The organism is Catenovulum adriaticum (genome assembly GCF_026725475.1).
GTDB classification, from domain to species: Bacteria; Pseudomonadota; Gammaproteobacteria; order Enterobacterales; family Alteromonadaceae; genus Catenovulum; species Catenovulum adriaticum.
In genome coordinates this window covers 2,825,077-2,882,747 of the sequence record NZ_CP109965.1, presented here as the reverse complement: position 1 = coordinate 2,882,747, position 57,671 = coordinate 2,825,077, and the positions used below count along the sequence as shown (strand labels likewise).

General features: G+C 39.1%; 42 protein-coding genes, 3 rRNA genes and 1 pseudogene (1 of these 46 running past the window's edge). 29 read left to right on the top strand and 17 right to left on the bottom strand.

Going from position 1 to position 57,671, the window contains the following annotated elements:
* The first annotated feature begins 134 nt into the window (after positions 1–134).
* Positions 135–1,421, top strand: a complete 1,287-nt coding sequence (locus OLW01_RS12695) for a tetratricopeptide repeat protein (RefSeq protein WP_268074286.1) — start codon at positions 135–137, stop codon at positions 1,419–1,421.
* A 155-nt stretch (positions 1,422–1,576) separates the two neighbouring features.
* Here the strand turns inward: OLW01_RS12695 and OLW01_RS12690 are convergent, their stop codons facing one another.
* From OLW01_RS12690 to fadB, 3 genes are all read right to left on the bottom strand, one after another.
* Positions 1,577–2,326, bottom strand: a complete 750-nt coding sequence (locus OLW01_RS12690) for a TIGR04219 family outer membrane beta-barrel protein (protein ID WP_268074285.1) — start codon at positions 2,324–2,326, stop codon at positions 1,577–1,579.
* A 234-nt stretch (positions 2,327–2,560) separates the two neighbouring features.
* Positions 2,561–3,727 carry an acetyl-CoA C-acyltransferase FadA gene (gene fadA, locus OLW01_RS12685; RefSeq protein WP_268074284.1) on the bottom strand — a complete coding sequence of 389 codons (1,167 nt, stop codon included), beginning with the start codon at positions 3,725–3,727 and terminating at the stop codon, positions 2,561–2,563.
* Positions 3,724–5,889: a fatty acid oxidation complex subunit alpha FadB gene (fadB, locus tag OLW01_RS12680; protein WP_268074283.1), complete on the bottom strand. Its 2,166-nt coding sequence runs from the start codon at positions 5,887–5,889 to the stop codon at positions 3,724–3,726. Before fadB ends, fadA begins: the two co-directional genes overlap by 4 nt.
* Before the next feature lie 270 nt (positions 5,890–6,159).
* On the opposite strand from fadB, the gene OLW01_RS12675 reads away from it, so the two are divergent.
* The 10 genes and pseudogenes from OLW01_RS12675 (at position 6,160) to pyrC (ending at position 20,163) form a co-directional block, all read left to right on the top strand.
* Positions 6,160–8,076 (top strand): transglycosylase SLT domain-containing protein, encoded by a 1,917-nt coding sequence (locus OLW01_RS12675; RefSeq protein WP_268074282.1) that lies wholly within the window; start codon positions 6,160–6,162, stop codon positions 8,074–8,076.
* A 237-nt stretch (positions 8,077–8,313) separates the two neighbouring features.
* Positions 8,314–9,360, top strand: coding sequence for a rod shape-determining protein (locus tag OLW01_RS12670; protein ID WP_268074281.1), 1,047 nt, complete (start codon positions 8,314–8,316; stop codon positions 9,358–9,360).
* A 41-nt stretch (positions 9,361–9,401) separates the two neighbouring features.
* Positions 9,402–10,319, top strand: coding sequence for a rod shape-determining protein MreC (gene mreC, locus OLW01_RS12665; RefSeq protein ID WP_268074280.1), 918 nt, complete (start codon positions 9,402–9,404; stop codon positions 10,317–10,319).
* A gap of 2 nt (positions 10,320–10,321) precedes the next feature.
* On the top strand, positions 10,322–10,795 hold the full coding sequence (mreD, locus tag OLW01_RS12660; protein WP_268074279.1) for a rod shape-determining protein MreD: 474 nt from the start codon (positions 10,322–10,324) through the stop codon (positions 10,793–10,795).
* Position 10,796: 1 nt separating this feature from the next.
* The gene (locus OLW01_RS12655) at positions 10,797–11,357 is read left to right on the top strand and encodes a Maf family protein (RefSeq protein WP_268074278.1); all 561 of its coding nucleotides are present in this window, start codon (positions 10,797–10,799) and stop codon (positions 11,355–11,357) included.
* Positions 11,358–11,432: 75 nt separating this feature from the next.
* A pseudogene (gene rng / locus OLW01_RS12650) lies at positions 11,433–12,907 on the top strand (ribonuclease G).
* Positions 12,907–16,794: a YhdP family protein gene (locus OLW01_RS12645; RefSeq protein ID WP_268074277.1), complete on the top strand. Its 3,888-nt coding sequence runs from the start codon at positions 12,907–12,909 to the stop codon at positions 16,792–16,794. Before rng ends, OLW01_RS12645 begins: the two are co-directional and overlap by 1 nt.
* A gap of 33 nt (positions 16,795–16,827) precedes the next feature.
* The gene (locus OLW01_RS12640) at positions 16,828–17,643 is read left to right on the top strand and encodes a carbon-nitrogen hydrolase family protein (protein WP_268074276.1); all 816 of its coding nucleotides are present in this window, start codon (positions 16,828–16,830) and stop codon (positions 17,641–17,643) included.
* Between the two features lie 8 nt (positions 17,644–17,651).
* Positions 17,652–19,094 (top strand): metalloprotease TldD, encoded by a 1,443-nt coding sequence (tldD, locus tag OLW01_RS12635; RefSeq protein ID WP_268074275.1) that lies wholly within the window; start codon positions 17,652–17,654, stop codon positions 19,092–19,094.
* 37 nt (positions 19,095–19,131) lie between these two features.
* Positions 19,132–20,163: a dihydroorotase gene (gene pyrC / locus OLW01_RS12630; RefSeq protein WP_268074274.1), complete on the top strand. Its 1,032-nt coding sequence runs from the start codon at positions 19,132–19,134 to the stop codon at positions 20,161–20,163.
* Between the two features lie 91 nt (positions 20,164–20,254).
* On the opposite strand, the gene OLW01_RS12625 is transcribed toward pyrC, so the two are convergent.
* A complete protein-coding gene (locus OLW01_RS12625) occupies positions 20,255–20,548 on the bottom strand; it encodes a hypothetical protein (RefSeq protein WP_268074273.1) in 294 nt (97 codons plus the stop codon).
* Between the two features lie 515 nt (positions 20,549–21,063).
* Here OLW01_RS12625 and OLW01_RS12620 point away from each other — a divergent pair.
* Complete coding sequence (locus tag OLW01_RS12620; RefSeq protein ID WP_268074272.1) at positions 21,064–22,692, top strand: methyl-accepting chemotaxis protein; 1,629 nt, start codon at positions 21,064–21,066, stop codon at positions 22,690–22,692.
* Positions 22,693–22,706: 14 nt separating this feature from the next.
* Here OLW01_RS12620 and OLW01_RS12615 read toward each other — a convergent pair whose 3' ends face one another.
* A complete protein-coding gene (locus OLW01_RS12615; protein ID WP_428980189.1) occupies positions 22,707–24,854 on the bottom strand; it encodes a methyl-accepting chemotaxis protein in 2,148 nt (715 codons plus the stop codon).
* Between the two features lie 133 nt (positions 24,855–24,987).
* Between OLW01_RS12615 and OLW01_RS12610 the strand changes: the two genes are divergently transcribed.
* A complete protein-coding gene (locus OLW01_RS12610; RefSeq protein ID WP_268074270.1) occupies positions 24,988–25,188 on the top strand; it encodes a hypothetical protein in 201 nt (66 codons plus the stop codon).
* Positions 25,189–25,356: 168 nt separating this feature from the next.
* On the opposite strand, the gene OLW01_RS12605 is transcribed toward OLW01_RS12610, so the two are convergent.
* The 3 genes from OLW01_RS12605 to OLW01_RS12595 all read right to left on the bottom strand — a co-directional run bounded on the left by OLW01_RS12605 (position 25,357) and on the right by OLW01_RS12595 (position 28,585).
* On the bottom strand, positions 25,357–26,076 hold the full coding sequence (locus OLW01_RS12605; RefSeq protein ID WP_268074269.1) for a YebC/PmpR family DNA-binding transcriptional regulator: 720 nt from the start codon (positions 26,074–26,076) through the stop codon (positions 25,357–25,359).
* Positions 26,077–26,456: 380 nt separating this feature from the next.
* Entirely contained in the window at positions 26,457–27,302 is an 846-nt protein-coding gene (gene fghA, locus OLW01_RS12600) for an S-formylglutathione hydrolase (RefSeq protein WP_268074268.1), read from the bottom strand.
* 158 nt (positions 27,303–27,460) lie between these two features.
* Positions 27,461–28,585 carry an S-(hydroxymethyl)glutathione dehydrogenase/class III alcohol dehydrogenase gene (locus OLW01_RS12595; RefSeq protein ID WP_326498585.1) on the bottom strand — a complete coding sequence of 375 codons (1,125 nt, stop codon included), beginning with the start codon at positions 28,583–28,585 and terminating at the stop codon, positions 27,461–27,463.
* Between the two features lie 143 nt (positions 28,586–28,728).
* Here OLW01_RS12595 and OLW01_RS12590 point away from each other — a divergent pair, with 143 nt between their 5' ends.
* Entirely contained in the window at positions 28,729–29,592 is an 864-nt protein-coding gene (locus OLW01_RS12590; RefSeq protein WP_268074267.1) for a LysR family transcriptional regulator, read from the top strand.
* 167 nt (positions 29,593–29,759) lie between these two features.
* Positions 29,760–30,947 carry a hypothetical protein gene (locus OLW01_RS12585; RefSeq protein ID WP_268074266.1) on the top strand — a complete coding sequence of 396 codons (1,188 nt, stop codon included), beginning with the start codon at positions 29,760–29,762 and terminating at the stop codon, positions 30,945–30,947.
* Positions 30,948–31,129: 182 nt separating this feature from the next.
* Here OLW01_RS12585 and OLW01_RS12580 read toward each other — a convergent pair whose 3' ends face one another.
* Positions 31,130–31,345 (bottom strand): SlyX family protein, encoded by a 216-nt coding sequence (locus OLW01_RS12580; RefSeq protein ID WP_268074265.1) that lies wholly within the window; start codon positions 31,343–31,345, stop codon positions 31,130–31,132.
* On the bottom strand, positions 31,342–32,319 hold the full coding sequence (locus OLW01_RS12575; protein ID WP_268074264.1) for a WD40 repeat domain-containing protein: 978 nt from the start codon (positions 32,317–32,319) through the stop codon (positions 31,342–31,344). The genes OLW01_RS12580 and OLW01_RS12575 overlap by 4 nt, the downstream gene beginning before the upstream one ends.
* 136 nt (positions 32,320–32,455) lie before the next feature.
* Between OLW01_RS12575 and bamJ the strand changes: the two genes are divergently transcribed.
* Positions 32,456–33,220, top strand: a complete 765-nt coding sequence (gene bamJ, locus OLW01_RS12570; RefSeq protein ID WP_268074263.1) for a BamJ family beta-barrel-assembly machinery protein — start codon at positions 32,456–32,458, stop codon at positions 33,218–33,220.
* Between the two features lie 73 nt (positions 33,221–33,293).
* On the opposite strand, the gene rsd is transcribed toward bamJ, so the two are convergent.
* Positions 33,294–33,767: a sigma D regulator gene (gene rsd, locus OLW01_RS12565; RefSeq protein WP_268074262.1), complete on the bottom strand. Its 474-nt coding sequence runs from the start codon at positions 33,765–33,767 to the stop codon at positions 33,294–33,296.
* A 147-nt stretch (positions 33,768–33,914) separates the two neighbouring features.
* Between rsd and nudC the strand changes: the two genes are divergently transcribed.
* Both nudC and hemE read left to right on the top strand, forming a co-directional pair.
* Positions 33,915–34,727: an NAD(+) diphosphatase gene (nudC, locus tag OLW01_RS12560; RefSeq protein ID WP_268074261.1), complete on the top strand. Its 813-nt coding sequence runs from the start codon at positions 33,915–33,917 to the stop codon at positions 34,725–34,727.
* Positions 34,728–34,991: 264 nt separating this feature from the next.
* Positions 34,992–36,059, top strand: coding sequence for a uroporphyrinogen decarboxylase (hemE, locus tag OLW01_RS12555; RefSeq protein WP_268074260.1), 1,068 nt, complete (start codon positions 34,992–34,994; stop codon positions 36,057–36,059).
* Between the two features lie 182 nt (positions 36,060–36,241).
* Here hemE and sthA read toward each other — a convergent pair whose 3' ends face one another.
* Positions 36,242–37,690: a Si-specific NAD(P)(+) transhydrogenase gene (gene sthA, locus OLW01_RS12550; protein ID WP_268074259.1), complete on the bottom strand. Its 1,449-nt coding sequence runs from the start codon at positions 37,688–37,690 to the stop codon at positions 36,242–36,244.
* Between the two features lie 245 nt (positions 37,691–37,935).
* Positions 37,936–39,060, bottom strand: coding sequence for an acyl-CoA desaturase (locus tag OLW01_RS12545; protein WP_268074258.1), 1,125 nt, complete (start codon positions 39,058–39,060; stop codon positions 37,936–37,938).
* A 295-nt stretch (positions 39,061–39,355) separates the two neighbouring features.
* Between OLW01_RS12545 and fabR the strand changes: the two genes are divergently transcribed.
* Entirely contained in the window at positions 39,356–39,973 is a 618-nt protein-coding gene (gene fabR / locus OLW01_RS12540; RefSeq protein WP_268074257.1) for an HTH-type transcriptional repressor FabR, read from the top strand.
* Here fabR and trmA read toward each other — a convergent pair.
* Positions 39,950–41,059: a tRNA (uridine(54)-C5)-methyltransferase TrmA gene (trmA, locus tag OLW01_RS12535; protein WP_268074256.1), complete on the bottom strand. Its 1,110-nt coding sequence runs from the start codon at positions 41,057–41,059 to the stop codon at positions 39,950–39,952. The genes fabR and trmA overlap by 24 nt on opposite strands.
* A gap of 144 nt (positions 41,060–41,203) precedes the next feature.
* On the opposite strand from trmA, the gene OLW01_RS12530 reads away from it, so the two are divergent.
* Positions 41,204–42,454, top strand: coding sequence for a DUF5610 domain-containing protein (locus OLW01_RS12530; RefSeq protein WP_268074255.1), 1,251 nt, complete (start codon positions 41,204–41,206; stop codon positions 42,452–42,454).
* Positions 42,455–42,551: 97 nt separating this feature from the next.
* On the opposite strand, the gene OLW01_RS12525 is transcribed toward OLW01_RS12530, so the two are convergent.
* Positions 42,552–43,025, bottom strand: a complete 474-nt coding sequence (locus OLW01_RS12525) for an RNA recognition motif domain-containing protein (protein WP_268074254.1) — start codon at positions 43,023–43,025, stop codon at positions 42,552–42,554.
* Between the two features lie 543 nt (positions 43,026–43,568).
* On the opposite strand from OLW01_RS12525, the gene OLW01_RS12520 reads away from it, so the two are divergent.
* The 4 genes from OLW01_RS12520 to OLW01_RS12505 all read left to right on the top strand — a co-directional run bounded on the left by OLW01_RS12520 (position 43,569) and on the right by OLW01_RS12505 (position 49,627).
* Positions 43,569–45,100 (top strand): 16S ribosomal RNA (locus OLW01_RS12520).
* A 268-nt stretch (positions 45,101–45,368) separates the two neighbouring features.
* Positions 45,369–48,250 (top strand): 23S ribosomal RNA (locus OLW01_RS12515).
* Positions 48,251–48,383: 133 nt separating this feature from the next.
* Positions 48,384–48,498: ribosomal RNA gene (rrf, locus tag OLW01_RS12510) — 5S ribosomal RNA — on the top strand.
* The 16S, 23S and 5S rRNA genes sit together here, the layout of an rRNA operon.
* 235 nt (positions 48,499–48,733) lie before the next feature.
* Positions 48,734–49,627 carry a phosphoribulokinase gene (locus tag OLW01_RS12505; protein WP_268074253.1) on the top strand — a complete coding sequence of 298 codons (894 nt, stop codon included), beginning with the start codon at positions 48,734–48,736 and terminating at the stop codon, positions 49,625–49,627.
* A gap of 76 nt (positions 49,628–49,703) precedes the next feature.
* On the opposite strand, the gene plsB is transcribed toward OLW01_RS12505, so the two are convergent.
* Entirely contained in the window at positions 49,704–52,133 is a 2,430-nt protein-coding gene (plsB, locus tag OLW01_RS12500; protein ID WP_268074252.1) for a glycerol-3-phosphate 1-O-acyltransferase PlsB, read from the bottom strand.
* 192 nt (positions 52,134–52,325) lie between these two features.
* On the opposite strand from plsB, the gene lexA reads away from it, so the two are divergent.
* The 5 genes from lexA (at position 52,326) to OLW01_RS12475 (ending at position 57,468) form a co-directional block, all read left to right on the top strand.
* The gene (lexA, locus tag OLW01_RS12495) at positions 52,326–52,943 is read left to right on the top strand and encodes a transcriptional repressor LexA (RefSeq protein ID WP_268074251.1); all 618 of its coding nucleotides are present in this window, start codon (positions 52,326–52,328) and stop codon (positions 52,941–52,943) included.
* 310 nt (positions 52,944–53,253) lie between these two features.
* Positions 53,254–54,402, top strand: coding sequence for a cytochrome c oxidase subunit II (gene coxB, locus OLW01_RS12490; RefSeq protein ID WP_428980163.1), 1,149 nt, complete (start codon positions 53,254–53,256; stop codon positions 54,400–54,402).
* A gap of 10 nt (positions 54,403–54,412) precedes the next feature.
* Positions 54,413–56,023, top strand: coding sequence for a cytochrome c oxidase subunit I (gene ctaD, locus OLW01_RS12485; protein WP_268074250.1), 1,611 nt, complete (start codon positions 54,413–54,415; stop codon positions 56,021–56,023).
* A 9-nt stretch (positions 56,024–56,032) separates the two neighbouring features.
* Positions 56,033–56,575 (top strand): cytochrome c oxidase assembly protein, encoded by a 543-nt coding sequence (locus OLW01_RS12480; protein ID WP_268074249.1) that lies wholly within the window; start codon positions 56,033–56,035, stop codon positions 56,573–56,575.
* Positions 56,576–56,586: 11 nt separating this feature from the next.
* Positions 56,587–57,468, top strand: coding sequence for a cytochrome c oxidase subunit 3 (locus OLW01_RS12475; RefSeq protein ID WP_268074248.1), 882 nt, complete (start codon positions 56,587–56,589; stop codon positions 57,466–57,468).
* A gap of 5 nt (positions 57,469–57,473) precedes the next feature.
* Here the strand turns inward: OLW01_RS12475 and OLW01_RS12470 are convergent, their stop codons facing one another.
* Positions 57,474–57,671, bottom strand: partial view of a DUF2909 domain-containing protein gene (locus OLW01_RS12470; protein WP_268074247.1) — the 3' portion only. 6 nt of this gene lie beyond the right edge of the window; the window shows 198 of its 204 coding nt (coding positions 7–204); its start codon lies off the right edge, out of view — the gene reads right to left on this strand; its stop codon occupies positions 57,474–57,476.

The following is a 57,671-nucleotide window of genomic DNA, read 5'->3' as shown; positions in this document are numbered from 1 at the left end:
AACGCTTTTTATGCCCCAAATTACCCTCGAAGTATTTTACCCTCTGACGTTAGATTCGCATTTTAGGCCGACTTTAGTATAATCTTGCAGATTTTAATCTGCTCAGACCCTAGTTCTGTAAGCTTGGAGTATATATGAAAACCAAAATGGCATTGCTTTGGCTGGCACTGATATCGACCACCGCATGTACAACTAACGGCAAACTTGAATACGAGCAAGGTTTAGAACTAAATAACAAACAGCAATATAGCCAAGCAATAGCGTACTTTGAGCAAGCTTTAATTAAATCGCCAGATAACTCGCTTTATCAGCAAAAGTTGAATGAAGCTAAAAGTCAGCTCGCTGATGAATTAAGTCAGCAAGTCAATTTGTTATTATCGAAAACACCTAAACATATAAAGAACTTTAATCAAGCAGAGCAAATTGTTGCTGAGGTTAAATCGTTAGATATTAATCAAGCTGAGTTATTAACTGAACGATTATCGGATGAAAAACATCAATTTATTGAGGCTGTTAATCGAGATTACCAAGCTATCCATGAGAGCATGCACCAGCAAAAATGGCTTCAAGCGCAAGGTTTACTCAATCAGTTGATTAAGCGTTACCCAGATTATAAAAACACGACTCAATTATTAGCGCAATTAACCAAAAATGGCAGCCAAGATTATTTAAACCAAGCGAAGCAAGCATTCGACCAAGAAAATTTTGAAAAGGTGGTTGTGTTAGCTGAGTCAGCGTTGGCTTTAAACCCTGAATTAACCCAAGCGGAAGATTTAAAAACAAAAGCTAAAACCCACAATGGTGCGGATTATTTTATTCAGCAAGCGGAGTTGGCAGAAAAAAATAAGAAGTGGCATCAAGCTGAAACCTATTATTTAAAAGCGTTGGAGTTTTCACCAAATAACGCCAGTATTCAAAATAAACTTAAACGAATTGAAACGAATAAAGAGCTGACGCTAATTAGCCAGAGTAATCGCTATTTAGCTGATGGTTATTTGTATAAAGCATTTTTGGGGTATTTAAAAACACAGCAGTATTCGTTTGAAAAAAATGCAATTCAGCGTAATGCGTTAAAAGTATTTTTATCGGTTAAAATAACAGCAAGAGCCGATCATTTTTTAGTTAATAAACAATCTGGCTCGGCTATTTTTTGGTTAAAAACTTTGCAGCAAATTGCACCAGATGCAAATGGCCTAAGAAACAAACTAAGCACAGCTGAAAAATCAATTCAGGCTCGGTTAAATTCACAGATATCGGCTCGCCAATATTTTGATAATGCTCAAGCTGAAAATAAACTTTTTCCCCAAGTTGAGGCTTATACTAATGCACAGTATCAAGCTCAGGCCAACCAACAACCATCGCTGGCTTTAAAAGCAAAATCTGCAATTAAACAAATTTATACACAGTATCAATTCCAGTAGTAATATTGTTACTATTTCATTTAGTATTAAGCGCTGATACAAAAAAGCAGCCTAGAAGTGATACCATAAAGTGGGTCTCATTGCTAAGCTGCTTTTTAGGTTAACTCTGATTTAATATCGCTAACCTGCTTGGATATTTTTTAGATTAAAGATTTTTAAAAGTGTACTTCTAAACCGGCATAAGCGCCTGAAAACTCTAAATCAGAATGGATACCGTCTAAATCATCCAACTCAAGTTTAAAGCTGCGATAGCCTAATTGAGCGCTGATATCGACCGCAATATTATCAACAAACGCATATGCAATACCGGCTTGATAATCGGTTAAACTATGATCGCCAATTGATAAGACACTCACATCACCGTATAAAGATAGGCCCGTTAATGGTAAACCAACTTGAGCCGCTAAATACCCCATAGGCACATACCCGGTTAGTTCTTGCATTTCAGATGTACCATCATCATCCATGACCATAATTTCACCGTCTAAGCTTTTTACTGTCACCCCAAAATCTAGGCTGGCTAAGCCGTTATCTAATACTTCGTAATATAATGTTAAATCTGTATTAGATAAATCAGCTTCAGTGCTTACCTTGCCATCAAAAGCGGTGCCATTAAAGTTAAAGCTCATGTTTTGACTACCCGCAACTTCTAACTGGGTTTGGCGAATTTTAATATTAGGAATTAACGGAACCGGATGCTCTAAGGCAACATAAAATGAACCTTGTGCGTCATCATCATAATTGAATGCAGCTTGTTGATCATCGCTGCTACCAAATTGACCTTCAGGCTCAACTTGCCAATATTGCGCGCCTGCGTATAAACCTAAAATGGTGTCTGCCTGTGCTGAGCTAGCAGCCAAGCAAGCTGCCGCTATCGCGAGTTTGATTGATGTGAACTTTTTCATATGCGTCCCTATTGTTTATCTTAGATTAGGGCGTGTTTATCTTTGTTTATAATTTTGGCCTCAGCCCCTATTGCTCAAAATAACACAAAGATCCACACACCTTAGTGAAGGCTGTAAAATTTAAACCTATATTAGTCGACTGAGCGTAATTGACAAGCCAGTTTGTTCAATAAAACTCGATTTGTTATCAATAAAAAGCGCCCGTGATAAAGGGATAAAGGCGCTTACATTTAATTAATTTAAACGCTCGAAGATAGTACTAATGCCTTGGCCTAAACCAATACACATAGTCGCTAACCCTAAATTGGCATTTTTATTTTGCATTAAATTGAGCAAAGTTGTGCTGATGCGAGCTCCTGAACAACCTAATGGATGCCCTAAAGCGATAGCACCGCCATTTAAATTAATTTGATCGTCTAACTTGTCTTCAATTCCAAGCGCTTGGATACAGGCCAAACTTTGTGCTGCAAACGCTTCATTTAATTCAAATAAATCAATATCAGCTAATGTAAGTTTGGCGCGTTTGAGCGCTTTTTCACTTGCTGGAACAGGACCAAACCCCATAGTTGATGGGTCGCAACCTGAAACCGCCATTGATTTTATTTTTGCTATCGGTGTTAAATTGAGTAATTTTGCTTTTTCTGCTGACATGACCAGCATGGCTGACGCACCATCTGACAATGCCGATGATGTACCAGCAGTAACAGTGCCGTTGACAGGGTCAAATACAGGTTTAAGTGATGCTAATTTTTCAGTATTAGTTTCCGGTCGAATGACTTCGTCTTGTTTGATTAACGCTAAGCGGCCATCTGCTAAATGACCATAAGTTGGAATGATTTCTTTAGAGAATAAACCCGTTATCGTGGCTTGATGCGCATTCTGGTGAGAGCGACTGGCAAAGGCATCTTGTTGTTCTCGGCTAATATTAAATTTTCGACCTAATAACTCTGCGGTTAACCCCATAGAGCCAGCCCCTAATGCGGTGTTTTTGGCTAGGCCTGGATGAAAATCAACACCGTGAGTCATAGGGATGTGTCCCATATGTTCAACACCACCTATGATAAATATGTCGCCCATGCCGCACATTATTGAGCGGCTAGCATCGTGCAGCGCTTGCATAGATGAGCCACACAAACGATTTACCGTGACAGCAGCAACCGACGGAGGCAAACCAGCTAATAAAGCAGCGTTACGCGCAACATTAAAACCTTGCTCTAATGTTTGCATGACACAACCCCAGATTACATCTTCAATTTCATTGGGGTTTAGGTTTGGGTTACGCGCTAGTAATTGTTGGATTAAATGAGCAGACAAATCTTCGGCTCTGACATTTTTAAATACTCCAGCTTTAGAGCGTCCCATAGGGGTGCGTACACAATCTACAATGACGACATCTTTCATAGCTTTGACTCCGCGTTATTTAGATAGTTAACTTGCTGATTAATAGCTTCTCTGGCAGCGTTTGGTACTTGGTAAAGTGGTCCTAAATCGGCTAAGTTGTCAGCTTGTTTTACAAAATTCTCAAGACCTATGGTTTCCATGTATCTAAAGGCGCCACCTCTAAATGGAGGGAAACCTAAACCATATAACAACGCCATGTCGGCAGCTTCGGCACTATCAATAATGTTGTCATGCAAGCAGCGTAATGTTTCATTGAGCATAGGCGTCATGAGTCGGTCTATTATTTCTTGTTCAGAAAATTGATTCGGCTTAATACCTTTTTCGATTAATAGTTTATCGACAAAATCGTCAGTTTGTTTTTGTAACTTGCCTTTTTTGTCGGTTTGGTATTGATAAAACCCTCGCTTTGTTTTTTGACCTAAATGATTGGCATGGTTTAACTCAGCTAATAAATTAAGCTTAGGTAATGGCATGCGATCTGGAAATCCAAGTGCCATGACATTTTGAGCATGGTGCGCTGTATCTATTCCTATTACGTCGAGTAAATAAGCAGGCCCCATTGGCCATCCAAAAGATTTTTCCATTACCTTATCAACTTGTCTGAAATCAGCGCCATCGCAAACTAATTGATTAAACGCGGCTAAGTAAGGAAATAACACACGATTGACAAAAAAGCCGGGGCAGTCGTTTACCACAATTGCGGATTTTCCCATCGCACTCGCGTAAGCTACGACTTTAGCTATTGTTTCGTTTGATGTTTTTTCACCTCTAATAACTTCAACCAAAGGCATTCGGTGAACCGGATTGAAAAAATGCATTCCACAAAATTGCTCGGGGCGAGCCAATTCACTGGCCAGCTGGTTGATTGAAATTGTTGATGTGTTTGAGGTTAATACTGTGTCTGGTTTGCTAATTGATTCAGTTTGTTTAAGCACTTTTTGTTTAATTTCTGCTTTTTCAACCACGGCTTCAACAATGATATCTGCTTGTGTTAAAGGTTTATCATCTAAGCTTGGCTGAATACTGGTTAATGCTTTTAACATTTTAGCTTGGTCAATTCGACCACGTGATAACTGTTTGCTTAACAGGTCGGCAGCGGTTTTCATTCCTAAATCGAGTGCTTGTTGGTTGATATCTTTTAACACCACAGGTATGCCTTTGTAAGCGGATTGATAGGCAATACCACCTCCCATAATCCCAGCACCTAAAATGCCCGCCTGTTTAGGAGGAGAAACAGATTTGGTTATTCGTTTTACATTTGATTTTAATTGCTGGTCAGCTAAAAATACACCAACTAATGCTTTTGCCTGTGGGGTTTGAGTAAGCGTTATAAAATTTTCATTTTCAATTAGCATGGCTTGCTTGCGGGTATGAGTGGCTGCTGCTTTTATCGTGTTTACAGCCATCATAGGTGCTGGATAATGTGGCCCTGCATGCTGGGCTACCATAGCCTTTGCCAAATTAAAGCACATTAAGCTTTCAGTTTTACTCAATTGTAGCGGGGATAATTTTGCTGCACGTTTAGTTTGCCAATCAAAATCACCGCTTGCAGCTTGTTTTAAACAGTCTAATCCTGCTTCGCGTAATTGGTCTGGGTCGTTAATAACAGCATCAACTAAACCTAATTTTAAACAGTCATCCGCGCTATTAGTTGAGCCTGTCGTAATGAGTTTTAACGCGTTATCAGTACCGATAATACGTGGCATTCTAACCGTGCCACCAAACCCAGGCATAATTCCGAGTTTTACTTCTGGCAAACCAATTTGAGCTGTGTGGTCAACTATTCGGTAGTCAGTGGCGAGTATCGCTTCACATCCACCGCCTAAGGCATAGCCTGTAATGGCGGAAACTGTAGGAAAAGGTAAATCTTCTAATAAATCAAAAATGTCTGTCGCTTGCTTTAACCATTGATTAAGCTCATCAAGTGGTAAATTAAATTTAGTTAAAAACTCAGTAATGTCGGCGCCCACAATAAAGTGATTTTTTTCACTACGAATTAACAAGCCTTTTAGGTTGGCGGATTTAGCTTTTAAGAGCGCGTTGTGAAACTCTGCTAAAGTTGTTTGGTCAAACTTGTTTGCTGAGCTAGCTGAATCTAATACTAATTCAGCTAATTGCGATTCAAGCTGAATTAACTTAAGGTGTTGGCCTGCATAAATCATGGACTGAGCTCCTATCAATAGTTAATTTTGGATAGATTAAGCAGTTTTGATATAACTGAATATTGGCTTTAGGGTTACACCCTGAGACAGCTTTCGTTATTATAGTCTTAGCATTTTGCTGATGTTATGTTAGAAAAATAATAAATTAACAACTTAGAAAGTGTAATCGGTAAATCTAAAAATTCAAACACTTGTTTGAATTTTATTAAGCTTCGTGGATTATGTATTAAAAATATTGTGTTTGTTGTAGTAATTTAGGGATTGGTATTTATGAAATGGGTTAGTTTGGTACTCGGTTCGCTAGTTTGGGTTGGTTCTAACAGCTTTGCAATGAGTGCTGATATAGAGCAGCAAAGAGAATGGTTTTCGAGCGCTGAAGCAGAAGCGCAAAATGGCTCCTATAAAACGGTAGAGCGTTGGCGAGAAAAATTGGCAGATTATCCTTTGTTTCCTTATGTTGAGTTGGCTTATTTAAAAAATAATACGTATTTATCGAACAAAGACAAAATTAGATCTTTTTTATCTATTTATGAAAGCACCCCATTAGAGTGGCCATTACGTAAGAAATGGTTAAATTATTTGGCTAAAAAAAATGAGCCTTTGTTGTTTATTAATGATTTTAAGCCTACATCGAGTGCTGAACTAAATTGCCAGTATTTAAGATTTGAATTGGCGATTGGCGGCAAAATTAAAGATATAGCGGATCAAGTTAAAGATTTGTGGGTAGTCGGACAATCACAGCCTAAAGTATGTGATCCGTTATTTGATCAGTGGCAAAAAGCAGGCTTTAGAACAACCAATGTGGTTAAACAGCGAGTTATTAAAGCGGCAGATGGTGGTAGTCATACACTGATTCCATATTTAACTAAGCTATTACCTAAATCAGAGCAAGCATGGGCCAAGCTTTGGCATGCGGTTAGGCGTAACCCTGCTGTTATTACCCAGCTAAATCAATTTAAATCACCCAATGAAGATAATGCCAAAATCCAGTTTTATGGTATTAAAAGGTTAATATGGCGAGATCCCGACTCAGCGATTAAACATTGGCCAATAATTGAAGAAAAATTTCCGTTTAGTGCAGAGCAACGTGGCCAAGTTTTATATACGTTTGCTCTGGCGTTAGCGAGCAAGGGCCATAAAGATGCAATTGATTGGATGGATAAAGTACCTAATGAGGTTAAAGACGATAAATTAACGCATTGGCATTTAGCGGCTTATTTACGAGAGCAAGATTGGGTTAATGTTGCTTCTGTAATTCAAAGTTTGCCAGAGCAATTGCAGCAAAAAGCGATTTACCGTTATTGGCTTTCACGCGCTCAGGCAAAGCTTGGGATAAAACATACTGCAAACAACCGGTTTATTGAATTATCTAAAACTCGCCATTATTATGGTTTTATGGCAGCGGCTCAAATTGAAGAACCTTATCAACTAAACTATAAACCTTATAAAGCCGAACAAGCCGTCATTAGTAAATTAGCTAGTGCACCAGCTGCTAAGCGAACTTACGAGTTTTTACAGATTAAGCGCAATGTTTCAGCACGGCGGGAATGGTGGCAATATAAACGCACGTTAAGTTCTGATGAATTAGCGGCCGCATCGTACTTGGCTTATCAATGGCAATGGTATGATCAAGCACTGCGTGGGATAGCTCAAGCTGGGCTATACGATGAGGTGTCTATTCGTTTTCCAAAAGCGTTTGCTGACTTATATCAAAAATATAGTAAACGGGTGGGGATTGATTCTAGTTTAGCGTTTGCGATATCGCGTCGTGAAAGCTCTTTTATGGAAGATGCCCATTCACCAGTCGGGGCTATGGGATTAATGCAAATTATGCCTGCCACAGCCAGATTTGTAGAAGGGAAAAGAGTGAGTCGACGACGTTTGTATGAAGCTAATACCAATATTCGGTTAGGCACTAAATATATTAGTGGTTTAATTAAACGGACGAAACAGCAAACACCTCTGGCTATTGCATCTTATAATGCAGGCTATAGCCGTGTGATGAGCTGGTTACCAAAAGATAAAGCAATGCCGTTAGATATTTGGATTGAAAATATTCCATACCATGAAACACGAGAATATGTTAAAGCGGTATTAGCTTATCAGCAAGTGTACGAATTAATGTCAAATAAACCAAAAAATGTGTTTGCCGGGCTAGTGAATAGTCAAATAGTGAAAAATAATTAAGAAAAAGTGCAGAGTTAGCAAAACTAGCTCTGTAATGTCTATTATTTTCCGCTAAAATAGCAAGCTGATTGGCGATAAAATCATAAAATTATATTGGTACATAATATTAATAATAAATTGGTTTACAAATTGTCGACTATTTTGTGATATCGCTTTAGTTTGCTTGCCGAATGTGTACCTCGTTGGTAAAGTTAGCAGCAATTTCCATCGTTCAGAATTTTAATAGGGTTTTTCCCCATGCTTTTAAAGAAACTCCGTGGTGTGTTTTCAAATGATCTATCAATAGATTTAGGAACGGCAAACACACTCATTTATGTAAAAGATCAAGGTATTGTGTTAAACGAGCCTTCCGTTGTTGCGATTCGTCAGGAAAGAGCAGGTGGGCAAAAAACAGTTGCTGCAGTGGGTTCTGCCGCAAAGCAAATGTTAGGCCGAACGCCAGGTAATATTAAAGCGATTCGTCCAATGAAAGATGGCGTGATTGCAGATTTTTATGTTACCGAAAAAATGCTGCAGTATTTTATTAAGCAAGTGCATAATACTAATTTGTTACGTCCTAGCCCACGAGTATTAATTTGTGTGCCTTGTGGGGCAACTCAAGTTGAACAACGTGCAATTAAAGAATCAGCGCTGGGTGCAGGCGCTCGTGAAGTTTATTTAATTGAAGAGCCAATGGCGGCAGCAATTGGTGCTGATTTACCAGTATCAGAAGCAACAGGTTCTATGGTAGTTGATATCGGTGGTGGTACGACAGAAGTTGCTATTATTTCATTAAACGGTATTGTCTACTCATCATCTGTACGTATTGGTGGTGATAAGTTTGATGAAGCTATTATTTCTTATGTGCGTCGTAATTTTGGTAGCTTGATTGGTGAGGCTACGGCCGAACGAATTAAACATGAAATTGGTTCAGCTTATCCGGGTGATGAAGTTAAAGAAATTGAAGTGCGTGGTCGTAACGTAGCTGAGGGCGTTCCAAGAAGCTTTACCCTAAACAGCAACGAAATATTAGAAGCATTACAAGAACCACTTCAGGGGATTGTTAGCTCGGTAATGGTTGCGCTTGAGCAATCACCACCTGAATTAGCATCCGATATCAGTGAACGCGGCATGGTATTAACAGGCGGCGGCGCGTTATTAAAAGATTTAGATCGTTTATTAATGGAAGAAACAGGCATTCCTGTAGTGATTGCAGATGAACCATTAACTTGTGTCGCCCGAGGAGGCGGTAAGGCCATTGATATGATTGATGTTCATGGTGGCGATTTATTCTCTTATGATTAATCAGTCGGCTTTTGCCGACTTTTTTATGGTCTACGTTTTTTATGACTCCATTGTTTGGTAGTGGTCCTGCCCCTCAAACACGTATGTTTCTTGCACTGATTATTTCAGTAGCCACTATGTTTGTTGATCACAAGCTGAACGGTTTTGAAGATGCAAAGGTATACCTTAACTCTTTTGTCAGTCCTATTTTATATACCGCCAATTTACCGCAAAAAATGTTTAACTGGTCAACCGAATCTCTTTCTTCACGTCATGATTTATTGGGTGAAAATACCAGGTTGCGAGAACAACACTTAATACTCAGTGAAAAAGTTCAGCGTATGGCCTTTTTAGAGCGTGAAAATGATAGGCTACGCGCGCTTTTAGATTCACCACTTAGGCAAGAAATGCGTAAGATGATTGCTGAGGTTATGTCAGTTGAAAGTAATCCAAATAGCCACCAAGTTGTTATTAATAAAGGTACTTTAAATGGGGTGTTTGAAGGCCAAGCTGTACTGGATGAAAACGGTATTGTAGGCCAAGTCGTTAATGTTGGCTCTACAACTAGTCGGGTGTTGTTGATTACTGACCATACCCATTCTATACCGGTGCGTGTAGTGCGTAATGCCGTACGTAGTATTGCAACTGGTAGTGGCAGAATTGATCGTCTAGAGCTTAACTTTGTGCCACACTCAACTGATATTCAAAAAGGCGACTTGTTAATGAGTTCGGGTTTAGGGAAACTATACCCTGAAGGTTACCCCGTAGCTGAAGTAACGGAAGTTACGTTTAATGAAAGTTTACCTTTTGCTCAAATTAAAGCTCGTCCTATTGCCCACTTAAATCGAATTCGATATTTGTTGTTACTTTGGCCTCCAACATCAGAGCATCAACCTCAACGAGGTTCAAAAGAAGCTATTAAGAATAAGCTATCAAAAGAAAAACCAAGTAAGCAAACTAATGACGGGCAAGAGGGGTAATTATGGGTGGTATCAGTTTAATTGCATTTACCCTTTTTATATCATTTATTTTAGCAATCACGCCATTGCCAAGCATTATTGAAGCGTTTCGCCCAGACTGGTTGTTGGTGGTATTAATTTATTGGTGTATTGCACTGCCACATAAAGTGAATGTAGGAACAGGCTGGATATGCGGGTTTATTCTGGATATTTTATTAGGCTCAGTTTTAGGTTCACATGCGGTTATGTTGGCTTTGGTTGCTTATATTTGCTCAACTAATTATTTAACTATCCGTAATTTTTCAGCTGTTCAGCAAGTATTAATTATTGGTTTAGTTAGTGCATTTTATCACTTGGCTGATTACTGGCTGCAGCATTTTTTAACGACGGCTTATTTTCAACCTGAGCTATTATGGCCAATTTTAACCAATATGATAATTTGGCCTACTGCATTGGTTTTACTAAGAAAATACCGCCGCGCATTTAGAATTAGATAATATGAAAAAACTATATCTTGCCTCAAAATCGCCACGTCGACGGGCATTATTGGCACAACTACAAGTTGATTTTGAGCCAGTTGATGGGGAAATTGACGAAACACCTTTTGAAAATGAAACTGCACAGGACTATGTTTTACGTTTAGCCAAAGCTAAAGCTGAAGCTGGTTGGGAAAATAGCCCTAAAGATGGCGCTGTGTTAGGCTCAGATACGATAGTGGTTTTTCAAAAACAATTGTTAGGCAAGCCAAAGAATCAAGCTGATGCTGTTAAAATGCTCAGTTTGTTATCAGGCCAGACGCATCAAGTGATGACAGCAATACATTTAAAATCTAATACTCAATCATTGTCTGATATTGTGATTAGTGATGTGTTTTTTACCGAAATTAATCAACAACAAATCATCGAGTATTGGCAAACAGGGGAGCCCCAAGATAAAGCGGGCAGTTATGCAATACAGGGCATTGCAGGCCAATATGTTAAAAAAATTAATGGCAGCTATTCTGCCATTGTTGGCCTACCCTTATATGAAACCAAGCAACTACTCAACCTCAGTTCGTAAATAATAGCCATTAGCAATTTATAACACCGAGCAGGGGCGACTTAGACCGTTAACATGATAGGACAGCCAATTTAAATGAGTGCAGAGTTATTAATTAATATTACCCCAACAGAAACTCGAGTTGCCGTTGTTGAAAATGGCAGTTTGCAAGAAGTTCATATTGAAAGACAAGCTAAACGAGGCTTGGTAGGTAATATTTATAACGGAAAAGTCAGTCGCGTTTTACCCGGCATGCAAGCGGCGTTTATTGATATTGGTTTAGATAAAGCTGCTTTTTTGCATGCCTCGGATATTAGTGTTCATCATGAAATTAAAGAAGAGCAGGCAATAGACAAAACCCAAATTCAAGTGAAAGATATTCGAGATTTAGTTAAAGAAGGGCAAGATATTGTTGTGCAGGTGGTTAAAGACCCTTTAGGTACAAAAGGCGCAAGGTTAACAACGGATATTACTATTCCTTCTCGATATTTAGTATTTATGCCAGGTTCAGGTCATGTTGGGGTTTCTCAGCGAGTTGAAAGTGAAGCGGAACGTGAACGATTAAAAGCACTAGTGAGCAAATTCTCTGATGATGATGGCAGCTTTATCGTTCGTACTGCGGCAGAAGGGATTGAAACTGAAGAACTTGAACAAGATGCTATTTTTTTGCGTCGGGTGTGGAATAAAATATCTAAGCGTAAACAAGGCAGTGGTAAAATCCGCTGTTTATACGAAGATTTAACCTTAGCTTTTCGAATATTAAGAGATTTTGTTGGCAGCAAAGTGGAGCGAATTCGAGTGGATTCAAAATTGGCTTTTGATTTACTCCATGATTTTGTTAAAGAGTTTGTACCTAATTTAAAAAATGTTATTGAATATTATCCGGGTGAAAGACCTATTTTTGATTTGTTTGATGTCGAAAATGAAATTCAGCGCGCACTAGAGCGAAAGGTTCAGCTTAAATCAGGTGGTTATTTAATTATTGACCAAACCGAAGCCATGACCACTATTGATATTAATACAGGCGCATTCGTTGGTCATCGAAACTTAGAAGACACTATATTTAATACTAACATTGAAGCAACTCAAGCAATTGCTCGTCAACTTAGATTACGCAATTTGGGTGGGATCATTATTATCGATTTTATCGACATGATTGCAGATGATCATAAACGCCGCGTACTGCATGGACTAGAGCAAGCCTTGTCTCATGATAGAACTAAAACCAATATTCATGGGTTTTCTGCGCTTGGGTTGGTAGAGATGACCCGTAAAAGAACCCGCGAAAGTTTGGAACATATTTTATGTGACGCTTGTCATATTTGTCAGGGCAGAGGATCACTGAAAACAGTTGAAACCATTTGTTATGAAATATTACGTGAAGTCGTTAGAGTGAATCGGCGTATGACGCCGACCGATTTGTGGTTTACGCTGGTTCGGCGGTTTGTGATTATTTGTTGAGTGAAGAATCACATGCGTTAGGTGAATTAGAAGTTTTTATTGGTAAACAAATTAAAGTTCAATCGGAGCTTTTATATGGGCCAGAGCAATTTGATGTGGTTATGATTTAGTGGCGATTAAATCTTTTTGTGCAGGGCTAATTCGAAAAATATGGGTAAGCTTTGCAATTCTGTTAGTAACACTAGCGATTATTTTAAGCGCTATTAGGTTAGGCTTGCCCTACGCAAATGATTTTAAAGAACACATAGCGGTTTGGTTTGAACAAAAATTTGACCAACCCATTGATATTGAATATTTAGCGGCAGATTGGCGTGGAAACGGGCCTCAAATTAACATGAAAGGCTTTCGGTTTAAACGTCGACCGGAACAAGATTCACCAGTGCTCGTTGATATAAGCCAAGTTAATTTAGAATTAGATTTTTGGCAAACTCTGTTACAGCGCTCTTTGGTCGTTAAAAACTTTGTGCTTGAAGGGGTTGAAGTTCAAGTCGATACCGACAAATTGAATGCAGCCAAAAAAAGCGGTGATAACTTTGCATTATTTTCGCTTTTTAAAGATATATTTTTAGAGCAATTTCAGCGATTTGATGTGCAAAATAGCCATGTTACTATTATTACCCCAGATGAAGCTGCCCACCAAATTAAAATCCATCAGCTCAAATGGTTTAATCAAAACAAAAATCACCAAGGGGTTGGCGAGTTTTCATTAGAGGGGATAGAAGCCGATAGACTAGGGTTTGTACTAAATTTGACAGATGATGGTATTGAAACCTATTCAGGCCAATTTTATGTCAAATCGGATGGTGTCGATTTGGCGCCGTGGGTAAAACCTTATTTGGCAAAGCAAGTTAAAAATATCCATAGCCGGCTTAAATTTGAAGCTTGGCTAGATATTAAAAAAAGTGCGCTATCTCATTTTTTACTGAACGTTGATCCTAGCCCACTTAATTGGTATATCGGTAATCAGTTGCATGAATTTGAAATTGTGAGTGGACAAATTCAAGCTAATTTTTTAGACGAAAATCCTTTACTGCATTTTTCTGATATGAGCTTTGCCGCTGGCCAGCAACTATGGTCAGGCTTAGATATTCATTTAAAGAAGCAAGCCAAAACCTGGAAAATGTACTCACCCAGAATTAATTTAACGCCGATTAAAGCTGTAACTAGTTTATTTGACCTACCAAATAATGCTAAGCAATTTATTCGAGCGATGAATGGTGAGCCATCGATTGATAATTTACATTTGAATTATCAAAACAAAAAACGTTGGAAATTACACGCAGCTATAGCCGATGTGAGTTGGCAGGAAATATTGTCAGTTCCACAAGTGACAGGACTTAAAGCTCAAGTGTCAGCTAAGCCGGGGACTATCGTTAGTGCTTGGTCTTTACCTGAAAGTGAACTTGCTTGGGAAAGTGTATTTTCAAAAAAACTTAAGCTTAAATCAGCCACTGCAACTTCTATTTTTACTTATCAAGATGATGATTGGAAATTAAAGTTTCCACATATAGAGTTAGATTTAGCTCAGCTTAATTTGCGAACAGCGCTAAGTTTATCGCCAGATGTAAATAATGATTTAGAGTTATCTGTTTTTGGTGAAATAGGAGAGGTTAATATTAGTGCCGTGCCAGATTTTTTACCGCAAAAATTGATTGGCCAACAAACCTTTGATTATTTGCAGCGAGCTTTAGAGTCGGGCAAAGTGACGAGTGGACAATTGATATGGCAGGGTAAATTAAATGAATATCCTTTTAAGCAAAATCAAGGCATTTTTAAAGCTCAGTTAGCATTAGAAAAGACTCGTTTTGCATTTCAGCCTGATTGGCCAGCAGCTGATAACGTTGATCTTACCTTAACCTTTTTGAATAAAAGTTTACTATTTAATAGCCGAAAAGCGAATTTATTAAATGCACAACTCATTACGCTAGATGCCAAAATTGATGATTTGGCTTCAAAAGATGCTAGTTTGCAACTAAATGCGCAGTTGGCCGCAAAAGGCGCAGATGTAACCGAGGTGATGTTACAAAGTAGTTTGCAAAACTCAGTAGGTAGTGCCTTAGAGCAAGCCCAAGTGGAAGGTGATGTTAACGTTAATTTAGATTTGTTTATTCCGCTTCATCACAGTCAAGATTTAAATGTAAGTGGCGATGTCGTATTTGATCAAAATAAAATCACCATCGCTAAAACGGGTTTTGTATTTCAAAGAGTGAATGGCTTATTAGAGTTTGATATGGATAAGCTGGTTGGCAAAAAAATGACTTTTGATTGGGGGCCGGTCCCGTATCAAATGGATTTTAATAGCTTGCAAACCTCGGCGGGTTATCAGCTTAATTTTGACTTGCTAGGTGATTGGCCTCTTGACGCTATATTAACACAAGCTGGCTTTTTAAATATGGCGGATCGCTTAAAAGGTAATGCTCATGTCGATGGTCATTTAGAAATTATGCTCGGTCAGAATGATGATTTTAATTTCAATCTAAATGTTGCTTCAGACATGCATGGCGTCACATTAAAATTACCTGAGCCGTATCAAAAATCTGCAAGCCAGCTAAAAATTACGAACTTGATAATTAATGGTGATAATGAGCGTGCGTTGATGGAATTAACATCGGGCAATAATCTGTCATTTAGTGCGGTGCTCCCTTATGAAATGGCTAAGTTTAGTCGCGCGTATTTAGTATTGGGTGAACATATTTTATCTCCGCCGGCAACTGGATTTAATATTGCAGCGCATTTAGAACAAATTGACTTTTCTCAATATGCGAACTTTATTAATGACTTAACGACTGATTTGGGGCAACTTGATCAGTCGCCAGATGGCAGTGCTATGATTGACTTGCCCGAGCGAATTCGTGGTGAAGTTAAACAACTTGAATTAGGCATGTTAACTTGGCATGACGTTAATTTTGATACACAAAGAGTCGAGCAAAGCTGGCAAACTCAAATTAATGCAAAAGAATTTAGAGGACGCGTAACCGCGTTTGATAATTGGCAGCAACAAGGCTTAACCATTGCCGCTGAACATTTTTATCTAACTCTGCCAACGGAAAATGAAACGACAGATAATAATTCAATTGATAATGAAACTTTATCAGGTTATAGCCCAACTGACATCCGAAATATTTTTGACTCTATTCCTAGAGTTCAATTTAGTTGTGAAACCTGTCAGTTAGATCAGAAAAACCTAGGTAAAGTCAGTTTTGATATTAGCCGCGCTTCGCCCAATGACTTACTTTTAAATAACTTTAAATTGAATTACCGACAGCACCAAATTTCAGCATCAGGGTTATGGCGTTTGGATAATCAATCGCGTAGTTCAACGCAATTACGCGGACAAATTAATAGCTCGGATTTTGGTCATTGGTTGCGTGATTATCAGTTATCATCCGCTATTAGAGACTCTAGTATTAAAGCCGATTTTTCATTTAACTGGCCACAGCCACCAGTTAATTTAAGTTATCAATATTTAAACGGCGATTTGAATTGGCGTTTAGGTGAAGGATATTTTACGGAAGTATCAGACAAGGGTGCCCGTATCTTGTCTATGCTAAGTTTAGATTCTCTTGTACGTAAACTTAAACTTGATTTTCGAGATGTCTTTAGCAAAGGCTTGTTCTACAACCAGATGACAGGTAAGGTTAAATTAACTAATGGTCTGGCGTATACGGATAACACTAAAATGGATGGTGTTGCCGGCAATATGGAAGTGAAAGGAAGCACCGACTTAGTCTCACAAGAGCTTAGCTATGATGTGAGGTTTAGCCCTAAAATTACCTCAAGTTTACCCGTATTAATTGCGTGGATGGTAAATCCGGTGACTGGAATTGCCGCGTTAGCGATTGATCAGGTGCTTGAGTCTGCTGATGTTATTTCGCAAATAAAATTTAGAATTAGTGGCACTATTGATGAGCCTAAAGTCGTAGAAACAGGCCGAGAAAGTCGAGAAGTTAAATTACCGGCTCAACCATCAAAACGGACTCCTAAAAAAGCTAAATAAGCTTTTGTTGGTTAAAATCAAATTGAGGTTTACATGGATATTTCAATTACTACGATTCAAATGAATTCATCGCCCAAAGTTGAAGATAATTTGGTTTGGTTAACTCAGCAATTTTCACAAATTCAAGGGCAAGGCCATAAATTAGTTATTTTGCCTGAATGTTTTGCCTGTTTTGGCGGCTCAGATCAGGCATCGAGTCAAATTGCAGAGGATTATGATAATGGTCCAGTGCAAAAATTTTTAGCGCACAATGCTAAAAAATATGGGCTGTGGATAGTTGGTGGTAGCCTGCCGATTAAAAATAAAGACAGTGATTTATTCAGCGCAGCTTGTTTTTTGTTTTCACCTGATGGGCAAATTCAGGCTAGGTACAATAAAGTTCATTTATTTGATGCAGATGTCGCGGATAAAACTAAGCAGTATCGTGAAAGTGAGATCACTTTAGCGGGTAATAAAGTTGTGGTTGTCGATACACCTTTTGCAAAAATCGCCTTGGCGATATGTTACGATGTTCGTTTTCCAGAGCTATTTAGGCTAATGCAGCTTGAAGAGCCTGATATTATTTGTATTCCTAGTGCGTTTACCTATGTTACCGGGTGCGCGCATTGGGAAACATTAATGCGAGCGAGAGCGATTGAAAACCAATGTTTTGTTGCCGCTGCAAATCAAACTGGTCAGCACGAAAATGGTAGGCAAACGTTTGGACACTCTATGGTCATTGACCCTTGGGGTGAGATTATTCACCAGCATGCTGAGCAGCCCGGATTAATCGAAAGTTCAATTCATCTGAGTAAAATAGCTCAGGTGAGAACCAAAATGCCAAATTTACAGCATAGACAATTTAAGTAAGAAGTTTAATGAATCAAGTAACCGATAATTTATTAATTCAAAGTCAACTGGACTTAGCTGAGTTAGAAAAAAACTTAGCTTTTATGCATCAGCGCAAATTAGATTATGCTGACTTATTTTTTCAATCGAGCCTGCATGAATCTTGGGTGCTAGAAGATGGCATTGTTAAAGACGGCTCGTTTAATATTGAACGAGGTGTTGGGGTACGAGCCGTTGATGGCGACAAAACAGGTTTTGCTTACGCTGATGAAATTAACCCACAGTCATTAGCAAAAGCGGCGGAAGCTGCCCGCTGTATCAGTAATCAAAGTGCTGATTTTAAAGTTGGGGTTTTCAAGCAAACAGAAACTAAGCCTATTTATACAGGTGTTAACCCGTTTGGTAGCTTATCGCCAGAGCAAAAAGTCCAACTTTTAAAAGATATGGAGCAAGTTGCTCGTTCTCATGATCCTTGTGTCATTCAAGTTAATGCAAGTATTACGGCGGTGTACGAAGAGGTTTTAATTGCGGCAAGTGACGGCACCTTAGCAACCGACCAACGGCCTTTAGTTAGATTGAATTGCACTGTTTTAGTTGAGCGCAATGGCCGCCGAGAGAGTGGCAGCTGCGGTGGTGGTGGTCGGACAGATTATGCTTATTTCTTTGAAGCTGATGAGCACGGAGAGCCTCGTTTTAGCCAATATGCAAAGCAAGCTGTTAGCCAAGCTTTAATCAATTTAGAAGCGATTCCAGCTCCGGCTGGCGCTATGCCTGTTGTACTAGGTGCTGGTTGGCCAGGTGTATTATTGCATGAAGCGGTTGGACACGGCTTAGAAGGTGATTTTAACCGTAAAAAGTCGTCTACATATAGTAGTAGCATGGGGCAAAAAGTTGCATCTAACTTATGCACTATTGTTGATGATGGAACCTTACTAAATCGTAGAGGCTCCTTAACCGTAGATGATGAAGGTGTCCAAAGCCAATATAACGTATTAATTGAAAATGGTATTTTAAAAGGCTTTATGCAGGATAAAATGAACGCCAGACTAATGGGGGTTAATCCTACTGGCAATGGTCGCCGTGAAAGTTATGCTCATTTGCCTATGCCTAGAATGACAAATACTTATATGTTGCCGGGGCAAAGCGATCCGCAAGAGATTATAGGCTCTGTTAAAAAAGGAATTTACGCACCTAATTTTGGCGGTGGGCAAGTTGATATTACTTCTGGGAAGTTTGTATTTTCAACGTCAGAAGCTTACTTGATTGAAGATGGAGAAATTACCACTCCAATTAAAGGTGCAACTTTAATTGGTAATGGCCCAGACGCAATGAATCAAGTGTCTATGGTTGGTAACGATCTAAAACTCGATTTAGGTGTTGGGGTATGTGGTAAAGATGGCCAAAGTGTGCCCGTGGGTGTTGGGCAGCCTACTGTTAAAGTAGACGAATTAGTGGTTGGCGGCACCGCATAAAACATAAATATAATAGATAGATTTAGAGATAAACTTAATGACTCAAATAACAATTCAAACGCCAGATGACTGGCATTTACATTTTCGTGATGGTGAGATGTTGCCCGAAACCGTGCCCGCAACTGCTCGGTGTTTTGCGCGCGCAATTGTAATGCCTAATTTGGTTCCGCCGGTGACAAATGCAGATATGGCAATGCAATATAAACAGCGTATTTTGCAAGCCAAGCCTAAGGCCAGTCAATTTGAACCTTTGATGACGCTATATTTAACTAATAATACTAGCATTGATGATATTAAAGCGGCGAAACGAGCAGGTATTGTAGCTTGTAAATTGTATCCAGCCGGTGCAACAACTAACTCAGATGCAGCTGTTAGTGCATTGGAATCTATGTACCCTGTATTTGAAGCTATGGCTGAACAAGGCTTATTGTTGCTTATTCACGGTGAAGTGACTCGCCATGAAGTCGACATTTTTGATCGCGAAAAAGTATTTATTGATGAGCATCTAAGTAAAATAGTCGCTCGTTTACCCCAATTAAAAATTGTTGCTGAGCACATTACAACGGCTGACGCGGCGCAATTTGTAAGCGAAGCTGGTGATAACGTTGCCGCGACAATTACACCACAGCATTTATTGTTAAATAGAAATGATTTATTAGTCGGTGGGGTCAAACCACATAACTATTGTTTACCTGTTTTAAAGCGCAATACACATCAACAAGCGTTAAGAGCCGCTATAGCATCGGGTTCTAAAAAGTTCTTTTTAGGGACAGATTCAGCACCACATGAAAAGCAAAATAAAGAATCAGCTTGTGGTTGTGCTGGTTGCTATAGCGCTTGGAGTGCGCTTGAGCTATATGCACAAGTATTTGATGAACTAGGTGTAATTGATAAATTAGAAGGTTTTGCTAGCCATTATGGCGCAGACTTTTATGGTTTGCCTAGAAATACCGGCACAGTGACACTCATTAAAGAAGATTGGCAAATACCAGAGCAAATTATTTTACCTAACGGCCAACCAATAGTGCCATTTTTTGCAGGCCAAACAATTAATTGGAAGCTAAAATAAGTTCGGTTATTGAATTTTCAAGTCAAACAAAAATGGTTCTTTAAACAAGAGCCATTTTTTGTTGTGTTCTAAATAAAAACATGCGCTAAAATTAAAATTTCATCGGGGTGATTGGGTTTTCATCAAATTTTAAGTCTACTTGATATTCGGTATCACCTGCTTTTACAAAGAAAAATGTTTTTTCTCTTTTAAATATTTCGTGCAAATATATATTCTTTATATTTGGACGCCTCTCCGGTTGCATGTCGGTTAACTCTACGGTGTAACGCGACACTATAATATTTTTATACATAGGAGGGGTTATTAATAACAATTCTTTTTTATCATCTCTAAGAGTGACTGTACTATTATTGACAGAGTAAGTTAAATTTGTGTTATCAAACAAGGGTGTACTCCCTTTCTATTTTGGGCTTTGAGCAGTTAATAAATCTTGGTCTACACTAAATATCTAGGTAGATAATTTTGGCGAGAGCCAAACCTGAGTTAAATAAGTTTAGCATCAGTTAGTTATAAAAAATAGCTCCTCGATCATTTTGCTGTCAAATCATTTAGAGTTGATAGGTTATAATGTAAAAAATATAAGTTTAGTTAATACAAACACGACCGGTAATATCCATATAGCTTGTATTTATGTTTTTTAATTAATTAGGGCGTGTAACTTAAGTGTCATTTTTGAGTAATAGGCTATTTTAATCATTAACAAAGAAAAAGTGAGTGTGGTTTAGTTCGCTAAAGCTCGTTTTTCTACTTTATAGCTAGATAATTTTTTATCTCAGTTCAAATTACAAACAAAGTTAAACAGCCCTAGGTTCGGTGATACTTATTAAAGTAAGTTAGTTACGCGCAAGACTGCTTATTTTGTATAGGGTTTGGCTCAATTATTAACAGGCAGTGTGAACAATGAAAATAAATAACTTATCGATTAAGCGTAAATTCTTTTTGTTAGTGGGTAGTATATGTGCCATTTTTATTGTCGCGTTGTTATTTATTAAATCTGCTAATGATGAAATTGCGGGCAACTTTAATCAATTTTACCAAGGTAATTTTAAAGTATCAGTTGCTTTTAACGGTTTAAAAGAAAAACAAAATGACATCATGCTGAACGTAAGGGGGTTGCAAATCGCGTACTTGCTTAATTTAAATGAACAACTAGGCGGTTATAAACAAAATATTAAGCAACACATGGCTGATACGCCAGACCTACTCAATGAGCTGTCGGAAGATTTTTCAGGCAATAAAAACAATTTAACGCAATTAATTAACCTCGTTGAGCAATTTCAACAGCGTTCTACTCAATTTATTCAAGCAATGGAACAAGCTCCTGATAACAAAGCCCCTTTTATTATTTTTTCTGAGTTTGTAAATTCGTATAACGCATTAACAACTTATTTAGTCGAATTTGGTAAGTTAAACGCAAATAAAGCTAGGCAAGCAAATCAAGCTGCACAAGCCGCGATAGAGTATGCAAATATTGTTTTTTATATCGCAATTTTCATTGCGTTATTTGCCGCATGGTTATTTAGCTCATTAATTGCTAAAAATATAATTATCGCAGTGAATAAGGTTAAACAAGCAGCCCAAGCAATGGCGAAAGGGCAATTAACCAGCCAGTGTAATATTGAAGGAAAAGATGAGTTAGCTCAGTTAGGGAGGGCAATAGATTTGAGTATTCAACACCTTCATAAAACTTTGTTAGAGATTAACGAGTCAACTAACGTGGTAGGGCAAAATAGCCAAACGTTGCTTAAGGCTAACGCTAATATTCAGCAAGCAGCATCTGAGGTTTCTGGGCATACGATTCAGGTCGTTACTGCAATTGAAGAGTTTTCAACTACCAGTAAAAGCATCGCTGTTAACACTTCTGAAACTGCAGATACTTCAGATGAAATGACTAGCTTAGCTAATCGCGGTATTGAATCATCAGAGCATACCAAAGAGGCAGTAATTAACTTAGTTAATAATTTAAATGAAACCTCAGCTGTTGTTAATTTATTGCGCGATGAGTCGACAAGAATTGAAAGTATTTTGGATGTGATTCGTAATATTGCCGAGCAAACTAACTTGCTCGCTTTAAATGCGGCCATTGAAGCCGCTCGAGCGGGTGAGCAGGGACGAGGTTTTGCTGTTGTGGCAGATGAGGTTCGTAACTTAGCGCAGCGCTCGCAATCATCTGTCCGTGAAATTGAAACTATGTTGTCTCAGTTAGGGGGCGCTTGCGACAATGCAGTTAATATGATGAATGAAAGCGGTACTATTGCTTCTTCAACTGAGCAAAGTGTCACTCAAAGCAATCAACTATTGGCTGATATTTTAGCTATGATTCATCAAGTAAATGGTCAAACTCAGCAAATTGCGACAGCTGCAGAGGAGCAAAGCGCGGTGGCCGCTGATATTAGTGAAAACATGCACACAGTTCAAATGCTATCAGATAAAACCGCCTCTATTTCAGAAAGCACCAAAGCTTATAGCGAAGAAATGCAACAAGCGAGCGAAAAAGTGCAAACTCAAGTTAGTTTTTTTAAACTCTAAAGTGAGTTGATTTTTTAGCGATTGGAGCTTACTTCAAAAGTACTGACCAATCTCTGAAGTTTATTGGCGGTAGAGTCAACCATACTTGAGCTGGCCGCTAATTCGGCAATTGAGTTTGCCATATTTTGGCTAACCGCGGTTACATTCTTAGCGGTTTCACCGTTTTTAGCACTGTTTTGTTCAATGACATTGATGGTTTCAAACATTTGTTCAACGATAGTATGCAGTTCTTGATTTTCACTTGAAGCGGCTTCGGTTAATTTTAAACTTTGATCTACGTCTTTAACGCCTAGCTCCATAAAATTAACGGCTTGTTGGGTTTCTTCTTGCAGGCCTTGAATCATCTGCTGGATGTCTTTTGCGGCGACAGCCGTCCGCCCAGCTAAGCCTCTTACCTCATCAGCAACAACTGAAAACCCTCTGCCATGCTCGCCAGCTCTAGCTGCTTCAATTGCGGCATTTAAAGCAAGTAGATTGGTTTGATTCGTTATTTCAGTGATGACATTGATGATATTTCCGATTTCGCCCATTCTTGAATCAATTGATTGCACTGAATTAGCGGTTTTATCAACGATATCTCGAATTGCTTGAGTGCCTGAGCGAGCATCTTGATACTCTTGTTTCGCTTTTTCAACGACGGCAGCCATGGTTGATTTCATATTTTCGGCGGTGTCTGAGGCTCGTAATATAACTTCGCGTTGGGTTTCAATTAAATTTTGCATGTGCTGCATTGATTCATAGACTTGATGAGAGCTGTTGTGCGCTTCCTCATTACGATTGAGCATGTTTTCATTGGTTTCTTTCACATTGTGGGCTGCCTGAATTACCTCTCCCACAATTCCGTCTAGGTTATCAATAAAGCTATTAATCCAACGGCTCATATCGCCCGTTTCATCGTGCTTTATTTGGTTAGGTTCAAGTCGTTGAGTTAAATTGCCTTCACCTTCGGCAATGGTTCTAATGACATGGGTCATTTCATTTAACCTGGTGGATACCTTATTGGTTCCAAACATGGAAAATATATAACAGCTGAATAAAGCTGCAAAACCCGTAGCTGTATTAATCCATAAGTTAGGCCATCCGGTAAATGCGCTTAAACATCCGTGAATTGAAACAATACTAGTGACCATTAGTAAATAGAGCATCATTAAACTAATATTAATTGAGCGGCGGCGGTAAACTTCTTCTAAGTCACCTTCGCACATCATTCCCCAAGTATCTGGCGAACCCGGAAGTTTGAAAGTAACCCCTTTACCTATTACTGGGATATGGCGGTAATCTGAGTAACCGGGGTAAGTTACAAATAAATTTTGACCATTTTTTATTGTTTCTCTTACACCTGGATGTAGTTCTCCAGTTGCGGGATCAGTAAAGCGAATTTCAAATTCAGTATGTTTTTGTATTTGAACGGTTCCAAATTTTGTATGGATGCCTGACTTTAAATTTTCGCCATGGCTAAAAGTGCTGTCTTCAAACCGAGATCTAGATAATGCGATACCTTGCTTTAAACTTGGATCGAATTTTGAGTGAACCATAAATAAATAATTATCGCCTGATTCAGGGTAAATATGGCCAGCTTCGCGCTGAATTAAATCCCCAAGTACATCATTTGGCACACGCGCGGCAATTACACATTTTAGCTCGTTGTTTTCAATCACAGGTAAATAAAACATTAACGTTACAGCGTCATGAAACTTTGAGCTCGATGGACCTATTTCAAGTGTGAGCGGATCGATATAAGGGCCATGTAAAAAAGCACTTTGTTTGGCGTTAAGCCAAGCATTATGCTGATTATGCCGTTGACCTACTCGGCGAGAATGAGTGCTACTAACTATAGTAGCTTGGTTATCAATGACAAAAATTTCAGAAAAGTCAGGTGCCGCATGTAATTTTTGAGCCAGCAGCTGCTGGGTATGGCTAGCCTGCGTTAAGTCGATTTGATTTGCCAGAGTATGTAAGTGTTCCCAGTGGTTATTAGTCCACATTTGTAAAATTTTTACTCGGGTTGCAGCAGTGCCTTCAAATGTCTGTTCAACGGCGGAATAAGTGCTTTTGTTTGCAAAGCAAGACCAGCCCAAAGCAAACTTACCATTTTGACCAAACCAGGGTAGCCAGTGTTTCTCTTTAGATGTTAATTGCATAAGTTGGCTTTTTAAATTCATAGGTTCCTCTACCGCTGGAATGTGACCGTTATCGTTCATTTATTATTACTCTACATCTAACAAAGCAATATTAATGCCTATCATCTCAAACATGAAAATAAATAACTTAATAGAGATTAAGGTAGCGTTTTAGATGCTTGATGCGTATGTAAGTGAATCGATTAGCCAAGATGTCTCTTGGTTTGTGGTTTACTTTGGTGCGGCGCACTGTTTTGGGTGCATCTTTTTGGTGATGTCTATTTGGAACGATTTTTGGTTATGGCGTAGGAAAGGTGAGCTCATTTGGCATTTATTTTGGAGCTTTGAATTAACGGTTATCGAGTGGCTATATTAGTCTTACCTGTTTGTCACTCTTGAGCTTTGAGTTATGGTTTTAGCTTTGTCCAACTTAGTGCAGACTAACAAGCTTATAACTCCAAAGGCAGTCTAAAATATTTTTTTGCCCTTGGAGTAAGCAAAAGTTATACGTAAAAAGAAATACATCCGAGATCAATGGACGTATTTATTCGCTTAGTTCTGCATTATGATAAATTTCTTGCACATCATCACAATCGTTGAGCATATTTATAAATTTTTCAAACATCTCAACATCTTCACCTGTGACTTCTGTTTCCATTTGTGGATTGAATGTGATTTCTTCAATTTCAAAATCAATTTCAGGAAAGCTTTCGCTCAGCGCCGTTTTGGCTTTAAAAAACTCGGTGTGAGGTGCTAATACGGTTAACATGCCGTCTTCTTCTTCAATGTCAGTAACATCAACGTCGGCCATCATTAGTGCTTCTAGGCAAGCTTCTTCATCACCTTTAAAGCTAAATACAGCTTGATGATCAAACATGTGAGCCACGGAGCCAGGTGCACCTAGCTTTGAATTGGTTTTTGTAAAGCAGTTTCGTACTTCGGCAAACGTTCGGTTTGAGTTGTCGGTTAAGCAGTCAACTATAACTTGGCAATTACCTGGACCAAAACCTTCGTAACGGGCAGGTTGATAATCTTCACCGGCTCCGCCTTTTGCTTTATCTATTGCTTTATCAATAACATGGGTAGGTACTTGATCTTTTTTTGCTTTATCAATTAAACGGCGTAATGCAATATTTGCTTCAGGGTCAGGGCTGCCGTTTTTAGCAACTACATAAATTTCTTTACCGTATTTAGAATATACTTTGGTTTTAGCGCCTTGGGTTTTTGCCATTGACGCTTTTCTATTTTCAAAACTTCTACCCATAATTTTGCTCTTTTTTAAATATATAATTATGACAATTTTAACGGTTTTCGCAGGGGTTTTACCAGTGGTATAGCGGAATATTTACTGATCATTCATATTTAAGGCGAAGATAATGTGCCTGGCTCATTTATCTGAAAGGCTAAATAAATTAACCAGATTTGATGCTAAACCTTCGAGTTGGTAATTTTTGTATATTATTTGAGCTGAACAAAAATTGTCTTGGCAAGGCTGAAATAATGAACTTAAACGACCTAAACAAATTATTTCAAACCCAGCATAAGACAATTGTGACCTGAGCTCTTAGTCTGTGAATTTTAATTTCGAAAAATACCTCGTTTCTCAAAAATAATATAAAAGCCAAAGATGATAGGTTTGTTAATTTATTTCTGTAAATATTGAGCGTGGAATCGTAAATGCTGCTCAATAAAGGTCGAAATAAAAAAGTAGCTATGGTCATAACCAGGTTCTAAATGATAATCGAGCAGGTAATCTTTTTGTTTAGCTATTTCAATTAACGCATCTGGTTTTAATTGTTCGTTTAAAAAATTATCCGCATCACCTTGGCTAATCAACATGGGAATCTGTTTTTTACTTTGTTTGAGTAGTTCAGTGCTATCATATTCAAGCCAGTGATCCTGTTGATCACCTAAATAAGCAGTGAAGGCTTTTTGTCCCCACGGGCAGTTAATTGGATTGCAAATTGGACTAAAGGCAGAAACCGATAAGTATTTATCAGGGTTTTTTAGGGCAATAGAGATCGCGCCATGACCACCCATAGAATGACCACTAATTACTTTTTGCTGATTAACAGGAAAGTTATTTTCAATTATCTCAGGCAGTTCATTTACAACGTAGTCATACATTTTGTAGTGAGTATCCCAAGGCGGTTGAGTCGCATTCAGGTAAAAACCTGCGCCTAAGCCTAAATCATATGCTTGATCCGAATCATCGGGTACGCCAGCGCCTCTTGGGCTGGTATCAGGTGCAACAATGGCAATACCTAGCTCCGCTGCGACTTTAAATGCCCCAGCCTTTTGCATAAAGTTTTCTTCGGTGCAAGTCAGCCCTGAAAGCCAATAAAGCACAGGCACTTTGTCACCTTTTAAGGCTTTAGGCGGAAGATAAATTGCAAATTTCATCGTGCAATTTAAAACGTTAGATTCATGTTCGTGCTGTTGGTGCCAACCGGCAAAAACATGGTTATTTGATAATTGAGTTAAATGCATATTTTACCTTGTTTTGTGGTTGAATAATTAAAAGGTTAGAACAGTTGAGGCGAAATTATCTTAACGCAAAAGCAGGCAGCACTACAGATGTTTATGCCATAGTGCTGTCAGGACGCTTTTGTTCATTTAGACTTTAATTATCTCAACCGTTATCTCAATTAATAATGAATGACAGAGCGAATGCTTTCGCCTTTTTCCATTAATTCAAATGCCTCATTTATTTTTTCAAGCGGCATTGTGTGAGTAATAAAGTCGTCTAACTTAAATTCACCTGCTAAATAGCGTTCGACATATTCAGGCAGCTCAGTTCGACCTTTTACGCCACCAAAAGCACTTCCGCGCCAAACTCGGCCTGTAACTAACTGAAATGGTCTTGTTGAAATTTCTTCACCAGCACCAGCAACCCCAATAATAACTGATTCACCCCAGCCTTTATGGCAGCATTCAAGTGCACTGCGCATGACATTAACATTACCAATGCATTCAAACGAAAAATCAACGCCGCCATCAGTTAACTCAACAATAACTTCCTGAATCGGTTTATCGTAATCTTTTGGATTGATACAATCAGTTGCACCTAATTTTTTAGCTAAATCAAATTTACGCTCGTTAACATCAATAGCTATTATTCTGCTGGCTTTAGCCATAGTCGCGCCGATAACAGCGGATAAACCTATTCCGCCCAGTCCAAATATAGCAACCGTATCGCCAGCTTTTACTTTTGCCGTGTTCATGACCGCGCCCATACCCGTGGTGACACCGCAGCCCAATAAGCAAACCTCTTCTAATGGTGCTTCAGGGTTAACTTTGGCAAGTGATATTTCAGGTAACACAGTATGTTCAGCAAACGTTGAACAGCCCATATAATGGTAAATAGGTTGGCCGTCTTTGTAAAAACGGGTTGTACCATCAGGCATAACGCCTTTACCTTGAGTTGCTCTGATTTTTTGACATAAATTGGTTTTGCCAGATAAGCAAAATTTGCACTCTCCACATTCAGGCGTATATAGCGGAATAACATGGTCGCCGACTTTTACACTAGTAACGCCTTCACCAACTTGTTCTACAATCCCACCACCTTCGTGACCTAAAATAGTTGGGAAAATACCTTCAGGATCAGATCCAGACAAAGTAAAAGCGTCGGTATGGCATACGCCTGTAGCGACAACCCGAATAAGCACTTCCCCTTTTTTTGGTAACATTAAATCAACTTCTTCAACTGATAAAGGTTGATTGGCTTGCCACGCTATTGCGGCTCGGGTTTTCATAAATTGTTCGGACATGGGGAACCTCGTATTGTTTTCAATAAAAATCAGTGAAATTGAGTATAGCTAACCTCAATACTTTCTACCGCCTATTATAATTATTTCTTGTATGATGATAATATGTAGTTTTGGTAATTAACTTTTACATATAGGTAATAATAATGCAATGGCATGGCATTTATGAATTTGCAGCAGTGGCTGAACTAGGCAGTTTTACTGCGGCAGGCACGAAGCTATCAATGTCTACAGCACAAGTAAGCCGGCAAGTCAGTGCGTTAGAAAAAAGGCTTGATAGTAAACTACTGTACCGAACCACTCGACATGTATCATTGACCGATGAAGGGCATATTTTTTATCAGCACTGTAAAATTGCCATTGATGGGTTAGATAATGCTGAGCAAGCGCTTAATCAGCGACACAGTCAATTAACAGGTAAAATTAAGATGACTGCGCCGGTTAACTATGGCGAATTAAAAATAGTCCCTCTTATTAACCGATTTTTGATCGAAAACCCAAAAATAGAAATTGAACTTGAGTTAACTAATACTAGGTTAGATTTAGCCGAACAAGGCATTGATTTAGCGATTCGTTTAGGGGCGCTTGAAAGTTCTACATTAATGTCAACGACGCTCACCACTCGAAAACTATACTTATGTGCCTCCCCTGAATACATTCGTCGGCATGGACAACCTGAAACCCTAGATGACTTAGCGGGACATAATTGTTTACTAGGGACCTTAGACTATTGGCGGTTTGAATACGCGAGCAAACAGCGACATGTCAAAGTGAAAGGCAACTTGCGTTGCAATAGCGGTTTTGGCTTGGTAGATGCAGCTTTAAAGCATTTAGGCATAGTACAATTACCAGACTATTACGTAAAACAACATATTCAAAGTGGTCAGTTAATGAGTTTATTAGATAGTTACCAAAAAGCGGATGACGGCATTTGGGCTGTGTATCCTAATAATCGGTATTTATCTAATAAAATTAGGTTGCTAGTTGAATATCTGGCTCGCTTTATTTAATTATCTATTAGCGGATTGTTTGCATAGGCTTTTGAATTTGAAAATTTTTGCTAAAATAAGTTAGTTAACTTGAGCTCAATATAAAAAATCAGTTCTGCAAATGAGGTCATCAAGTTAGTTAACACACCAAACAAGATATAATGTATAAAAATTATTTAGGAAATTTGATGAAAACTTTACCGATTGTTTTATCTGGACTTTTTTTATTAAGTGCATGTTCAAGTAATAAATTAGCAACCACTGGCGTTGAAGATTTAGCCAAACAACAAGCGCTTAAATCAGACATGACGCCCGGTCAAGCCGTCGCGGATGCACGAAAATCTATGGATAAAGCTGTTCAAGATAAATTGGCTTTTTATACCCCGTTGCACTTTAAAAATGCTCAAGAAAGTTTAACTTATATTGAAAAGTTACAAAATGGGCAAGCTTCAGAAGATGATATGAGCACTGAGCTTGCAATTATTACCACAGCCTTTAAAACAAAAGAGTTTCTTAATAGCGGTTATCAGGCAAAAGCCCTTATCGAGCAAGTTTTGGCAGACTCTTTGGCGCATAAACAGGTATTAGATGAGTTAGATAGTAAAAAAGAATACCCTAAAACCTATGGTCAAACGGTGGATGAATTAACTGATTTATTTAAACTAATTGAACAAAACGAAGTAGAAAAAGCACGTAAAGAGGAAGCCGATTTATTGGCCGATATGACGCGTTTAGAAATTAACACTTTAATAAAACGTAACGTTACACCGGCTCAACTGGTTTTAGATAAAGCCGAAGACAATGATGCAGATGACTATGCAGAAAAAACATTTGAGCAAGCAGAACAAAGCATTGAGCAAGCTATCGCATTTATTAATAAAAATTATCGTCAACGTACAGAAGTGACTCAGGTGGGTAAAGGTGCTTTAGTTGCAGCTCAGCGCGCTTTTAATATCGGCCAAGAGTCGCAATCAATGGTTAAATTAAATGAAGAAGAAGCCGAACAAAAAGCGTTAGAAATTGAAAGTTTAATTAAAGTAGTACGAACAGCGATGCAAGTTGAAGATATTGAAGGCTTGCCAATTAAGGAACAAGCGGCTGAGTTAGCTGCATTAGCTAGTACAGGTTATACACCGCCAGTTACCATTGATGATAATCAAGCTGACAATGCAAATGAAGCAGAAAAAGCTTCAACGGGTTCAACTGAAGATTCGGTATTAACGCCGTTGGATACCAGTTTTTTAAAGCCGTTTGAACCTAACACCCCGGCAAGTGAGCAAGAGGGTCCCGCAGAAGAAAGCACCGCGGATCAGGAGGGGGCAACTGAAACAGGCCCTCAAACTGAAACCTCATCGGATTTAGAGCCTGTCAATTAAATTAATGACTGTTTTTTTCATTGTGGTTCAATTAAGCGCTATAGTTTAACAAGCTGAGCGCTTAATTTAATTGTTTTGAGGTTTAATCTAAAAATATTCAGGCATGAGTTCACACCTCTAAGTTTGCAGCACTATATTAGCTTAACCCATTTTGGGTCGCTCTTTTTGTTTACATGAAAACATTAATAATGAGGCGGGGGGGGCTCTTGTGATTGTGGACCAACTGCTTCTGGTTGCATCGCTTGTACTTTTTTTGCAAATAAAGTGAGTTGTCGCTGCAGAGTTAATAACTGATCTTGCTGATCGATCAAAGCTTGATTTAAGCTTTCAATCATATCTTCTTGAAAGATAATTTGGGTTTCTAAATTATCAATACGTTGCTCTAGGTGTTTGCTCATTTATACCGCCAATATTCTGTAATGCCCGAAGAGCTGTCGCTTAATATCATGCCATCTTTAAACGCTAAACTATAAACAATAGCGCCAGAAATAGGGTTGTCTTGCTTTATCGCGACTTGCCATTGATTAACCAGTTTACCAGTTTGTACTTGCCAAAGCATTAATTGTCTGTCTGGCGAACCTGTAGCTAGCCAATTTGAATCAGCTGAAAAGCGAACTGCGGTGTAACTTTGTTGATGATTTTTCTGTGACAGTCGGCTAACTTCATTTCCGCTTTTACTATCATAAATAGCGGCGTATGCGCCGCTACTGGCAAAAATCAATTGATTATCAGCACTAATAGCGACTTGAGTTACCCGTTGCGGGTGAACAAAGCGCTGAATTATAGTTTGTTTATTTATATCCCACAATAAAGCTGTGTAATCGTTACTTGCCGAAATTAAGTATTGACCATCATTTGAGAGGGCAATTTGGTTAATTTTTTGCGAATGAGCAAAAAAAGTCGCTTGTTCTTGGGTTTGGGGGTTGAATATTAAAATATCGCCATTACTTTTACCTAGAACGACTTTTGAGCCTGTTCGGTTTACCACTATGTCTCGGATGTTTGAATCTTTTACTTGCCAGTAGCCAATATTTTTGCCACTGTGCATGTTCCATAATGAAAACTCTGTGCGGGACGCCAAGACGGCGTATTCATTACCGGCAGATATATGGATGAGATAAACTGGATTATGTTTAGTTGAACTTTGTTGCCAAATATAAGTCAGAGCTTGTTCTTGAAGATTCCATAATTGTACTTGGTTTGTTTGACTTGAAACCAAAAGCCAATTTGAATCGTTAGAGAGAAAAGCATCGACTGAGCCATTAGCTGAATGAATAAAACTTTGTTTTGGTTTTGGTGTTATTGGTTGACAAGCACAAAGTGAAATTGAGCTTAATATAATAATGATAAGGTTGACTCTCGTTAATAACATTTTATTTTCATTGTTAATCACCTCGATACAGGTAGTATATCTCAAATTACAGATGAGTCATTTGAGATTTAGGTTTTTATGTTTGTAAGTATTTATAAACGTGAGTAAAAATTTAGCAAATTGGAGTATTTTTTAGATGCAAAAATTAGGCATAGTAAGTGCGTTAACAGCTGCTTTAATCATGGCGGGCTGTAGTGATAAAACTACATCGGACACCGCTCAAGTAGAATCACAACCAACTCAACAACAAGAGGCAGATACATTGCAAACAATGACAGAAAAACAAGCTTACGGCTTAGGTGTAAACTTTGGTAGTCAATTAAAATCAACAGTTGAGCAAATCAACGCAGTAGGTTTAGGGCTTGATATTGAATTAGTGAAAAAAGGTGTTGAAGATACGTTGTCAGGTAATCCTGAATTATCACCTGAAGATATCCAAGCTGCATTACAAGAACTTCAAAAACAGCACCAAGAAATGGAATCAGCGAAAAAAGCGGAAGAAGGCAAAGTATTCCTTGAAGAAGGTGAAAAGTTCTTAGCCGAAAACGCTAAAAAAGACGGTATTACGACAACTGATTCAGGCTTACAGTATGAAGTAATTGAATCAGGCGAAGGTGATTCGCCAAAAGCAACAGACACTGTTAAAGTTCACTATACTGGTACTTTAATCGACGGTACTAAATTTGATAGCTCAGTAGATCGTGGCGAACCTGCAACTTTCCCATTAAACCGTGTTATTCCTGGTTGGACTGAAGGTGTTCAGTTAATGCAAGTTGGTTCTAAGTACCGTTTTTACGTGCCTTACGATTTAGCTTACGGTGAAAACGGAACTGGTAGCATTCCTCCGTATGCAACGCTTATTTTTGATGTAGAGTTATTATCAATTGAAAGCGCAGAGTAAAGTTTAAGCTTTTCAACAAAAAAACCGCTATTGTTTAAATAGCGGTTTTTTTATACTTAAAGCAAAGCTTGCTTTAAGCGACTTGAGTATGCTTGGTATAAAGTGCATGAATTAGTTTGTCTTCATAGCTGAATCTATCTTCTAATGCCTCAACTAAATTAGACAAATCTGTAGAAAAAGCTTCCCAATTGGTCTCATCGTTTACTTCTGCATACTTGTCATTAAAATTGAGTGCGATGTCTGTGGTTTCGTTTATTTTTGGCCAGAGTGTGCGGGCAAGCTCCAAGCTTTCCCCACCATGGGTTTCACATTTTGATGCTATGTCATCAAACACTTCAAAGTGGCCTGCAGATAAGTAATCGACAAGCACTTGGCAAAAACCGATAACATCTGAATTTTCAATTGTATTGTTACGCGCTTCCTTGGGCAATAAACCGGCAAGTTTACAATAGCGAACTAAAAGCTCCCGTCTTTCTTCTAGCCAATTATCGATAGCTTTGTTAGCACCGCCATATTTTTGTTGTACTTGTTTTAGCTCTGTTAACATGTCTACTTTACCTTTTTTTGGTGATTCCTGTAATACCCCTTATCTAACGCGATTAAAAAAGAAAAAGCAAGATAGCTCAATCAATTTAATAAAAAATATGATAAAAGAGTGCATATATAGGTTATTCGAGAAGAAAAAATTTATAAAATGCAAGTAAATCAATTAGTACATTTTGCTCGTGAGCATCAAGCTCACTGGTTGATTGTCAGGAACGATGAAGTTTATATAATGACGCAGCCGCTTTGTATTCCATTACAAAGTGCTGATGAGTTATTTAATGCAATTAATGCCAATAAATCAGTTTATTTAGGCGAGCATAAACGCTCGCCCGTTTATTTTATTAATGCATCTCAAGCTGCGATTAAGCCAGAAATTTCAGGCCGGTTTATTGGGTTAAAACAATTAATAAATGATTGTGATTTTGCTTTGTTTGGCTTTGCGGCAAAAGCAGTGCAATTTCAACATTTTTTAGAAACACATCGTTATTGTGGCCGTTGTGGTCAAAAGATGAAACATGTGGGTTGGGAAATGGCAGTGCATTGCAAGCGTTGCCACCACAGATGTTATCCTAGGTTATCACCCTGTGTCATTATGGCTGTGTTAAAAGGCAACTCTATTTTGTTGGCTCAAGGTAAAAAAAGCCAGTCAGGTGTGCATTCAGTATTAGCTGGATTTGTAGAGCCAGGAGAAACGCTTGAACAAGCTGTCGCACGCGAAGTTAAAGAAGAGACGAATATTAATGTTAAAAACCCTCGCTATTTTGCAAGCCAGGCTTGGCCATTTCCACATCAGTTGATGGTCGGCTTCATTGCAGAATATGAAAGTGGAAAAATAGTGATAGATGAAAAGGAAATTTTGCATGCAGACTGGTATAATCTTGCTGATTTGCCTGAAACACCCGGTCGATATTCAATTGCTGGTCAGCTTATTGAGTATGCCGAAAATCAAATTAAATCTTAAAATTGAAGATTTATAAGGTTAAGGTTTATAAAGGCTGGAAATTAATTGATTAAAGGTCAGAAACAAAAAAGCCTTACAAAATAGTAAGGCTATAAAAATAGTGCTTGAGGTCCCGTAAACGAGCTTCTTGTAGTTTTCTTCACTAGCGCGGTATCTTTTATATCAAATAGAATCTCTAGTTGCAACAAAAAATACACTTTTTTGTAAATTTTGTAATTTAAATGTATTGTTTGCCTGTTATAAGGCTTTGTATAGGAATAAATAATGAGCTCACTTAAAAATAGACGTTACTTAGACGCATTGTTAAAACAGCCAATTGACCGAACTCCAGTTTGGATGATGCGCCAAGCGGGCCGGTATTTACCAGAGTACAGAGAGCTTAGGGCGCAGGCTGGTGACTTTATGTCATTATGTAAAAATCCTGAATTAGCCTGTGAAGTAACATTGCAACCATTGAGACGTTATCCACTTGATGCTGCTATTTTGTTTTCAGATATTTTAACGATTCCAGATGCAATGGGACTGGGTTTGTATTTTGAAACAGGTGAAGGTCCTAAATTTGAGCGTACGGTAAATAATTTATCTGATGTTAAGTCACTTAAAAATTTAGATCCAAATCAAGATTTAAAATATGTGATGGATGCAGTTAGCACGATTCATAAAGCACTTGATGGCGATGTGCCTTTAATTGGTTTTTCTGGCAGTCCTTGGACTTTAGCAACTTATATGGTTGAGGGTGGTAGTACTCGGCAATTTGCTAAAATTAAAAAAATGGCATTTCAATCACCGGAAATATTGCATGCTTTATTAAATAAATTAGCAACATCGGTGATCGATTACTTAAATGCTCAGATAGATGCAGGCGCGCAGGCTGTCCAAATATTTGATACATGGGGTGGAGTACTTACGCCTAAAGACTATCGAGAATTTTCTTTAGATTATATGGCTAAAATTGTTGATGGTTTACACCGCACTAAAAACGGTGAAAAAGTACCCGTTGTTTTATTTACAAAAGGTGGCGGACTTTGGTTAGAGCAAATAGCAGCTACAGGTTGTGATGGTGTTGGGCTTGATTGGTCAATTGATATTGGTGATGCTAGAAGCCGAATTGGCGACAAAGTAGCATTACAAGGAAATATGGACCCCGCAATATTGCATGGCACACCTGAACGAATCCGATCAGAAGTTTCCTCTATACTCGAAAGCTATGGGCAGGGTACTGGCCATGTTTTTAATCTGGGTCATGGTATTACACCGGATGTTAAGCCAGAAAATGCAGGCGCATTTATTCAAGCTGTTACTGAATTAAGCTCGGTTTACCACAATAAATAAGGCGTATTTTATAAGCTATCTCGCTCTGCTTACAAGTGTTGTAGAGTAGGTGAGTTAAGCTAATATTAAATATACTATAAAAAAGCCAAGCTTATTTTAGCTTGGCTTTTTAGTGTGTAGATGCTATTTGTGTTCAAACAACTCAGGGTGTGGAAAACAATAACTTTTATTGTTTTCCTTATTTAAAAAAGGCGGTTGAGCCCGTTAAGTGCCGCAACTCGGTAGGCTTCGGCCATAGTTGGATAGTTGAATGTGGTATTTATAAAATATTCAACTGTATTGGCACTGCCTTTTTGTTGCATAATGGCTTGGCCAATGTGCACAATTTCTGAGGCCGCGGTACCGAAGCAGTGGATACCTAAAATTTCTTTACTTTCAGGATGGAACAGGATTTTTAAACCACCTATAGTTGAATTGGCAATTTGTGCTCGCGCTAGATGTTTAAATTGTGCTTTGCCCACCTCGTAAGGAATTTTGGCTGCGGTGAGCTCTTGTTCGGTTTTACCAACCGAACTGATCTCTGGGATGGTATAAATGCCAGTTGGAATATCATCAACAAGATGTGAGTGGGTTTCGCCTTGGGTTATAAAATTAGCAGCCAATCGACCTTGGTCATAAGCAGCGCTAGCTAAACTTGGGTAGCCAATCACATCACCGACTGCATAAATATTATCTATGTCGGTTTGGTAATGGCGATCAACTTTTAATTGGCCTCGACCATCTGCTTTTAAACCTACTGCCGATAAATTAAGCTTATCTGTATTACCTGTTCGTCCATTCGCAAACAGTAAGCAATCAGCTTTAAATCTTTTGCCTGATTTAGTTTTAAGCACGACACCGTCTTTTTCTTGAGTGATGCTAGCGTATTCTTCACCATTTCTAATCACTGTGCCGCTGTTGCCTAAGTGGTAGCTAATGGCATCTGAAATTTCGTTGTCTAGGAATGCTAACAGACGCTCACGAGTATTAATTAAATCGACTTTTACCCCTAGTCCTCTAAAGATACTAGCGTATTCAGAACCAATCACGCCCGCGCCATAAATAATAATAGTTCTTGGATCATGTCGTAGTGATAATACAGTGTCACTGTCGTACACTCGGCCTGAATTAAAATCAACATCCGCCGGACGGTATGGCCGAGAACCGGTTGCGATTACAATCGTTTTTGCAGTAATTGATTGGCTAGAACCATCTTCGTGAGTAATTTGAATTGTATGCTTATCAATAAAAGAGGCTTCGCCTTTTAGTAATGAAACGCGATTACGTTTATAAAAACTTGAACGTAAGTGCGTTTGCTGGCGTATAACACCCTCCGCATGCTTTAAAATTTGCGGAAATGTAATGTGCATTTCTCGGCTGTTTTCGCTAAATAGTGGGTTATGATTAAAATCAATGAGCTGGGATACAGATTGTCTTAATGCTTTTGATGGAATGGTTCCCCAGTGAGTACACCCTCCACCTACTGCTGAATGTTTTTCAATAATGGCAACTTTTAAACCTGTTTTCGCAAGTCCCATTGCTGCACCTTCCCCCCCAGGACCAGTGCCTATTACTACGGCATCATAGTCAAATTGCTGTGGGGAGGTTGTCTTATTTACATCTATATTTTTTGGTTTTTTCTGAGTAGTCATAAGCCGTCCTATTTTAATTGCTTATCGTGTTGTCTCCATTCTAGCGCAAAGCGACGCTAGTAGGTGGCATAAATCTCAACTATATCGATTAAAATTTTAGCTAATAGGTTGTCAACGAGGGATGTTTGTTTTTGGCGAAATGAGAGGGGGCGAAATTGTTATAAAATTCAGAAAAAAAGAGAAGTTATTATGAAAAAGCAATTAAAGAGGGCATGGGCCCTCTTATAGATACTTTAAGAGATACTTTAAGCCGGATGATGAGCTATATGAAGCTGCCAAAATTTTTGTTTTTGTTCGTTAAATTTATGCTGTAGTTCAATAAATTGAGCATAAACCTCCGAATGCTTGTAGTCATGTTCTAGCTGCTGCGTTTTTAATTCTAACACTAACTTTTTAGCTTTATAAAATGCACTCATCCGCGTAATGAGCAAATCATATTCAGTTTCAATTTTTTCTAAAATAGCCTGATTATGAGGTTGAGCTGTTAGTTTTTCACGAAGCAGTTGCATTTTGTGCGTTGCTTTGGTTTTTTCGATACGCTCTTCTGGTGCGGTACGTAAGTTTTTAGCAAGCCCAAGATAGTACGCCGCTTTGATAAACCATTTAGTGGGATCAAAATGCCACCACCTAATACCATTTCTATAATCGTATTCAAAGCTATGGTGGTAATTATGATAACCTTCACCGTAAGTTAAAAAGGCTAAAAAACCATTGTCTCTAGCTGTATGAGCGCTGCTGTAAGTTTGTTTACCCCAAATATGCGCTAATGAATTAATGAAAAAGGTAAAATGATGACTTAATACTAAACGTAAGACACCCACACTTAATAATGCGGCTAAAACTCTATCCGTATATAAACCAATCACGAGTGGAACCCCAAAATTCATGACAATAGCTAGTATTAAATAATATTTATGCTGCCAGATAACAATTTTATCTTTCTGTAAGTCTTTAACATTGTTGTAATTTTTATATTCTTCGCCTTGGTATTCACGCAGCATCCAACCAATATGAGAGTACCAAAATCCAAGTTTGGCGCTGTAAGGGTCTCTATCATTATTATCAACATGTTTGTGATGATTTCTGTGATCAGAACACCAATGTAAAATGCTATTTTGAAGCGCAAATGCGCCGCCTAAAGCTAAAATGAATTTAATGATCGGGTGTGCGCTGTAGCTTTTATGTGACCATAGTCTGTGGTATCCAGCAGTAATTGACATCCCACAAAATCCTAAACACAAAATGGTTGCTACTATTTCCAGTGCGGTAAAACCTTGAGTAAAGGCATAATAAGGCACGGCAAATAAAGCGATAAGCCCAGTGACTAAAAAAATAATGACATTTAGCCATGAGATAGGCGCTGTTTTCATATAGACCTCAAAATATTCAATAAAACGGCTACTAAAGTGAAATAGGATTCTTTAGCTTACACTTGTAAGCTCAATTTTAGAGGATGTATTCAGATGATCAAGTGGTTTTTATAACCAAATTCAAATTACTTCTCTAAGCTAAAGAAGTTAAATGTATTTTGTTTGTGAATTATTTTTTATTTGGCAATGTTACTGAGTTGCAAATATTAATTATCTGGATTTAATAGACGCGGGTGTAAAAAGCATGCTTATTTGTTTTATCATGTACAAATTATCGTTTTAAACAGGAATTGTCATGCTAGGTAAGAGAGCTATTCAAAAAGAAAAAACCAGACGCTCGTTAATTCAGGCTGCGTTTAAACAACTGTCTGCCAACCATGATTTTTCTAATTTAAGTTTACGAGAGGTTGCCCGAGAAGCAGGAATTGCACCCACGTCTTTTTATCGTCACTTTAAAGATTTAGATGAATTAGGCTTAACTATGGTAGATGAAGCAGGTTTATTACTTCGGCAACTAATGCGCTCTGCACGACAGCGTATTGCAACAGAAGGTTCGGTTATTAATACTTCTATAGAAACTTTTATGCATTTTTTAACAACTAACGAAAGTGAATTTAGAATATTGCTACAAGCTAGGTCGGGTACTTCTGATCAATTTAGAGCCGCTGTTTCAAGAGAAATTATGCATTTTATTGCAGAATTAAGTGACTATATATGCGCATCTCAAAAGTCGCCTCACGATTTTGCATTTGTTCAAGCTGAAGCTATGGTTAAATTGGTGTTTAATGCGGGTGGTGAAGTGATAGATATGCCGCATGAGCAGCGAGCTCAAACGGCAGAGCGATTAAATATGCAACTTAGGCTAATTGTAAATGGTGCAGCGGTTACCCTAAAGCAACGAGCGTCTGGTTAACCAAACGCCAGTTTCAATATGATGCGTATACGGAAACTGATCAAATAGCGTTAAATCTTGCACTTGGTGTGTTTCATCAATTGCTAGTAAGTTATCTTTTAATGTTTCGGGATTACAAGAAACATAAATAATATTGTCAAACTTTTGAATGAGCTCAACCGTTTTATCATCTAGCCCAGCGCGAGGCGGATCGACTAAAATAGTTGTAAATTGATAATCTGATAACGCGATGTCTTTTAAAGATTTAACCGACTTGCCTTCAAAATAGGCTGCTGAAAAGTCTTCCGCTGATGATTGACCAATAACCGTATTGTTAATATTATTTTTTGCTAAATTATATTGTGCTGATTTAACTGATGAGCGCGCAATTTCAGTGGCTAGTACTTTATTAAAATGCTTTGCCAATGCAATGCTGAAATTACCATTGCCACAATAGAGCTCTAATAAGTCGCCAGATAGACTTTGTGATATAACGCTGGCCCAATTTAACATAGCTTGATTAATCATGCCGTTTGGTTGGGTAAAGCTATTTTCTATTTGTTGGTAATGATATTGCGTATTTTGTACTGACAAAGTTTCAGTTACATAATCTTTATCGACTAATACTTTTTGCTTTCTGGCGCGGCCAATAATATTCACAGGCGCTATTTCATTTAACGCTTGTTTTAGTTGCTTAGCATGTTGTTGCCATTCATCATCAAGTTTCTTGTGATAAATTAAGCTAACCAATGCTTCGCCACTGAGCGTTGTTAAAAAATCGACTTGATATAGTTTAAACCTGAGTATCGGGTTATTTAAAAAGTGCTCTCTAACCGCAACCATCATTTTATTTAATAGCTCTGAACCAGGAATAAAATAGTCAACGCGAAATTTTTCTTTATTAACAGGATCAAACATAATATAAAAGCTATCTTCATCTTGGTGCCAAACTCTAAACTCAGCCCTCAATCGATAATTTTTATTATTAGACTCAATCGTTTTTATGTTGTCAGGAAGCTTAATTTGTTCAAACAATGCCAAAGTCTGCTGCGCTTTTTCATTTAATAAAGATTCATATTGGCTAATATCTATTTGATCGACTCGCATTTGGCTACCCTTGAAAAAAACGCGTATTTTACTTACTTGAATCTTGAATGCTAGTTTATAATTTTAGATTAATTCAAAAATTGATTAAAACTTATTCAGTTTCTGCCGATAACTTAGTTGGTATAAACTTTAACGGTGAACATTATGGATATTACAAATTTAAAATCGAGCATTGATAACCAACCGATTGACGCAAATAAAGCTCAGGCTAATAGCAAAGAGCAATCTTTGGCAGCGCAAAATAAGAAAGGTGAGCAAGCGCAATCAAACTCTGCCGTTCAGATGCATTTAAATTCGTATTCAACCCAACAAATGAATTTAACTATTTTACATCGTTCATTAGCCGTGAATTTAGAAGGCATATCAGATAAACCGTTAGCTAAATTTGAAGTGCCTAAAGCAATCAATATAGACGAAGCGACTAAAGATAATGAATCTTTATTTGATTTTGAAGAAGTGGCGAAAAACGTACTTAGTTTTGTTGAAGGCGCTTTAACGAGCGCATCGCAAAGTGGTGCTTCACAAGATGAATTAAATGAAATGCTAGCACAAGCCCGAAAAGGTGTTGAAATGGGGGTTGGCGCAGCTAGAAAAGATCTTGGTTTAGACGAAAGTAGCGACGATCCGTTGGCAATAGGTATTAACAAAGCGCATGAACGCATTAATTTTGGTTTAGATGAGTTTGAAAAAAGCATTAATGGAGAAAATGTCGACCGTTTATTCTCAGCTCAGAGCTATCAATCGAATTTTAGTCAAGAAAACAATGGTAGTATTAATTTGAAAACTGCTGAAGGAGATACGGTGCAAATTAGTTTTGCGAACTTGCAAGCATATCAAGAAAAACTAAACCAGCTTGATGTGGAGCAACAAAATGAAGCAGGGGATCATTTTACCGTAAGGCAAACTGAATATAGCCAAGCATTTTTTCAATCAGAATCATTTTCATTTTCTGTCGATGGCGATTTAAATGACGATGAATTAGTCGCCATTGGTGAATTAGTTAACGATGCGGCTAATCTAGGATCTAAATTCTATGACGGAAATGTACAAGCCGCCTATCAACAAGCTCAAAAACTAGGGTTTGATGAAAATCAAATTAGCGCATTTTCATTAAATTTGTCACAGCAAACTCAGGTAGCTCAAAGTTACACTGCCGTTGCTGGTTACGAGAAACAATCGCACCAAATGCCAGAAACAGTAAAACAGCCACTCAATGATTATGTGCAAGATTTAATGAAGATGGTAGATAAAAGTAAACAAAATTTAGCGGATCAAAGTGAAGTTGAAAATATGATGACACAGGTATTCAGCCAACAGTATCAACTATCGGGTAACGAATTGATTGACGTTGTGAACCGTTTTAATCATTTTAATCAAAAATTGTTAGGGGAATAAAATCAAACAAATACATATAGGGGATTTAGTCATAAGCACCTGGCTGGGGTAATTTTATGGATGCAGCCAGATGCGATGTATCTTTACACTTTTGGCTTTATTGATTCTCGCTAGATTGCTTACTTCTATCTTTTGCTTCTCTAACTTTCAACGTACGCTGTTGGAATTCTTGCTCATTAAGTTCTGATATTGCTTTGTCCGCTGCAGACTCCGCCATTTCCACAAATCCAAATCCTTTACGTTTACCAGTATTTCTGTCTCTCATTAATCTAACAGATGTTACTTGACCATGTGTTGCAAATAACTCACGTACTGCTGCTTCATTTGCTCGATAAGGTAAATTACCAACATAAATAGTTTTAGTTGCAATATCAGTTTCATCTGTATCAGATGAAGCGGCAGTTGTACTAGTACTAGAAAGTAAAATAGAAACACTTCCCCCTATAAGGAGACCTAAACTTAATGCAACGTGAGTTGATAGCTCGAAAGACGTGAGTGGTAGAACAAAAAAACAAACTAACGTTAAAAAAATCACCACGAATGCTTGTTTAAATACATTATTATTAGACATTGAAACCTCGAAATAGAATGATAATTGTAATTTATAATTTTAAAAGTATATAAGGCAGTACGTAAATTACATGATAATTCGATAATTTTGTACTGCAAAGTTAATAAAAGTACATAAAATATGCAAAAAAAAGCAGAATAGTTGTTTTTATAAGCAAACAAACTTTAATTTCAAATAAATTCAAAAAAAGCGTTGACGGGGTTTAATTAGTCCCTATAATGCGCCCCCACAACGCAGCAACACGCAGACAAACATCAGCGAGTGAATGCGCAGCTCAATAGAGTTCAAACCGTTGAAAAGGCCTGTTTAACGTTAAATATCAATAACGAAAAATAAAGGCTTGACAACAAAAGAGGACAGCGTAGAATGCGCGGCCTCGCTTCGGTAAGAAGCAGCGGAATATCCGCAACGTTCTTTAAAAATTAGGTAACCTTATTTATCTGTGTGAGCACTGGCATAGATTTGATGAATGAACAATTTATCAATTTATTCAGGCTCACATGAAAATGTGATTTTGAGTTAATTGAGCAAGATTTAAAAACTTTTTTGAAGAGTTTGATCATGGCTCAGATTGAACGCTGGCGGCAGGCCTAACACATGCAAGTCGAGCGGAAACGATGAGAGCTTGCTCTCAGGCGTCGAGCGGCGGACGGGTGAGTAATGCTTGGGTATCTGCCTCGTTGTGGGGGATAACCATTGGAAACGATGGCTAATACCGCATAATACCTACGGGTTAAAGGGGGCCTTTATGGCTCCTGCGACGAGATGAACCCAAGTGAGATTAGCTAGTTGGTGGGGTAATGGCCTACCAAGGCGACGATCTCTAGCTGGTTTGAGAGGATGATCAGCCACACTGGGACTGAGACACGGCCCAGACTCCTACGGGAGGCAGCAGTGGGGAATATTGCACAATGGGGGAAACCCTGATGCAGCCATGCCGCGTGTGTGAAGAAGGCTTTCGGGTTGTAAAGCACTTTCAGTCAGGAGGAAAGGTAAGTTGTTAATACCAACTTACTGTGACGTTACTGACAGAAGAAGCACCGGCTAACTCCGTGCCAGCAGCCGCGGTAATACGGAGGGTGCAAGCGTTAATCGGAATTACTGGGCGTAAAGCGCACGTAGGTGGCGTGATAAGCTGGGTGTGAAAAACCGGGGCTCAACCTCGGCCGTGCATTCAGAACTGTCATGCTAGAGTAAGGGAGAGGGGGGTAGAATTTCAGGTGTAGCGGTGAAATGCGTAGAGATCTGAAGGAATACCGGTGGCGAAGGCGGCCCCCTGGCCCATTACTGACACTGAGGTGCGAAAGCGTGGGTAGCGAACAGGATTAGATACCCTGGTAGTCCACGCCGTAAACGATGTCTACTTGCTGTTTGTGGATTTAATCCGTGAGTAGCGAAGCTAACGCGATAAGTAGACCGCCTGGGGAGTACGGCCGCAAGGCTAAAACTCAAATGAATTGACGGGGGCCCGCACAAGCGGTGGAGCATGTGGTTTAATTCGATGCAACGCGAAGAACCTTACCATCCCTTGACATCCACGAGAGCTAGAAGAGATTTTAGTGTGCCTTCGGGAATCGTGAGACAGGTGCTGCATGGCTGTCGTCAGCTCGTGTTGTGAAATGTTGGGTTAAGTCCCGCAACGAGCGCAACCCTTATCCTTAGTTACCAGCGATTCGGTCGGGAACTCTAAGGAGACTGCCGGTGATAAACCGGAGGAAGGTGGGGACGACGTCAAGTCATCATGGCCCTTACGGGATGGGCTACACACGTGCTACAATGGACAGTACAGAGGGCAGCTAACTAGCGATAGTGTGCGAATCCCTTAAAGCTGTTCGTAGTCCGGATTGGAGTCTGCAACTCGACTCCATGAAGTCGGAATCGCTAGTAATCGCAGATCAGAATGCTGCGGTGAATACGTTCCCGGGCCTTGTACACACCGCCCGTCACACCATGGGAGTGGGCTGCAAAAGAAGTAGGTAGCTTAACATTGGGCGCTTACCACTTTGTGGTTCATGACTGGGGTGAAGTCGTAACAAGGTAGCCCTAGGGGAACCTGGGGCTGGATCACCTCCTTACAAAAATTCATTAAACATGCACAGTGTTCACACAGATAAATAAACGGTTATCAAATTAAAAGGCAAGCAAAAACCAAACCCAAGTGTTGGGGTGCAATAAACTGCATCAATGCTTCAGTTTGGTTTTTTTAACGGCAACGTTAACATCCAACGCTCTTTAACAATCTGGACAAGAAGTAATAAAGAAAAACGAATTCAATCAAGTTGAATTAGTATTCAAAGTAGCAAGCAGTCCTACGTACAATCTGGATAAACATTCGGGTTGTATGGTTAAGTGACTAAGCGTGCACGGTGGATGCCTAGGCAATTGGAGGCGATGAAGGACGTGTTAATCTGCGATAAGCTATGACGAGTCGATAAAAGACGCTTAAGTTATAGATTTCCGAATGGGGCAACCCACTCTTTTTAGAGTATCTTGCACTGAATACATAGGTGTAAGAGGCAAACCGGGAGAACTGAAACATCTAAGTACCCCGAGGAACAGAAATCAACCGAGATTCCCCAAGTAGCGGCGAGCGAACGGGGAACAGCCGATGAATGATAAATTAGTAGAATGCACTGGAAAGTGCAGCCATAGAAGGTGATAGCCCTGTATATGAAGATTTATCATTCACGCATTAAGTAGGTCGGGACACGTGATATCTTGACTGAAGACGGGGGGACCATCCTCCAAGGCTAAATACTCCCAATTGACCGATAGTGAACCAGTACCGTGAGGGAAAGGCGAAAAGAACCCCTGTGAGGGGAGTGAAATAGAACCTGAAACCGTGTACGTACAAGCAGTGGGAGCAGACTTGTTCTGTGACTGCGTACCTTTTGTATAATGGGTCAGCGACTTATATTTAGTAGCAAGGTTAACCGAATAGGGGAGCCGTAGCGAAAGCGAGTGTTAACTGCGCGTAGAGTTGCTAGGTATAGACCCGAAACCCGGCGATCTATCCATGGGCAGGTTGAAGATTGAGTAACATCAATTGGAGGACCGAACCCACTAACGTTGAAAAGTTAGGGGATGACCTGTGGATCGGAGTGAAAGGCTAATCAAGCCGGGAGATAGCTGGTTCTCCCCGAAAGCTATTTAGGTAGCGCCTCGGACGAATACCTCAGGGGGTAGAGCACTGTTAAGGCTAGGGGGTCATCCCGACTTACCAACCCTTTGCAAACTCCGAATACCTGAGAGTAATATCCGGGAGACACACGGTGGGTGCTAACGTCCATCGTGAAGAGGGCAACAACCCAGACCGCCAGCTAAGGTCCCCAATGCTTATTAAGTGGGAAACGATGTGGGAAGGCTTAGACAGCTAGGAGGTTGGCTTAGAAGCAGCCACCCTTTAAAGAAAGCGTAATAGCTCACTAGTCGAGTCGGCCTGCGCGGAAGATGTAACGGGGCTAAATAAGCAACCGAAGCTGCGGATTTGAACTTAGGTTCAAGTGGTAGGGGAGCGTTCTGTAAGTGGTTGAAGGCAAAGCTGTAAGGCATGCTGGACATATCAGAAGTGCGAATGCTGACATGAGTAACGATAAAGGGGGTGAAAAACCCCCTCGCCGAAAGACCAAGGTTTCCTGTCCCATGCTAATCAGGGCAGGGTAAGTCGGCCCCTAAGGTGAGGGCGAAAGCCGTAATCGATGGGAAACGGGTTAATATTCCCGTACTTTTAATGACTGCGACGGAGAGACGGAGCAGGCTAAACTAGCATGGCGTTGGTAGTCCATGTGAAAGTGTGTAGGTTGGAGATTTAGGTAAATCCGGATTTCCTTAAGACTGAGACACGAGACGAGCCCCCAAGGGGGTGAAGTAGTTGATGCCATACTTCCAGGAAAATCTTCTAAGCTTCAGGTCATTAAGAACCGTACCCCAAACCGACACAGGTGGTCAGGTAGAGAATACTAAGGCGCTTGAGAGAACTCGGGTGAAGGAACTAGGCAAAATAGTACCGTAACTTCGGGAGAAGGTACGCCACGTTATTGTGAAGGGCTTTACGCCTGGAGCGAGAGGTGGTCGAAGTAACCAGGTGGCTGGAACTGTTTATTAAAAACACAGTACTGTGCTAAATCGAGAGATGACGTATACGGTATGACACCTGCCCGGTGCCGGAAGGTTAATTGATGGGGTTAGACTTAGGTCGAAGCTCTTGATCGAAGCCCCGGTAAACGGCGGCCGTAACTATAACGGTCCTAAGGTAGCGAAATTCCTTGTCGGGTAAGTTCCGACCTGCACGAATGGTGTAATCATGGCCACGCTGTCTCCACCCGAGACTCAGTGAAATTGAAATCGCAGTGAAGATGCTGTGTACCCGCGGCTAGACGGAAAGACCCCGTGAACCTTTACTACAGCTTGGCAGTGAACATTGAACCTACATGTGTAGGATAGGTGGGAGGCTTTGAAGCATCGTCGCTAGATGGTGTGGAGCCGACCTTGAAATACCACCCTTGTATGTTTGATGTTCTAACGTTGTTCCCTAATCGGGAATGCGGACATTGCCTGGTGGGTAGTTTGACTGGGGCGGTCTCCTCCCAAAGCGTAACGGAGGAGCACGAAGGTTGGCTAAGTACGGTCGGACATCGTACGGTTAGTGTAATGGCATAAGCCAGCTTAACTGCGAGACAGACACGTCGAGCAGATACGAAAGTAGGTCATAGTGATCCGGTGGTTCTGAATGGAAGGGCCATCGCTCAACGGATAAAAGGTACTCCGGGGATAACAGGCTGATACCGCCCAAGAGTTCATATCGACGGCGGTGTTTGGCACCTCGATGTCGGCTCATCACATCCTGGGGCTGAAGTCGGTCCCAAGGGTATGGCTGTTCGCCATTTAAAGTGGTACGCGAGCTGGGTTTAGAACGTCGTGAGACAGTTCGGTCCCTATCTGCCGTGGGCGTTTGAGAATTGAGGGGGGCTTCTCCTAGTACGAGAGGACCGGAGTGGACGAACCACTGGTGTTCGGGTTGTTCTGCCAAGAGCATTGCCCGGTAGCTAAGTTCGGAATCGATAACCGCTGAAAGCATCTAAGCGGGAAGCGAGCCCCAAGATGAGTTCTCACTGAGCTATAAGCTCCAGTAGGGCCCTTGTAGACTACAAGGTTGATAGGTTGGGTGTGTAAGTGCTGTGAGGCATTGAGCTAACCAATACTAATGACCCGTGAGGCTTAACCATACAACGCCGAATGTTTATTAACATGACGTGAAGTGTGACTGCGCGAATGAATAAACAAACTTGATTGACTCTTTATTATGTATTGTCCTGATTGGTTAATTGACTGAAAAGTGAATTAACAGACCGACTTATGCCTGGCGGCCAAAGCATTGTGGCACCACCTGATTCCATTTCGAACTCAGAAGTGAAACACAATAGCGGCGATGGTAGTGTGGGAGTTCCCATGTGAGAGTAGCACACTGCCAGGCTCTTTATTTTATCCTTTAGGATAAGGTCTAAACAACGCATCTATGCAGTTTAGACATACCGTACATCCTGTACATAAGAATTTGATGTGAAAGCATCCCAAGATTCAGCCCGATTCGAAAGAGTCGGGCTTTTTTCGTTTAAATTATTTAATTTATAAATACTCTCTGCATTCGCAAGCCTTGATCTTTGTGCTTGATCCCGTATAAATAGGTTAACTTTTTAAGGGTCTATATTATGTCAACTAAATCACCAATAATTGCGATAACAGGTTCATCTGGTGCGGGTACGTCGACTACAACAAAAGCTTTTAGACATATTTTTAGAAGCTTTGATATTAAAGCAGCTGAAGTTGAAGGCGATAGTTTCCACCGTTTCACCCGCGCAGAAATGGAAGTAGAAATTAGGAAAGCTCAAGAACAAGGGCGACATATTAGCTATTTTGGTCCAGTGGCAAATGATTTTGGTTTATTGGAAGAGTTGTTTGAAACTTATGGTGAATCCGGTAATGGTAGAATAAGACGTTATCTACATTCATTTGATGATGCTGTGCCTTATAATCAAATGCCAGGTACTTTCACTCCCTGGGAAGATTTACCTGAATCTGATTTACTATTCTATGAGGGCCTCCACGGAGGGGTTGTAACAGAAGAAAATGATGTGGCGAGACATGTTGATCTCTTGATAGGCATGGTACCTATTATTAACTTAGAGTGGATTCAAAAAATTATTCGCGATACCACGGACAGAGGCCATAGTCACGAAGCAGTAATGTCATCTATCGTGCGTAGCATGGATGATTATATTAATTTTATTACACCTCAATTTAGCCGCACTCATATAAATTTTCAGCGCGTCCCAACAATTGATACTTCAAATCCATTTTCAGCTAAAGACATTCCAAGCTTAGATGAAAGCTTTGTTGTCATTCGGTTTCGTGGTACTAAAGGCATAAACTTTCCATATTATTTGCAAATGATTGATGGTGCTTTTATGTCTCGCGTCAATACTATGGTCGTACCTGGTGGGAAAATGGGTTTGGCAATGGAGCTTATTATTACGCCACTTATTGAAGAACTTATGAAGAAAAAAGGTAAAAAAATTACACCTACTGAGTGGTTGTTACGGTAATTATTTGCATTATGAGCAGAGTAAAAGTAGCCTTAGCTACCTATACTCTGAAAGTTTTCTAGATGCTAATCCAAACCTATGCATGTTTAATGGTATTTAAAATATCACCATCTATTAAACGATAAATCTTTCCACTCAACTCCTTTAGTTCTGGAGTTGCAATAAACCGACCTTCTTCATGAATGACAATTAAAGCCTGCTCTTTTAACTCACCGACAAACTGACTTAATATAGATTTATCCGTAAAGGCGGGTGACTTTATATCATGCAATTTAGCCAAATTTTTAGCTACATCTAATGAGTGCCTTTCTAGTGCTGAGCGAGATAGGCCTTGCTCGTGGCTTTCAATTGAGTGTAAGACTATCGCGTAGCGCTGGAGTGTCTGTTGTGAAATTAAGCTTAATAAATGTAACTGTAGATACTCAGAATTAGCGGGTCTTACAGCGATCAATTTATCTTCATTTAATGAGATTAAATGATTATCGACCAATACTTTAATACAAGCATCAATATGCTTAATTAACTCACTCACCTCTATTTTTAAAAAGTATTCGTTAGCGACAATAGGGTAAAGTTTATTGATATTGGCGACTAACTCTGACTTTTCTATATTATTTGTTTCTAATAAAAATGCGGCAATAAGCGAGGGAATAATATAAAGATGCAAAATGTTATTACGATAGTAGTTAAGCTCCACTATGCTCTCTTGCGAGATAGAAATTGTGTTTTGCCCTTCGGTATCCTCAGTGAATTTTTCCATTTTTACCGCATTATCAATGAGCGCTTCAATTGAGTCTTCCGGCGGCATACTTAGATTATTAAAAGGAGTTTCTTCCTGATGGAGTGCGACACAAATTTTAAGTTGTTTAATTAAATCATCTTTAAACAAGGTGTTTTGATTGGCAACTGAAAGACTCATTGCGGTTAAAGTGACACCGTTTAAAGCTGCTGCATGATTAATATTACACATTACATTATGGCTTAATGAATTAATGTAACTGGGCAGCCATGTAGGCTTTTGATTTTGCTCTAATTGTTGTTTCCAATTAGGTTGATAGCTTTCCATGGTTTTGTTTACGCTAATAGGTTCACCAAAATTAACGTACCCACGACCAAAGTGGCGTAAGTTTTTTAGAATGCTAAACAAATGTAAGGCAGACTCTTTTTTCTTTTTTTGTCCACCCAGTTCACGCAAGTAGGTTTTAACCTCCATGACATGCTCGTAGCCTATGTAGACAGGCACTATAGTGACAGGTCTATCTTGGCCTTTAAGCATGTTTTGTATGACCATAGCTAACATGCCTGTTTTGGGTTTTAGTAATCGACCTGTTCTTGAACGGCCAGACTCTGGATAAAATTTTATTGAGTGTCCTTTACTGATTAGCTGAGACAGATACTCTTTAAATACTTCGGAATAGAGTTTATTGCCTCTAAAAGAGCGGCGCATAAAAAACGCTCCAGAGCGCCGGAAGATTCCACCCATTGGCCAAAAGTTAAGATTAACGCCTGCGGCAATATGAGGAGGGACTAAGCCTTGGTGATATATCACATAAGTCAATAATAAATAATCCATATGGCTGCGATGGCAAGGCATATAAATGATTTCATGGCCATCTTGTGCGAGCTTTCTTATTTTTTCACCATTTTTAACTTCAATCCCAGAGTAAAGCTTGTTCCAAATCCAAGTTAAAACAGTATCCCCAATTCTGATCCAACTATCGCGATAATCGGCAGCTATTTCATTTAAATAATTTTTTGCCTGCTCTTTCGCTTTTTCATAAGAGATATTTTTGCTTTTTGCTTCATCGTTAATAGCATCTTTGATCGAAGGGGATGCTAACAGCGAGGTTAATAAATGATCTCTTTGCCAAAGTCTGGGGCCAGCCATCGTTAATTGCTGCCTTTGAAAATGAAAACGAGCGACGCGCAATAACTTATGTGCTATTTCAGGAGAGCTACCATGTTGGTCAACGACAAATCTAAGAGAGAGTGGTTGATTAACGGAAACAAAATTATCTCGTCCTATAAATAACACCGTAAATATTTTACGTAACCAGCTGGGCTTTTTTTGATGGTTGAAAAGCTTTTTTATATTAGAGGTTTCTTTGCCGGGCGAACGTCCCCAACTGATAAAACAAGGGACGAGTTTGGCATCTAAATCGGGTTGCTGCACATGTTGCTGTAATACCGTTTGAATTTGCTCAGTAGCATCAGTTTTCCCCGGCTCTTTAGCTAATACCGGTTGTAGTTTATCTAAACATACGTAACGACGAAAAAGCGTGTCATTCACTTTAACCGGCTTAAACGGGTCAGGTAAATTAGATTTTTTACAAGCTGATTTTAATGCGATTAAATCAGATAGTGAATCATGTTTAATAACATAAAAAATGGGCTGTTTAGTCGAGCCTAATTCTAAATCTAAATCATCTAAAATTACCTTTGAACTCATCAGGAGTTTCATTGGTAGGTTTAGGAGCTGAGCAAAAAATTTTTTATAGTCTGTCATTTAAAGTCATTAAGCTGAATATTTCTTTATATTGTAACATGTTGAGCTGAACACACAGCCATCAATTTTAGCTTGAAGTGATTTTGCACAGCATGTTTTGTAGATTCACAATGGTTTAAGCAATATTCTATTTGCGTTTTTAAAGCACCTGTATATACTAACAGTAATGAGTACTGTATGGATAAACATTAAATGAAAGCTTTAACTGCACGCCAAAGTCAAATACTGCAACTAATAAAAGATAACATTCAAGATACAGGTATGCCACCAACAAGAGCCGAAATTGCGTCTATTTTAGGGTTTAAATCTCCTAATGCAGCCGAAGAGCATTTAAAAGCGTTGGCTAAAAAAGGTGCTATTGAAATAATTGCAGGTACCAGCAGAGGTATTCGTTTAGTACAAGAAGAATCGATAGAAGACGAAGGCTTGCCTTTAATTGGTCAAGTTGCAGCAGGTTCTCCTATCTTAGCTCAAGAGCATGTTGAAGAGCACTATCAAGTTGACCCTCATTTATTTAAACCTAATGCCGATTATTTATTGCGAGTTCAAGGCGATAGTATGATTGAAATTGGCATTATGGATGGAGACTTATTAGCGGTTCATAAAGCCCAAACTGCATTAAATGGGCAAGTTGTTGTGGCTCGAGTTGAAGACGATGTGACGGTGAAGCGATATCAGCAACAAGGAAGTAAAGTTACATTAATTGCTGAAAATAAAGATTTTTCACCAATCGAAGTTGATTTAAAATCGACCCCTTTTGCAATTGAAGGTTTAGCGGTTGGCGTAATAAGAAATACAGATTGGATTTAACTTGTTATTCAAAGCAAGGCTCTTATAGTCGCAGTTGTCTGAATCGCTATATAAAAAAGCTTAATAGGTTTAGTATATTAAGCTTTTTTGACGCTATTATTCGGATTTAATGTAAAATTTCAATTTAACTTAACCCTACCTTAGCGCTAATTTATTCTGCACCGTCTCCTATTTACTTCAGATATTCTGATTTTTATTTATATTAAATAATTGTAAATTTTCAAATCCTTGACTAATTTTTATACATGCATTGTTTGCGCAAGTAAAAAACGACAACGCACTATAAAATTACAATAACAAGGAGAAAGCCGTGAGCCAAAAGTGTAAAGTTTTTATGGCTTTAGTTTCGTTGCTACCATTTACATTAGTTTACGCAGCTGAAACAGCAACACACTCAACGATTAATTTACGAGCAGGGGTAACAGACATCAGTCATCAAGTTTATGACTTGCATATGACTATTTTTTATATCTGTATTGTGATTGGTTTAGTCGTTTTTGGCGCTATGTTCTATGCCATTATATTCCATCGCAAATCCAAAGGTGCAAAAGCAGCTAATTTTCACGAAAGCATAAAAGTGGAAATTGCGTGGACAATCATCCCTATCATTATACTTATTGTAATGGCTATACCCGCGACTAAAACACTGATTGCGATGGAGGATGCAAACGAAGCCGATTTAACGATTGTCGTTACCGGTTCACAGTGGAAATGGCACTATAAATACTTAGATCATGACATTGAGTTTTACAGCTTGCTTGCTACCCCCAACGAACAAATTACTGGTAAGTGGTTAAAAGGTGATACTTACCTTTTAGAAGTAGACAAACCTTTAGTGATCCCAACTAATAAAAAAGTTAGATTTTTAATGACCTCTGATGATGTTATTCACAGTTGGTGGGTACCGGATTTTGCGGTTAAAAAAGATGCGAACCCTGGATTTATTAATGAAGCTTGGACCAATGTTAATGAGCCAGGTATTTATCGCGGTCAGTGCGCAGAACTTTGTGGTAAAGATCATGGTTTTATGCCGGTCGTTGTAAAAGCGTTAGAGCCAACTGAATTCGATCTGTGGATGGAGAAGAAAAAGCAAGAAAAAGCTGCCGCTAAAGCCGAAGAGAAACGTTTGCTTGCAATGAGTATGAGCAAAGAAGAATTAATGGCTGAAGGTGAAAAAGTTTATATGGGGTATTGTGCAGCCTGTCACCAACAAAATGGTATGGGACTACCAGGCGTGTTTCCTTCTTTAGTTGGCAGTCCGGCGGTAACGGGCGATGTAGCTGAACATATAGATGTTGTATTAAATGGCCGAAATGGCACTGCGATGCAAGCATTTAGCAAACAACTTAGCTTGAAACAAATCGCTTCTGTTGTCACATATGAACGTAATGCCTGGGGAATAAACTCTGGAGATTTCGTTCAGCCTAAAGATATTCACCAGTTTATACAAAATCAGTAGGGGATGACAGATGAGCACAATAACTCAAAATAATTCTGCGACCGAACATTCAGAAAACCATGACGATCATGCACATGGTCCTGCTCCAGGCATTAAAAGATGGATCTTTACAACCAATCATAAAGATATAGGTACATTATATTTATGGTTCGCTTTTATTATGTTTCTTGTAGGTGGGGCTATGGCGATGGTCATTCGGGCTGAGCTTTTCCAGCCCGGATTACAAATTGTTGAACCTCACTTTTTTAATCAAATGACCACAGTACATGGTTTAATTATGGTATTTGGTGCGGTTATGCCAGCTTTTACTGGTATGGCAAACTGGATGATCCCTATGATGATAGGGGCACCAGATATGGCTTTACCCAGAATGAATAATCTCAGTTTTTGGATTTTGCCTTTTGCCTTTTTAATTTTACTTTCCAGTTTATTTGTTGAGGGTGGTGGCCCAGCTTTTGGGTGGACATTTTATGCGCCACTTTCTACTACTTATAGCGGTGATAGCACCGCATTATTTGTGTTTGCAATTCATATTATGGGGATTTCATCAATTATGGGGGCGATTAACGTTATCGTAACCATTTTTAATATGAGAGCGCCAGGTATGACATGGATGAAATTACCGCTGTTTGTCTGGACGTGGTTTATTACCGCTTACTTATTAATAGCGGTTATGCCAGTGTTGGCTGGCGCAGTGACTATGGTGTTGACTGATAAATATTTTGGTACGTCGTTTTTTGATGCTGCAGGCGGTGGCGATCCCGTTATGTTCCAGCACATTTTTTGGTTTTTTGGTCACCCTGAAGTCTACATTATGATTTTGCCTGCCTTTGGTATTATTTCAACGATAGTGCCCACGTTTAGCCGTAAATCACTGTTTGGTTACGCGTCTATGGTTTATGCCACAGCTTCAATCGCGTTTTTATCTTTTATTGTATGGGCACACCATATGTTTACCACGGGTATGCCCGTATTTGCAGAGCTTTTCTTTATGTATTGCACTATGTTGATTTCCGTGCCTACTGGGGTAAAAGTTTTTAACTGGGTTGCTACTATGTGGCGAGGAGCTTTGAGTTTTGAAGTGCCAATGCTCTTTTCAATTGCTTTTATTGTTTTGTTCACTTTTGGTGGTTTTTCTGGGCTCATGTTGGCCATTACACCTGTCGACTTTCAATACCATGATACTTATTTTGTGGTTGCGCATTTTCACTATGTGTTAGTAACAGGCGCAATATTTTCACTCATAGCTGCAACCTATTATTGGTTGCCCAAGTGGACAGGGGTTATGTACGACGTTGGCTTGGCTAAATTACATTTTTGGTGCTCGTTGATCTCCGTAAATGTACTATTTTTCCCTATGCATTTTGTTGGATTAGCGGGTATGCCAAGACGAATTCCTGATTATTCAATTCAATTTGCAAACTGGAATCAATTGATTAGTTTAGGTGGTTTTGCGTTTGGGTTATCACAGTTAATTTTTCTGGCGTTGTTAATTAAAGCTTGTAAAAAGAAAGGTAAAGCCGTTGATGCCCAAGTGTGGGATGGTGCCCACGGCCTTGAGTGGGAAGTCGAGTCGCCAGCGCCTTATCATACTTTTACGACACCACCTCAAATTAAGTAGGTTAAAGAAATGCAAACTCAATCTAATAAAAAATTGCTCGTTCGGCTCTGCGGATTCGTATTGGCTATGTTTGCCTTTGGGTTTGCTTTAGTGCCTTTATACGATGTGTTTTGTGATTTGACCGGAATTAATGGCCGAAGCGTGCAGAGAGCTGACATTAATACGCAAACTTTGGTTGATACTAGTCGAGTTATACGAGTTGAATTTGTTACTTTTGACAAAACGGGCCAGCCGAGTGAATTTATCGCGCGTGCGCCCTCAGTTGAAGTTCATCCAGGTGAAATGAAAAATGTTTCATTTCATGTCACCAACCCATTAAACGAAGCTGTTTCTGTACGGGCTATACCTTCGGTCTCGCCCGGACAAGGTAGTCTTTATTTAAATAAAACAGAATGTTTTTGTTTCAATCAACAAGCACTAGCGGCAAATGAAACCACTGAGTTTAAGCTAAGATTTTTTGTCGATAAAGCGCTGCCCGAAGAAATTAAAGTATTAACATTAGCGTATACGCTATATCCCATTAGCGAGCAAACACTGGCTAATGCCTTATAGGAGAGTTAATCATGTCAGATAACAATGCGACGTATTATGTCCCGGCGCAAAGCCCATGGCCGATTGTGGGGGCTGTCGGCTTTTTTTTGGTAGCCGTGGGGTCGGGCAACTTAGTTACTCAAATAAGCAAAACAGGTGAAGCTGGCTGGGGACAGCTTGTACTGCTAGCCGGTTTGATTGTTTTGTTTATTATGATGTTTGGCTGGTTTCGCGATCAAATTAAAGAGTCACAAACTGGTTTGCACAGTGCACAATTGGGCATTTCTTATCGACAAGGAATGAGTTGGTTTATTTTTTCAGAAGTCATGTTTTTTGCCGCTTTTTTTGGGGCTCTTTTTTATACTAGGACGATTTCTGTGCCTTGGCTAGCTGGGGCTGGCAATAATGCAATGACAGCTCAAATTTTATGGCCAACGTTTGAGGCTATATGGCCGTTAACTGAAACACCTTCTGGTAAAACAACTCAAGCGATGGGGTATTGGGGCCTTCCTTTAATTAATACGCTAATATTGCTTACCTCGTCAATTACGATTCATTTTGCCCATGTTGGTCTTGAAAAAGGTAAACGTCAGCAAATGAGTTGGATGATGGGGTTTACCATTTTACTCGGGTTTGCTTTTTTAACCTTACAAGTAGAAGAATATATTCATGCCTATCAAGATTTAGGACTCACTTTAGATTCAGGGGTTTATGGTAATACGTTTTTTTTGCTAACTGGGTTTCACGGTTTGCATGTTACTTTAGGCACTTTGTTTTTAATTGTTATATTTTTTAGAATATTAGCTGGGCATTTTAACGCTAAGAACCATTTTGCGTTTCAATCGGCCAGCTGGTACTGGCACTTTGTTGATGTGGTTTGGCTTTGCTTATTTATTTTTGTCTACATAATATAACTAAATCAATAAGGTCGGTGATTAGGGGTAATCCATCCTAATTGCACGGCTACTAAAATAAACGCAATAATGGCCACAGAATACATCAGCCTTAAACCTAATCTTTTGCTCATTTGATGAGTTTGATCATTTTTATTCATTGCCAATAAAGCTTTAAATAAATTAAAAATAACAAATATGAGCAGTACTACAATAATGATTTT

What these genes read in the sequence shown, in the direction of transcription:
- OLW01_RS12695 (WP_268074286.1), top strand. Translation starts at nt 135, where the DNA reads ATGAAAACCAAAATGGCATTGCTTTGGCTGGCACTGATATCGACCACC.
- OLW01_RS12690 (WP_268074285.1), bottom strand. Translation starts at nt 2,326, where the DNA reads ATGAAAAAGTTCACATCAATCAAACTCGCGATAGCGGCAGCTTGCTTG.
- fadA (WP_268074284.1), bottom strand. Translation starts at nt 3,727, where the DNA reads ATGAAAGATGTCGTCATTGTAGATTGTGTACGCACCCCTATGGGACGC.
- fadB (WP_268074283.1), bottom strand. Translation starts at nt 5,889, where the DNA reads ATGATTTATGCAGGCCAACACCTTAAGTTAATTCAGCTTGAATCGCAA.
- OLW01_RS12675 (WP_268074282.1), top strand. Translation starts at nt 6,160, where the DNA reads ATGAAATGGGTTAGTTTGGTACTCGGTTCGCTAGTTTGGGTTGGTTCT.
- OLW01_RS12670 (WP_268074281.1), top strand. Translation starts at nt 8,314, where the DNA reads ATGCTTTTAAAGAAACTCCGTGGTGTGTTTTCAAATGATCTATCAATA.
- mreC (WP_268074280.1), top strand. Translation starts at nt 9,402, where the DNA reads ATGACTCCATTGTTTGGTAGTGGTCCTGCCCCTCAAACACGTATGTTT.
- mreD (WP_268074279.1), top strand. Translation starts at nt 10,322, where the DNA reads ATGGGTGGTATCAGTTTAATTGCATTTACCCTTTTTATATCATTTATT.
- OLW01_RS12655 (WP_268074278.1), top strand. Translation starts at nt 10,797, where the DNA reads ATGAAAAAACTATATCTTGCCTCAAAATCGCCACGTCGACGGGCATTA.
- OLW01_RS12640 (WP_268074276.1), top strand. Translation starts at nt 16,828, where the DNA reads ATGGATATTTCAATTACTACGATTCAAATGAATTCATCGCCCAAAGTT.
- tldD (WP_268074275.1), top strand. Translation starts at nt 17,652, where the DNA reads ATGAATCAAGTAACCGATAATTTATTAATTCAAAGTCAACTGGACTTA.
- pyrC (WP_268074274.1), top strand. Translation starts at nt 19,132, where the DNA reads ATGACTCAAATAACAATTCAAACGCCAGATGACTGGCATTTACATTTT.
- OLW01_RS12620 (WP_268074272.1), top strand. Translation starts at nt 21,064, where the DNA reads ATGAAAATAAATAACTTATCGATTAAGCGTAAATTCTTTTTGTTAGTG.
- OLW01_RS12615 (WP_428980189.1), bottom strand. Translation starts at nt 24,854, where the DNA reads ATGAATTTAAAAAGCCAACTTATGCAATTAACATCTAAAGAGAAACAC.
- OLW01_RS12610 (WP_268074270.1), top strand. Translation starts at nt 24,988, where the DNA reads ATGCTTGATGCGTATGTAAGTGAATCGATTAGCCAAGATGTCTCTTGG.
- OLW01_RS12605 (WP_268074269.1), bottom strand. Translation starts at nt 26,076, where the DNA reads ATGGGTAGAAGTTTTGAAAATAGAAAAGCGTCAATGGCAAAAACCCAA.
- fghA (WP_268074268.1), bottom strand. Translation starts at nt 27,302, where the DNA reads ATGCATTTAACTCAATTATCAAATAACCATGTTTTTGCCGGTTGGCAC.
- OLW01_RS12595 (WP_326498585.1), bottom strand. Translation starts at nt 28,585, where the DNA reads ATGTCCGAACAATTTATGAAAACCCGAGCCGCAATAGCGTGGCAAGCC.
- OLW01_RS12590 (WP_268074267.1), top strand. Translation starts at nt 28,729, where the DNA reads ATGCAATGGCATGGCATTTATGAATTTGCAGCAGTGGCTGAACTAGGC.
- OLW01_RS12585 (WP_268074266.1), top strand. Translation starts at nt 29,760, where the DNA reads ATGAAAACTTTACCGATTGTTTTATCTGGACTTTTTTTATTAAGTGCA.
- OLW01_RS12580 (WP_268074265.1), bottom strand. Translation starts at nt 31,345, where the DNA reads ATGAGCAAACACCTAGAGCAACGTATTGATAATTTAGAAACCCAAATT.
- OLW01_RS12575 (WP_268074264.1), bottom strand. Translation starts at nt 32,319, where the DNA reads ATGTTATTAACGAGAGTCAACCTTATCATTATTATATTAAGCTCAATT.
- bamJ (WP_268074263.1), top strand. Translation starts at nt 32,456, where the DNA reads ATGCAAAAATTAGGCATAGTAAGTGCGTTAACAGCTGCTTTAATCATG.
- rsd (WP_268074262.1), bottom strand. Translation starts at nt 33,767, where the DNA reads ATGTTAACAGAGCTAAAACAAGTACAACAAAAATATGGCGGTGCTAAC.
- nudC (WP_268074261.1), top strand. Translation starts at nt 33,915, where the DNA reads ATGCAAGTAAATCAATTAGTACATTTTGCTCGTGAGCATCAAGCTCAC.
- hemE (WP_268074260.1), top strand. Translation starts at nt 34,992, where the DNA reads ATGAGCTCACTTAAAAATAGACGTTACTTAGACGCATTGTTAAAACAG.
- sthA (WP_268074259.1), bottom strand. Translation starts at nt 37,690, where the DNA reads ATGACTACTCAGAAAAAACCAAAAAATATAGATGTAAATAAGACAACC.
- OLW01_RS12545 (WP_268074258.1), bottom strand. Translation starts at nt 39,060, where the DNA reads ATGAAAACAGCGCCTATCTCATGGCTAAATGTCATTATTTTTTTAGTC.
- fabR (WP_268074257.1), top strand. Translation starts at nt 39,356, where the DNA reads ATGCTAGGTAAGAGAGCTATTCAAAAAGAAAAAACCAGACGCTCGTTA.
- trmA (WP_268074256.1), bottom strand. Translation starts at nt 41,059, where the DNA reads ATGCGAGTCGATCAAATAGATATTAGCCAATATGAATCTTTATTAAAT.
- OLW01_RS12530 (WP_268074255.1), top strand. Translation starts at nt 41,204, where the DNA reads ATGGATATTACAAATTTAAAATCGAGCATTGATAACCAACCGATTGAC.
- OLW01_RS12525 (WP_268074254.1), bottom strand. Translation starts at nt 43,025, where the DNA reads ATGTCTAATAATAATGTATTTAAACAAGCATTCGTGGTGATTTTTTTA.
- OLW01_RS12505 (WP_268074253.1), top strand. Translation starts at nt 48,734, where the DNA reads ATGTCAACTAAATCACCAATAATTGCGATAACAGGTTCATCTGGTGCG.
- plsB (WP_268074252.1), bottom strand. Translation starts at nt 52,133, where the DNA reads ATGACAGACTATAAAAAATTTTTTGCTCAGCTCCTAAACCTACCAATG.
- lexA (WP_268074251.1), top strand. Translation starts at nt 52,326, where the DNA reads ATGAAAGCTTTAACTGCACGCCAAAGTCAAATACTGCAACTAATAAAA.
- ctaD (WP_268074250.1), top strand. Translation starts at nt 54,413, where the DNA reads ATGAGCACAATAACTCAAAATAATTCTGCGACCGAACATTCAGAAAAC.
- OLW01_RS12480 (WP_268074249.1), top strand. Translation starts at nt 56,033, where the DNA reads ATGCAAACTCAATCTAATAAAAAATTGCTCGTTCGGCTCTGCGGATTC.
- OLW01_RS12475 (WP_268074248.1), top strand. Translation starts at nt 56,587, where the DNA reads ATGTCAGATAACAATGCGACGTATTATGTCCCGGCGCAAAGCCCATGG.